We start from the raw sequence: 57,135 nt of genomic DNA, 5'->3' as shown, positions 1-57,135 counted from the left end.
CACGTTGGCGGCAATGCTGGCGTTCACGGCGCCGAGCTTTTCGCGCATGCGGCTGGCTTCGGCCGACGACAGTTCGTTGACCTGCATGCCCTTGCCCTTCAAGTCGGCCAGCGCCTTGTTGGCCTCGTCGCGGGTGTCCTGGCGCTCGAACTCGCGGCTCTTCTTGGCGGCATCGAGCAGCACCTTCTGCTCGGCCTTCGAGAGACCGTCCCAGTATTTCTTGCTGACCAGCACGATCCAGGGGCTGTAGACGTGGTTGGTGACCGTGAGGTACTTCTGCACCTCATAGAACTTGCTCGACAGGATGGTGTTGTAGGGGTTCTCCTGGCCGTCCACCGTGTTGGTCTCCAGGGCCGTGAACAGTTCCGAGAACGGCAGTGGCACGGCATTCGCGCCCAGGGTCTTGAAGCTGTCGAGGAACACGTTGTTCTGCATCACGCGCAGCTTGATGCCGTTCATGTCCTCGAGCTTGGTGACCGGGCGCTTGCTGTTGGTCAGGTTGCGAAAGCCGTTCTCCCAGTAGACCAGGCCCACGAGGCCTTTTTCCTGCAGCTTGTCCATGACCTTCTGGCCCACGGGGCCGTCGAGCACCACGTCGGCCTCCTTGGCGTTGTTGAACAGGAAGGGCGTGTCCCAGATCGCCATTTCCTTGGTGATGCCGACCAGCGTGGCGGTGGAGCCGACCATCATTTCCTGCGCGCCGCCGATCAGCGCCTGCTGCATCTGCACGTCCGAGCCCAGGGCGGCGGCACCGATGGCGCGCACCTTCATCTTGCCGCCCGAGGCTTTTTCGACCTCCTGCGCGAACAGCTTGGTGGCGCGGCCCTGGTTGGAGACCTCGTTGAGGCCATAGCCAAAGCGGATGATGCGCGGCTTGAAGTCCTGGGCAGCGGCCTGGAACGAGGCGGCGACAGCGGCGACCGACAGGGCGGCCAGCAGGGTACGGCGGAAAGTCTTCATGGTTGTCTCCATTGGGGTGAGCGAAGAAGGAACAGGGGAAAGATCTAGCGCATCCACAGGACCGGCGCGGTCACGATCTGCGGGAATGCCACCAGCAGCGCCAGGATCAGCACATAGGTGAACAGGAAAGGGTTGACGCCCTTGATGACGCTGTGCATCGAGATGCGACCCACGCCGGCCACCACGTTGAGCACGGTGCCCACGGGCGGGGTGATCAGGCCGATGGCGCCGTTGAGCACGAACATCAGGCCGAAGTACACCGGATCGATCCCCGCCTTGACGGCGATGGGCAGCATCACGGGCGCGAAGATCAGGATGGTGGGCGTGAGGTCCAGCGCCGTGCCGATGAGCACCAGCACGATCATCATCACGGCCATCAGCAGGCGCGGATTCTCCACCAGCGGGCCGAGCCAGCCGGTCAGCACCGTGGGCAGATCGGCCAGGGTGATCATGTAGCTGGCCACCTGGGCGCCGGCGCACAGGAACATCACGATGGCCGTGGTCTTGGCGGCGCGCACCAGCACGCCGTAGATCTCGGGCACCCGCATCTCGCGGTGCACGAACAGGGCCACGGCCAGCGCATAGAAGGCGGCGACCACGGCGGCCTCGGTGGGCGTGAACACGCCCGACTTCATGCCGCCGATGATGATCAGCGGCATCAGCAGCGCCCAGAAGGCCTTGGCCGTGGCGCGCAGGCGCTCGCGCAGGGGCAGCGGTGCGCGGCTCGGCGGCAGGTCGATGCCGCGCAGCACCCAGCGCCACGCGAAGATCAGGCCCGCCCCCATCATCAGCCCCGGCACGATGCCCGAGACGAACAGTGCCGAGATCGAGGTATTGGTCGTCACGCCGTAGATCACGAAGGGCATGGACGGCGGGATGATGGGTGCGATGATGCCGCCCGAAGCGATCAGCCCGGCCGAGGTGTTCATCGGGTAGCCCTGCTGACGCATCATGGGCAACAGAATGGTGGCCAGCGCCGCCGTGTCGGCCAGGGCCGAACCGCTCATGCTGGCCATGAGCACGGCCGCACCGATGGCCACGTAGCCCAGGCCACCGCGGATGTGGCCGACCCAGGCCTGCGCCATGTCGATGATGCGCCGGCTGATGCCGCCGGAGTTCATGAGCTCGCCGGCCAGGATGAAAAAGGGCACGGCCAGCAGCGGAAAGCTGTCCACCCCGGCCACCAGGTTCTGGGCCAGCAGCTGCGTGTCGAAGAAATCGAGCACCCAGGCCATGCCGGCACCGGTGAGCACCAGGGCCAGGCCCATGTTCATGCCCGTGCCCATGAACACCAGCATGCCCAGCGAAAAAACAATGAATGCCTGTGCTTCGGGACCCATGGCCATCACTCCACTTCCGCGCCGTGACCGAGGTCCAGCGGCACGCGTTGAATCAATTCGATCAATGCCATCACCGCGATGGCCGCCGCGCACAAAAGGGCAGGCAGCGGCAGCAGCGCCGCCGAATAGCCCAGCACCACCGAATGGCTGCCCAGGCCCACCACCACCTGCTGCCAGGCACCCCAGGCCAGCATCACGCAGGCGGCGATCACCAGCAGGCGGATGAGCGCGGTGAGCAGGCCGAAGGCCAGCGGCCGCCGGGCCAGCAGCCCGGCCAGGCTGGTGAAGGCCATGTGCTCACCTGCGGGATATGCCGCAGCAGCGCCGATGAACACCATCCAGACAAACAGCAGGCGCGACAGCTCCTCGCTGGCTGCGATGCCGCTGCCAAAGCCATAGCGCAGCACCACATTGACGAAGACGGCCACGGCCATCACGCCCAGGCAGCTGGCCATCAGCACCTGGGCCACTTGTTCAAAGCGGCTGGGCACCCTGTGGCCAGGCTCAGGAGGGTTGAGGGAGGTGTCGGCACTCATGGGGTGGCTTCCTGGTGAGCAAGCCAGGCGGACACCTGGGCTTGCAATGCGGGGATGGGTAGGAGCGCATCCAGGCGCAGCACGCCGGGCTCGCCCACGGGCGATTCGAGCGTGGCGAACTGGCTGTCCACCAGCGTGGTGGAAAAGAAGTGGGTGTTCACCCTTGCCGCCACGCGCTCACCGGCAGGAACCCGGTCGATCTCGAGGAAGGCGAAGCGCACGCCGGGGCAGGCGGCGCGCAGGCGGTCGCGGTAGGCCTTTTTCAGGGCCGAGCAGGTGAGCACGGCGCCCTGCGGGTGATCCTGGAGCAACTGGCCCAGCGCGGCCAGCCAGCCCTCGCGGTCGGCGTCGGTCAGGGCGATGCCCTGGCTCATCTTCTCGCGGCTGGCGGCACTGTGGTGGTCGTCCCCTTCGATCAGGGGCAGGCCCTGCTCCGTGGCGACAGCGGCGCCCAGGCTGGACTTGCCGCAGCCGGCCACGCCCATGACCACCAGAAAGACCGGTGACGACACCGATGACGGCAAAGAACTCATATTGGTAGCGCTATCCAACAAACTTCAAAAAAACATCCCGGCGGGATGAGGTGAAAATCAGGTGCCACAGGGGAAAATGCCACACTACTGCGCATGCTGGCCTTGCTCTTGCCCTTGGACAGCGCTATCCTAAATCCATCAGGCCGCAACCACCCGAGGGAAAACCCTTGTCCAGACCCGAACCCAGGCGCCGCTCCAGTGGCCGCGTCACGCTCAGCCATGTGGCAGAAACCGCCGGCGTGAGCCCCATCACCGCCTCGCGCGCGCTGCGCGGCGAGCGCGGGGTGGCCGACGAACTGGTGCAGCGCGTGAAGGCTGCAGTTGAGCAACTGGGCTATGTGCCCGACCCGGCTGCGCGCGCCCTGGCTTCGCAGCGCAGTGTGCAGGTGCCGGTGCTGGTGCCGCTGCTGTCCAACGCGCTGTTCGTGGACGTGCTCGATGCCGTGCACCGCACCCTGTTCCCGCACGGCTACCAGGCCCTGATCGGCGTGACCCACTACGACCCCGATGAAGAAGAGCAGTTGCTGCGCACCTACCTCGCGCACCGCCCGGCGGGCCTGCTGGTCACAGGCTTCGACCGCACCGAATCCGCGCGGCAGATGATTGCCGCCAGCGGCGTGCCCTGCGTGCACCTGATGGAGATGACCTCGGCGCCCGGCGTCTACTGCGTGGGCTTCTCGCAGCAGGACGCGGGCCACCGCATCACGGCCCATCTGCTCGAGCGTGGCCGCCGCCGCGTGGCCTTCGTGGCGGCGCAGCTCGATCCGCGCACCATGCAGCGCGCCGAGGGCTACCGCCGCTGCCTCAAGGAGGCCGGCCTGCACGACCCGCGCCTGGAACTGCTCAGCGCCCAGCCCTCTTCCATCCGCCTGGGGGCAGAGCTGTTCGAGCAGGTGCTGCGCACCCGGCCCGACGTGGACGCCATCTTCTTTTGCAACGACGACCTGGCCCAAGGTGGCCTGCTGGCCGCGCAGCGCCTGGGCATTGCCGTGCCGGGCCAGGTGGCGGTGGCGGGGTTCAACGACCTGGCGGGCAGCGACCAGATGCTGCCCACGCTGACCACGGTGCGCACGCCGCGCTCATCGATCGGCGAGGCCAGCGCGCACATGCTGCTGGCGCTGATGCGCGGCGAGGCGCCGGAGCACAACTCGGTGAACCTGGGGTTCGAACTCACGGTGCGCGAGAGCACCTGAAGGACCTAAAGACGGTGAAAAATGGACCGCTGCGGCGGTTTGCAGCCGACACGCCTCAAGTCCGACTGCCTCCTGGACAGAGTTTCTACACCCGAGATGGATCAGACGACTGCGTCGACAAGCCTGGTGGCATTCAGCGACCCGTGGAAGGCGATACCGAAGTTTCAGGACCTGCCGAGGCAACGCTGGTTGCAGCCCCCAGCGCTCTGGCGTCGGCCTCCCAGCCGCGCAGTTTGGCGCGAGCATGGCGGCGCTGCTCGGGTGTGGTGCTGTTGTGCAGCTCGGCCAGCCAGGCGCAGTTGTTCTCCACCACCTTGCGCTGATAGGCTGCATAAGCCGGACGCGGCGAGCGCAGCCAGCTGCCCATCAAGGCCTTGACCTCCGCTTGGGCGACCGACGCCGCCAAGACGCGACCGTCGCTGGTGAGCGAACGCAGCGTTTGCAGCGTGTCACGCTGGCGGGCCAGGCGCTCCTGCTGCCACACCTCAGCGTCGTAAGGCGACGCGGCCAGCGCCTTGGACAAGCGCTCTCGTTGCGCATCGTCCAGCCGGCCATAGAGCGTTTCAAGCCGCTCGACGGTACGCTTGTGCCGTTCCTCTCGGCGCTCATCCAGGTCGGGCTGCAGGTAATCGTCGCGGAACTCCTTGTTGCTGCGCTCGTAGCGCTTCTCGATGTGGCGCAGTTGCTGTGGCCTCAGCGACACCACCAGCTCGGTCGCGGGCACCACGGCTTGCGCCAGCGCGGCCTCGGTCCGCAGGAGAAGTTCGGGCTCCCAGCGGCACAGCGCTGCGCCGGTGGTGTTGTCCATCACCTGCGCCTGCATGCGGGCCAACATCCCTGCGTACTCCGGCAGTTGCGTGCTGCGGTGCCAGCGGAACCAGGCGCCGATGGCGTCGCGGGTGCGGGGGCCCTGCTCGTCGTCCAGGTCGGCGTAGTTGTCGATCCACACGGAGGCCCAGTTCGGGGCCTGGTTGTAGGCCAGCCGCACCACGGTGCAGCCGGCGAGAGCGAGTGCCAGCAGGCTGGCGCCGACTATCCGCGCCCCCTTTCGCCATGGAAATACACAGAACGATTCGCGCATGATTCTCCACATGGTACTGGTGGCTGCGGGCCAGGAAAACCGCATGGCCTCCGATTCACCCGGCCAGCTGCATCGTGCGTTCGATGCCACAGCCTCGCTGCAGGCAAAAAACACAAAATACGCTGATGAGCCCGGTGGCTTCACTTTCTGACCAGGTAGATGCGCGTGAGTTCCGACGGCTTGCCAAGTAGAAGCAAGAATCCAGGCCATCGTGCTGCGCTGTTGATGACATCAATGCAAGTCTCCGATCTTGCAGTTGCCCGAGAAAAATCTTTCATTGGCCAAGGCGAGCAGGCGGCCCAGGCCGAAGACCATTCCCCCGTGCGTATGTCCCGACAGCTCAAGCGCAACGCCCGGCTTAGAGGCTGGGAGTTTTTTGGCCGTGTCCGAATGGCGCGTCAAAATGCCCTGGATCTAGGCGCAAAGCACAGCCATAGCTCGGGCTATGGCGAGCATTGGTAACGACGAGCCGGGGTGTTTTGGCGTGCAAGGCGGGCATGGACGAAAGACTCTCAGCCTCTCAGCCGCCAGCCGTGCTTTTCGGGGCTGATGGGCGCATGTCGGGGCGCTCCGGCGCGCGCCTTTGGAAGTTCGGGTCCATGCAGACCGACGCTGGGCGCCATCAGCTTCACCTGCTGCTGGCTGCATTGCCTACATTCTCATGATCGACTGCGCCGACTTGCCCTGCAAGGGCCCGAGTTGGCGCAGTCAGCACCGCAACGATTCGCATCAAACTGCTCAAGCCGAGGCGAGCGCCCTTTGCGAAGACGACGATTTCATGGACTTGCGCAAAGCCACTGCGTCGTGGGCCTGGGCAGGCGCCGATGCATCGAGGCGGAACACCGCCACGGTTTCGGTGACCGATTGGGCCTGGCCCTGCAGCTCCATGGCCGAGGCCGCGTTCTCCTCCACCAGCGCGGCGTTCTGCTGGGTGATGGTGTCCAGTTGGGCCACGGCCGCATTCACCTGCGAGATGCCGGTGAGCTGCTCGTTGGAGGCGTTGTGGATTTCGCCGATCAGGGTGTTCACACGGCGCACCAGTTCCAGCGATTCGCTCATGGTCTTTTGCGCGGTGTCGGTCTTGTGGTGGCCCTCTTGCACCTTGGTGGCCGAGTCGTCGATGAGCTGGCGGATCTCCTTGGCGGCCGACAGCGTGCGGTGCGAGAGGCTGCGCACCTCGGACGCCACCACCGCGAAGCCCCTCCCCTGGTCGCCCGCGCGCGCGGCCTCCACAGCGGCATTGAGCGCCAGGATGTTGGTCTGGAAGGCGATGCTGTCGATGAGCTGGGTGATCTCGCCGATACGGCCCGAGGCGGTCTGAATCTGTTTCATGGTCTCGGCCACGCCATCCACCGCTTCGTTGCTGCGCTCGGCCACCGAGGTCGCCTGCGTGGCCAGCACCGTGGCCTGGCGCGCCGATTCGGCCGTGTGCTTGACGGTGCCGGTGATCTCCTCCATCGACGCCGCCGTCTGCTGCAGGTTGCTGGCCTGCGTCTCGGTGCGGGACGACAGGTCCTGGTTGCCCTGGGCGATCTCGCGCGTGGAGACCTGCATACGCTCGCTCTCCTGGCGCGCATCGCGCACGATGGACAACAGGTTCACGTTGAGCTGCGACAGCGCCTTCTGCAAGCTGCCCACGGTGTCGTCGCGCGTGACCTCGATCTTCTGCGTGAGGTCACCCGCTGCCATGCGGTTGGCCCAGCCCAGCATCTGCGACAGCGGCGCCACGGTGGCCTGGTGCAGGTACCAGGCCATGGCGAGCGCCAGCGCCAGCACGCCCACCCACGCCAGGCCCGAGCCGAACGAGAAGTCGTGCCCGCCCGCCTCCGCCGCACCCCAGGCAGCGAGCACCAGAACGAGCAGGCACAGGCACATCTTGCCCATGGGGCCGAATTGGAGCCGGGCCGCCAGGGTGCCCCAGGCGGTGTTTTTGACCAGGCGCCCGTTGCGCAGCACATGCACCAGGCTGCCGCGCTCCTTCTCGGCACGCATGGTGGCGTAAAGCCGGTCGGCGGCCTGGATCTGATCGCGCGTGGCCTCGGTGCGCACCGACATGTAGCCGGTGGGGTGCTCGCCCTGCATCAGCGGCGTGACGTTGGCCATCACCCAGTAGAAGCTGCCGTCCTTGCGGCGGTTCTTGACCGCCGCCGACCAGGGCTGGCCGCTGCCGATGGTCTCCCACATGTCGCGGAAGGCTTCCTCGGGCATCTCCGGGTGGCGGATCATGTTGTGGGGCTGGCCCAGGAGTTCCTCTTTCTCGTAACCGCTGACCTCGATGAACATCGGGTTGCAGTAGAGGATGCGGCCCTTGAGATCGGTCGTGGAGACCAGGGTTTCGCCTTTGGGAAAAACGTACTCCTGGGTGCTGACCGGCAGATTCACGCGCATTGGATTCCCTCCACGGATGCCATCTCGTCCCCGCTGTCTGTGGCCATCCGACCCTGCAGCGGTAAAAACATCCTAGAAGCAATGCGCCCATCGCGCAAACAACATTTGCGCAAGGCAGGCATCCCCAGCCTGGTGCGGGGCATAGTGCACGCCGGTACGCAACGGCTTCCACCGCGCACCATGCCGGGTCACTGGTGCTGGGGAAACAATCAAAATCAATAGCAGTCGACTGATTGAGCACGGCAATTTGCCAGCAGTTTCTGCCCGTACCACCGAGCGCACCAACATTGGCACACGTCTTGCTCGGAATGCAGCACGGCCAAAGTTGGCCGTTTGTGTTGCCCGGTGCAAAGGCGCATCCGGCAGGCACAGGACGCAGGCGTCCCCATGGAGAGTCGTTGGCCACTGGCCGGCGTGCTCCGTGCGGACGCCTTTTTGTTTTTCTGTTTTCCTTTCCATTGCGAGACACGGCACAGAGCAGCGCTGCAGGCATGCCGGCACCACCGCCCACGCAGGCAGACGCCCTTTCCACGCGAGACATCCATGCTTCAATTTCGGGACTTCTTCAAATCCGGCCACTCCCCCACGCTGTGGTCCGCGTTTCTCTATTTCGCCTTTTCGTGCGCGGTGTGGGTCATCAACGGTGCGATGGCGCCCTTCATCACCGAGAGCCTGAAACTCACCCCGACGCAGATGGGGATCATGCTGTCCATCCCCATCTTCGCGGGCGCGCTGATGCGCTTTCCGCTGGGCATCCTGGCCCAGTACATCGGGCGCAAGAACGCCACGCTGGTGGAGATGGCCGGCATCTTCATCGCCATGGGCTACGGCTACCTGTTCGTCAACGACTACAACGACCTGCTGGCCATGGGGGTGCTGCTGGGCGTGGCGGGGGCCAGCTTCGGCGTGGCACTGTCGCTGGGTTCGGGCTCGTTCCCACCCCGCTACAAGGGCCTGGCCATGGGCATCGTGGGCGCGGGCAACGTGGGCACCGCCGTGTCCGCGCTGCTGGCCCCCGTGCTGGCGCAGAAGTTCGGCTGGCAGTCGGTCTACGGCTTTGCCGCCGTGAGCGTGGCCATCCCCGCCCTCGTGATGGCCATCTACGCCAAGGAGCCGCCGGACCGGGCGCCCCATGCCTCGTTCCGCGAACACATCGCCTGCCTGTTCGAGAAGGACGGCTGGGCCTTCAGCCTGATCTACGCCGTGACCTTCGGCGGCTTCATCGGCCTCATCGCCTTCATGCCTACCTACTTCTACGACCAGTTCGGCGTGAGCAAGGTGCAGGCCGGCCAGCTGACGATGATGGCCGCCTTTCTGGGCGCGGCACTGCGCGTGTTCGGCGGCTGGCTGTCGGACCTGTGGGGCGGGGTGAACACCCTGACGGGCGTGCTCGCCATCACCACGGTGAGCCTGGTGCTGTGCGGGCTGGCCGAGAACTCGCTGCCGGTCACGATGCTGCTGTTCCTGGTGTGCTTTGCTGCACTGGGCGCAGGCAACGGCGCGCTGTTCCAGCTGGTGCCGCTGCGCTGGCCCCTGTCCACCGCCGTGGCCGGCTCCATGATCGGCGAAATCGGCGCCCTGGGCGGCGGCCTGATCCCCAACGCCATGGGCCTGTCGCGCCAGTACGGCGGCACCTACCTGTGGGGCTTCGTCTCCATCGCCGTGTGCGCCGCAGCCATGCTGGTGCTGCTGCGCGTGATGCAGATCCGCTGGACCCGGACGTGGGCAGAGAAGGGGGGGCGTGCGCGCAGCGCATGACCGGCGCAGCCGGTAAGCGCTTCAGCGCTTGCCCCGCTTCCAGCGAAGGGAGGGTGGCGCGCAGCGCCAAGTTGGCGTGAGCCAACCAACGCGCAGCGTTGCACTCACTGCAGCTAAAAGGGCGGCCGTGCGCGCAGCGCATGACCGCTTCTACCTCGGCAAAAACAACACCCAGTACACCAGCAGCAAGTTCACCAGCACGCTCACCGCCAGCGCGATCTTCCAGATCGCCGTGGCGTCGCGCTGCATCAGCGGCGCCAGCGGTGCATGCGCGTGCAGCGGCCGCGAGGCGCCGCGCTCCAGCGCCAGCAGCAGTTCCTCGGCCGTCTCGAAGCGCTGTGCGCGGTTGCGCGCCACGGCCTTCAAGGCGATCTGGTCCAGCCAGATGGGCACCTCGGGGTTGTGGCGGCTCGGGGCCACCGGGTCGCGGTGGTAGCGCCCGATCTGGTAGGGCACCACGTCGCCATAGGGCAGGCGCCCGTGACTGAGCAATTGGTACAGCGTCACGCCCAGTGCGAACAGGTCGCTGCCGGCATCGGGCATCTGCCCGGTCTCGCCATCGGCACTGCGCTCGTAGCCGGGCCATTGCTCGGGGTTCATGTAGCTCGGGGTACCCGCATGCAGCAGGCGCGTGGCCTCGGGCTCGCGGCCACTCAGCGCCACCCCCAGGTCCAGCACGCGCAGCACGCCGTCGTCGCCCAGGTGCAGGTTGTCGGGCTTGATGTCGCGGTGCACCACGCCCTGGCGGTGCAACAGGCCGAGCACGCGCACGGCCTGGGTGAGCACGCCCACCGTACGCGCCACGCCAAAGGGCTGGCGCCGGCGCAGTTGCTGCCCCAGGGTCTCGCCCCGGTGCCAGTCGTACAACAGGTAAAAGAAGCTGCTGCTGGTGCCTGATGCGGCGGCAGGCCAGTCGTTCAGGCAGGCCAGATGGGCCGCAGCGCTGCCCGACTGCATGCGCCGCGCCACCCAGGCCTCGTGCGCCAGCGTGGCGCGCTCTTCGCCATCGTGCGCGCGCTGGGGGTTCAGGGTCTTGAGCGCATACAGGCGCTGGCTGGCAGGGTGACGCACCTGGTAGATGCTGTGGATGCCGCTGTCGGCCACCAGCGCGGTGACCACCAGGCCGTCGACCGCATCGCCCACCTTGAGCAGGGGCAGCACCGGCAGCTCTTGCGCGCGCCGCGATTCGTCCTGCAAGGTGGCCTCCAGCACGCCGCGCACCTGCACGGCCATGGCGGTCACGTTGTCGCTGCTGCCCCTGCGCAGGGCTGAGCGCACCAGCTCCTCGCACAGCGTTTGCGGGGCCAGGCCCTGGCGCATCAGGCTGCGCAGCTCGCGCTCGGGCAGGCTGCCGTGCACACCGTCGGACACCAGCAGGAACAGGTCGCCGCTTTGCAGCTCCCCCTGGCTGTAGTCCACCACCACATGGTCGTCGAGCCCCAGGGCGCGCGTGAGCTGGTGGGCCAGGTCGCGCTGCGCGATCACATGGTCGGCCGTAAGCTGCTGCAGCCGCCCGTCGCGCAGCAGGTAGGCGCGCGTATCGCCCACGTGCGCCACTGTGAAGGACTGGCCGCGCAGCACAAGGGCCGTGAGCGTGGTCAGCCCCACGGCGGGCTGGCGCCGCCGGTTCATGGCGGCCAGCCAGGCGTTGTGGGCACTGAGGATGCGGTCCAGGGCCACCGTGGTGTCCCAGGTCTCGGGCGTGGCGAAGTAGTCGGACAGCAGCGTGCGCACCGTGGTCTGGGCCGCCTCGCGCCCATTGCCCCCCGCACTCACGCCATCGGCCAGGGCGGCAATGGCGCCACGGGGCAGGTCGCGTCCACGGCCCTCGACCAGGGCCGCAAAGTCCTCGTTGCCCTCCTTGCGCCCGGCCTGCGAGACACAGCCAAAATCCAGTTCAAAGCTCATGCACCACAGGCAAGCATCTTTCATGCCCAAGCTGGTGCACAGGGAGCCCGCCGTTGCACCCCAGCAAGGCAATGCGAGAATTTCATCCCCATCATGGTGCAATGCAACATGGTGCGCGTGGCACCACCATGGGGTTGCGCTCACGGACCGCCAGAAAGACGGGACGCCCCGGATCGGGGCGGCGGGTTGGCACACGCATTGCTTGTTCGAAGGCACGGCCCGCAAGGGCCACGCGGGTCCACGGTGCAATGGCGCACCCGGGCTTGCAAGGACGAAGGCGTCCCCACATGCGGTTTCGAGACATCGAAGCAGCATCGTGTGGGCGCCTTTTTTGTTTTGTGTTTTCGATGGGCGTGGGGGCTGCGATGAAAAAATCCAGGCTGGTGATGGTGGGCAATGGCATGGCCGGTGTGCGCACCCTGGAAGAGCTGCTCAAGATCGCCCCGGACCTCTACGACATCACGGTGTTCGGGGCCGAGCCGCACCCCAACTACAACCGCATCCTGCTGTCGCCCGTGCTCGCGGGCGAACAGACAATCGACGAAATCATCCTCAACGACTGGTCCTGGTACAAGAACCACGCCATCACCCTGCACACGGGCTTCACGGTGACCGAGGTGGACCGCGTGCGCCGCGTGGTGCATGCCACCAATGCGGCGGGCGAGGCCATCAGCGCCGAGTACGACCGCCTGATCCTGGCCACGGGCTCCAACCCCTTCATCCTGCCCATCCCGGGCAAGGACCTCCCCGGCGTGCTCGCCTACCGCGACATCGCCGACACCGAGGCCATGATCGCTGCCGCCGCCACCTACCGGCATGCCGTGGTCATCGGCGGTGGCCTGCTGGGGCTGGAGGTGGCCAACGGCCTGGTCAAGCGGGGCATGCAGGTGAGCGTGGTGCACGTGGGCAACACCCTCATGGAGCGCCAGCTCGACGGCGTGGCAGGCGTGATGCTGCAGCAGTCGCTGCAGGAGCGCGGCATGCAGTTTTTGCTCAACGCCCAGACTGCGGAACTGGTGGGCGGCCCCGAGGGCCGCGTGACCGCCGTGAAGTTCAAGGACGGAAGCCAGGTACCCGCCGACCTGGTGGTGATGGCCGTGGGCATACGCCCCAACACGGCGCTGGCCGAGAAGATGCGCCTGCATGTGAACCGGGGCATCGTGGTCAGCGACACGCTGCAGACCATCACCGATGCACGCATCTACGCCGTGGGCGAGTGCGCTGCCCACCGGGGCATCGCCTACGGCCTGGTGGCGCCGCTGTTCGAGCAGGGCAAGGTGCTGGCCAACCACCTGGCGGAGCTGGGCATCGACCGCTACCAGGGCTCGCTCACCTCCACCAAGCTCAAGGTGACCGGCATCGACCTGTTCAGCGCCGGCGACTTCCAGGGCGGCGAAGGCACCGAGGAGATCGTCATGAGCGACCCCGTGACCGGCTCGTACAAGAAGCTCGTGATCAAGGACGACAAGCTGGTGGGCGCCTGCCTGTATGGCGACACGGTGGACGGCAGCTGGTACTTCGAGCTGCTGCGCGAAGGCCGCACGGTGGACGAGATCCGCGACCAGCTGATGTTCGGACCAGCGGGCACCGAATGAACCCCACCCCCGCCATGACCAGAAAGGACACGCCCATGACCATGCCCTCACCCGCATTGCAGCGCAGAACCTTTCTGCTGAAGGCCGGTGCCGCCGCAGGCGCCGCCACCGTGGCCGGCACCCTGGCCCTCGTCTCCCGGCCGGCGAATGCCCAGGTCGCCAACCTCAACGACGCCATCAACAAGGCCGGGCGCCAGCGCATGCTGAGCCAGCGCATGGGCAAGGCCTGGCTGGCCCTGGCCCACAAGGTGCAGGAGCCTGCGGCACGCCAGGTGCTGGACCAGTCCGTCGCGCTGTTCGAGCGCCAGTTGGCAGAGCTCAAGGCCTACGCCCCGAATCCCACCATCCGCGACACCTACGGCCAGCTCGATGCGGCTTGGGTTTCACACAAGGCCACGCTGCTGGGCGGCACGCCCGCACTGGCCGGCGCCACCGCGATGCTGCAGGCCGACGCCAAGGTGCTGGCCCTGGCGCACCAGGGCACGGTGCAGTACGAGTCGGCCTCGGGCAAGCCCGTCGGCCACCTGGTCAACGTGGCGGGCCGCCAGCGCATGCTGAGCCAGCGCATGGCCAAGTTCTACCTGGCTGCGCAGTTACCGGTGGATGCTGCCGTTGCGGCGGCGGAGATTGCCAAGGCGCGCACCGAGTTCATCGCGGCGACCGAGGTGCTGCGCAAGGCGCCTGAGGCCAATGACCGGATTCGGCAGGAGCTGCTGCTGGCGGATGGGCAGTGGGTGTTCTTTGATGCTGCTTTGCAGCGGATGCAGGCGGGTGGGGTTGCGGGCAGCACGGCGCGGCAGGTGTCGGAGGTGTTTGTGGCGAGTGAGAATTTGTTGTCGAGCATGGATCGGGTGACTGGTCTTTATGCTGCTTTGGCTGGGTGAGTTCGTGGCTTCTGGTTGCTTCTGTTTTTGTGCTGAGGGTGGAGGCCGGGTCTCGGCCCGGCGGCCGAGGTACTTCTTCTTTGCTTCGCCAAAGAAAAGTACCCAAAAGAAAGGCGACCCCGCTGCCCGTGTCCCCACTCGCCCGTTGGGCGAGTGGGGCAGCCTGCGATGCTCGGTCCTGGGGTGCACCGCGGAACTCGCTGCGTTCCCCCTGCGGGAGAACTCCGCTCGGACAACCGCGGTGAGTCAGTTCACGATGCGCGTGTCCTTCGGCACGCGCTCACCCCAGGCCCTGCGCTTCTCGGCACGGTCAGAAGGGGGTGGGAACGGGCTCCACTCGGGCCATTGCTTCGCTCGGCACCGCGGTCCTTCGCTGCGCTCGGCTCGCCAGGGCGATGGCGCCAGTTTCGTCGGCAGCGCGCACCGCGCGCGCCCCCGACCCCAGGCGCAGCTGCGAAGCAGCAGCCGTGCGGTACCCGCTCCCCACCTCTGCTGGCTGCGCCGAGAAGCGCAGGAGCTGGGGTGGGTGCGTGTGCCGAAGGACACACGCACTTCGTCATCTGACTTGCCGCAGCTGTTTGAGCGGAGTTCGAAGAACGTAGCGAGTTCTGCGGCACCACCCCAGGACCGAGCATCGCAGGTTGCCCCCGTTCGCCCGACAGGGCGAACGGGGGACGCAGACTGGGGGTCGTCTTCTCTTTGGTGACTTTCTTTTGGCGAAGCAAAAGAAAGTTACTGCGCCGCCGGGCGCACACCCCGGCCCCCGCCCCAACAACAAGCACGCCGCAACCACGACAAGAACATGACAGAAACCAAATCCACCTGCCCCTACTGCGGCGTAGGCTGCGGCGTGATCATCGAATCCGAAGGCCCGCAGATCACCGGCGTGCGCGGCGACCCGACCCACCCCGCCAACTTCGGCCGCCTGTGCACCAAGGGCTCCACGCTGCACCTCACCGCAGCCAGCCCCGTCACCCTGCAAACCCGCCTGCTCCACCCCCTGCACCGCACACAGCGCGGCCAGCAGGCCCTGCCCATCACGTGGGATACCGCGCTGGACATGGCGAGCCAGAAATTCGCCGACACCATCGAGCAGCACGGCCCCGACGCCGTCGGCTTCTACGTCAGCGGCCAGTTGCTCACCGAGGACTACTACGTCTTCAACAAGCTCGCCAAGGGCCTCATCGGCACCAACAACATCGACACCAACTCGCGCCTGTGCATGAGCAGCGCCGTGGCCGGCTACAAGGCCACGCTGGGGGCCGATGCGCCGCCCGCCTGCTACGACGACGTGAAGCACGCGCAATGCCTGTTCTTCGTGGGCAGCAACGCGGCCTGGGCGCACCCCATCCTGTTCCGGCGCATCGAGGACGCGCGCGCGGCCAACCCGGGCATGAAGGTCATCGTGGCCGATCCGCGCCGCACCGACACCGCGGGCATGGCCGATCTGTTTTTGCCGATACAGCCGGGCAGCGATGTGATGCTGTTCAACGGCATGCTGCACCTCATGCTGCGCGAAGGCTGGGTCGATGCCGCCTACATCGGCGCGCACACCACCGGTTTCGAGGCGCTCAAGGCCCTGGTGGCCGACTGCACACCCGAGCGCGTGAGCGCAGTGTGCGGCATCCCCGAGGCCGACCTGGCCACGGCCGCGCAGTGGTTCGCCAGCTCCAAGGCCACGCTCAGCCTGTACTGCCAGGGCCTGAACCAGAGCACCAGCGGCACGGCCAAGAATGCCGCACTCATCAACCTGCACCTGGCCACGGCGCAGATCGGCAAGCCGGGCGCGGGCCCCTTCTCGCTGACCGGCCAGCCCAATGCGATGGGCGGGCGCGAGGTGGGGGGCCTGGCCAACCTGCTGAGCGCGCACCGCGACCTCGCCAACCCCGCGCACCGCGCCGAGGTGGCGGCGATGTGGGGCGTGGCCGACGTGCCTTCGCGCCCTGGCAAGACGGCGGTGGAGATGTTCCAGGCCGCCGCCGACGGCGAGATCCGCGCGCTGTGGATCGCCTGCACCAACCCCGCGCAGAGCATGCCCGACCAGGCCACCGTGCGCCGCGCGCTGGAGCGCGCCGAGTTCGTGGTGCTGCAGGAGGCCTTTGCCACCACCGCCACCGCGCAGTACGCCGACCTGCTGCTGCCCGCCACCACCTGGGGCGAGAAGACCGGCACCGTGACCAACAGCGAACGCCGCATCTCCCGCGTGCGCACTGCGGTGCCGGCACCCGGCCAGACGCGCCACGACTGGGCCATTGCGGTGCAGTTTGCGCACCAGCTGGAAGCACGGCTGCGCCTTGGCGCACCCAGCCTGTTCCCCTACACCACCGACGACGCCGATGCCGGGGCCGAGGCGGTATGGAACGAGCACCGCGAGACCACGCGCGGGCGCGACCTGGACATCACCGGCCTCTCTTGGCTGCAGCTTGAAGCACAAGGCCCGCAGCAGTGGCCGCTGCCCGAGGGTGCTGCCAGCGGCAAGGTGCGCCTGTACGAAGACGGCATCTACCCCACGCCCGATGGCCGTGCGCGCTTTGCGGCCCATGCCTGGCAGCCCGTGGCCGAGCAGCGCGAATCGCGCTTCCCCTTCGGCATGACCACCGGCCGCCTGCGCGACCAGTGGCACGGCATGAGCCGCACCGGCACGCTGGGCCGGCTGTTCGGCCATGTGGCCGAGCCCTCGGTACAGATGCACCCGGACGACATGGCGCAGCGCAAGCTGCACAGCGGCGACCTGGTGCACGTCACAAGCAAGCGCGGCTCCATCGTCGTACCGGTGCTGGCCGACGCCAGCATGGGCCTGTCGCAGGCCTTCATGGCCATGCACTGGGGCAGCGAGTACCTCAGCGGCCAGTCGTCTTCCGGCGAGCGGTTGTCGGGCGTGAATGCACTGACCACCTCGGCCTACTGCCCCACCTCCAAGCAGCCCGAACTCAAGCACGCGGCCGTGAAGATCCTCAAGGCCGAGATGCCGTGGACGCTGCTGGCCATGGCCTGGCTGCCGGGCGACAAGGCCCTGGCCGCACGCGAGTCGCTGTCGGCCTTGATGGATGCCTTCCCGTTTGCCAGTTGCGTGCCCTTCAGCAACAACACCCCGCTGTCGGAGCCAGGCCGCGAGCGCACCGGCGTGCTGCTGCGCGCCGCCGGCCACGAAGCGCCACCGGACGCGCTGATCGAGCGAATCGAGGCCGTGCTGGGCCTGGCCACCGCCGACACCCTGCGCTATGCCGACAGGAAGCGCGGCCAGCGCCGCGCCGCGCGCCTGGCCCGGCGGGACGACGGCAGCAGCACGCTCGAAGCCATCGTGCTGGCCGGCGACACCAGCGCCCAGGGCTGGATCAAGACCCTGCTGCAGGATGAACTGCCCGCGCAGAGCTACGGCCGCCTGCTGCTCGTGCCCAGTGCCAAGGCCCCGGTAGCGGTGCAGTCGCGCGGCAAGACGGTGTGCACCTGCTTCAACGTAACCGACGTGGCCATCACCGGCCAACTGGCGCACTGCCACGGCACGGATGACGAGCGCCTGGCCCAGCTGCAGGGCGAGCTGCGCTGCGGCACCAACTGCGGCTCCTGCCTGCCCGAGCTCAAGCGCATGGTGCGCGCCGCGGGGCCTCTCGCCAAAGCGGCCATCGCAATCGCCGCCATATAACCAAAAGTTCGCTGGGTTGCGAGAAAATATCCAGTCCCACTTCAAAGAGCCATTCACGCACCATGGGCATCAGCCAGTACATCAAGGAAATCGGCCGCGGCCCGCGCGGGGCCAAGCCGCTCACGCGCGAGCAGGCCACGGACCTGTTCGGCCAGGTGCTGGACGGCAGCGTGACCGATCTGGAGATCGGCGCCTTCTGCCTGGCCATGCGCATCAAGGGCGAGACGGCCGAGGAGATGTGCGGCTTTCTGGACGCCACGCATGCCCGCATGGCCCTGCTGCCCGCCAGCGACCGCCCGCTGGTGGTGCTGCCCAGCTACAACGGCGCGCGCAAGCTGCCCGTGCTCACCCCGCTGCTGGCCCTGCTGCTGGCGCGCGAGGGCCTGCCCGTGCTGCTGCACGGCATGCGCACCGAGGCGCGGCGCATCCTCGCCTCCGACGTGCTCGAAGCGCTCCACATCCCGGCGCTGACCGCGCCGCGCAAGGTGGCCGATGGCGAGGTGGCGCACATCGCCACCGGCCTGCTGCACCCGGGGCTGGCCCGCCTGCTGGCCGTGCGCCAGACCGTGGGCCTGCGCAACGCGGGGCACAGCGCCGTCAAGCTCATGAACCCGTGTGCCGGTGCGGCGGTGGTGGTCACGAGCTACACGCACCCCGAATACTTCGAGATGCTGCAAAACACCTTCAGCGCCATGGGCATGAACGCCTTGCTCTCGCGCGGGCTCGAGGGCGAAGTGGCGGCCGACCCGCGCCGCACACCCCGTTACGACGCCTTCGTGGCCGGGGCGCACCATGTGCTGCAGGAGCAGGAGCCTGGCACCGCGAGCGAGGTGCCCGGCCTGCCGATCGAGATCGACGTGGCCACCACGGCCGACTACACGCGCCGCGTGCTCGCAGGCGAATTGCCGACACCGCCCGCCCTCACGCGGCAGGTGGAACATATCTTGCAGATCACCGGTCAAACAGCCACCGCCGCAATGCCGGAGACACAGCCATGAACCGCCCCACGAATCCATCCGCCCCCTCGCCCCAGCACGACCGCCCGCACCTGGGCACCGGCGGCTCCTGCACCCTGGTGGGCGCCGGCCCCGGCGATCCGGAGCTGCTCACGCTCAAGGCGCTCAAGGCCATCCAGGCGGCCACCGTGCTGCTGGTGGACGACCTCGTGAGCGATGCCATCGTGGCCTACGCCTCGCCCACGGCGCGCATCGTGCACGTGGGCAAGCGCGGCGGCTGCAAGAGCACGCCGCAGGCCTTCATCGAAAAGCTGATGCTCATGGCTGTGAACGAGGGCGAGAACGTGGTGCGCCTCAAGGGTGGCGACCCCTTCGTCTTCGGCCGCGGCGGCGAGGAGGTGGAGCACCTGCGCGCCGCAGGCGTGCCGGTCACGGTGGTCAACGGCATCACCGCCGGCCTGGCGGGCCTGACCTCGCTGGGCGCGCCGCTCACGCACCGCGAACATGCCCACGGCGTGGTCTTCGTCACCGGCCATGCCAAGCCCGGCGACGCCGGCACCGACTGGCGCCAACTGGCCGCAACCGCACGCGACGCCAAGCTGACGCTGGTGATCTACATGGGCGTGAGCGGTGCCGCCACCATCGAGCAGGAGCTGCTCACCGGCCTGCCCGCCGCCACGCCCGTGGCCATCATCCAGCATGCCAGCCTGCCGCAGCAGCGCCATGCCGTGACCACACTGGGCGAGCTGCACGCCACCATTGCCCGCGAGGGACTGGCCAGCCCCTCGGTGATCGTGGTGGGCGACGTGGTGCAGGGCATTGCCGCAGCGGCCGTGCCGCAGCCGGCGAACAAGCTGCGCTTCGCCTGATCGCGCCGCACCTTTTCGCACGCCCCTTTCGCCCGCTCGGCACGCCCTGCGATCCCATCGCCGGGCCTGTTTTTTTGATGTGCCCGCACCCCGTTGTGTGCACGCTCCAGGGGCAGGCCAGCAGGCATGCATTGGCCCGGGTATTGCTAGTTGTGTACCGACAACCCGATGGCACACCACACAGGATCACACCATGGCAGCCTACCCCCTCTCCGCCCGCAGCAGCCACGGCAATCTGCCCGCCCCCACCGCCCCAGCGCCGCGCGATGGCGAGATGTCGCTGGTCAACCTGGCCGCCCGCCAGCGCATGCTGTCGCAGCGCATGGTGCTGCAGACCGTGCTGGCCACGCGCGGCAGCGACCTGCACCTGAAGGCGGCTCGCGGCTCGCTAGCGCTGTTCAGCGAAAGCCACGCCAGGCTGGTGGACACGCCGCGCCACCTCGATGCGGTCATGGGCGAGCGCATCCTCACGACCTACCAGGGCTCTGTCGGTGTGGGCCCCACCATCGACGCCTTCATGCAGCAGGTGGAGCGCACGCTGGAGCTGGCCGAGCGGCAAAGCCCGCGCGTGGAAGAAGCACTGGCGCGCCTGGTTGAGATCACCGACGGCGCGCTAGATGCGCTGAACACGGCCACCACGGCCTTTGACCAGTTGGGCAAGGCCAAGTCCGAGACGCTGATGAAGGAGCTGGCGGGCATCGTCGCCTCCATCCAGACCGTGGCGCGCGAGGCCAAGGTGGTGAGCTTCAACGCCCAGGTGATGGCCGCGCGCGCGGGCCAGCATGGCCGCGAATTCGCGGTGGTGGCGAACGTGCTATCGGGCATCACCAACGAGATCGACGGGCTGTCGCTGCAGGCCGTGTCGCTGGCGGGGCGCAACCGCTGAACGCAGCGCCAAAGGCCTGACTGCCCCGGTCAGGCGGCCAGGGGGGCGGGCACGGGTGCCGAGCGGGCCTGCTCGAAGCGCGCGGCCAATTCCTTGCGCAGGGTCTTGCGCATCACGGCGGCATCCCAGCGGCGGCGCTCTTCGGCCGTGGAGGGTGACAGCGGGGGCACCGGCACGGGCTTGCGCTCTTCGTCCACCGCCACCATGGTGAAGAAACAGCTGTTCACATGCCGCACCGACTGCGAGCGGATGTCCTCGGCCACCACCTTGATGCCGATCTCCATCGACGAGGAGCCGGTGTAGTTGACGCTGGCCAGGAAGGTCACGAGCTCGCCCACGTGGATGGGCTGCAGGAACATCACCTGGTCCACGCTGAGCGTGACCACGTAGCAGGTCGAGTAGCGGCTGGCGCAGGAGTAGGCCACCTGGTCGAGCAGCTTGAGGACAGCGCCGCCGTGGACGTTGCCGGAAAAATTGGCCATGTCCGGGGACATGAGCACGGTCATGCTCAGCTGGTGCGAGGGGATGTTCATGGACCGTGATTTTACGGTTACAACCTGCGCCGCGAGCGCCCGCTACACTCGCGGCACATAAAGCCAACACGGGCCACGGACGACGATCCACGATCCGTGCACAGAGGGGTAAAACATGCTGGAAATCGACAAACTCAATGAATTTACCGAAAGCCACGGTGCGCTGCGGCGCGGTCGCGGGCTGGTGTCGGGGGTAATTGCACTCACGCTGGCCATCCTGTGCTTCCTGGGTGTGCTGGCCTTCCACTTCCCCGAGTACCTGACCACGCCCCAGTTGCGCAAGAGCTACGACGTGACGGTGATCCGCTACATCATGCTGGCGGCCATGGCGATCGCGGGCGGCATCTCGCTGGTCAACATCCTGTTCAACCGCTCGCGCTGGCTGGCCACGTTCGCCTTCGCCACCGTGGCGCTGGCGGCCATCCTGGGCGGCCACAAGGTGGAGGTGAACCCGAACTTCCCCGACAACACGCCCTACATCGGCCTGGACTGGTTCATCCTGGACCTGCTGGGCAGCTCGCTGATCTTCATCTTCATCGAAAAGCTGTTCGCGCTGCGCAAGGACCAGCCCATCTTCCGCGCCGAGTGGCAGACCGACTTCCACCACTTCATCGTGAACCACATGGTGGTGGGCTTCGTGCTGCTGGCCACCAACCTGGTCGTGCACAAGTTCTTCGGCTGGGCCGCCAGCGACGGCATCCGCGGCTGGGTGCAGGGCTTGAACTTCTGGGTGGCGCTGTTCCTCATCGTGCTGGTGGCCGACCTGGTGCAGTACTGGACGCACCGCGCCTACCATGAGGTGCCCGTGCTGTGGCGCCTGCACGCCGTGCACCACAGCGTGAAAAGCATGGACTGGATGGCCGGCTCGCGCCAGCACATCCTGGAGCTGTTGATCACACGCACGCTGGTGCTGGCCCCGATCTACGTGTTCGGTTTTTCCAAGGAAGTGATCGACGCCTACATCGTCGTCGTGGGCTTCCAGGCCGTGTTCAACCACGCCAACGTGAGCGTGCGCCTGGGGCCGCTGCGCTACGTGCTGGTCACGCCCAACTTCCACCACTGGCACCACAGCCAGGACCAGGAGGCGCTGGACAAGAACTATGCGGCCCACTTCGCCTTCCTCGACCACCTGTTCGGCACCGCCGTGAAGAGCACCAAGCTGTGGCCCGAGCACTACGGCGTGCTGGGCGACTACGTGCCCAACGGCTTCGTGAAGCAGTTCAAGTTTCCGTTCACCTGGAAGGGGTGAGCAGCCGCCCCGAAAGGGCCGTCCAGTTTGCGAATGAGGCGCAAAAGCAACGGGCTTGGCCCGGGCTGCGCATCTTTCAAGCATTCTTATTAAGAATGATTGCTATTTAAAAGTTACAATTGGAGCCATAAACCAGCCACGCCGTGCTCTTCTTGTTGTTGCGCAGCCAGCCAGTTGCCAGATTCAACAACCAGGAGCCTGTTCAATGCCTTTTTGAAGCCGCGCAAGTCCCTTTTCGGGATGGGATGCAAGGCGCGGTGCGCAGCCGATAGCCCGTGCTATCGGCAAGCGCCGCAACGCCGCATACCGCCCGAAAAGGCACTTGCCCGAAGGGTTGGAGTGAAATCGGGCGATTGGACGCCCCGGTTGCTTGCATGGGCATGAGCCCATGCGGCGCATCCGAAGCATCCACTCATCCCGATTGCACTCCAACGCGGCTGCAAAAAGACATTGAACAGGCTCCAAGGAGCGCTCCATGTCTGTTTCCCGTAGGCAGCCCGTCTGCCGTCTGCACCCGCTGGCGCTGGCCGCCGTCGCCACCATCCTGGCCGGCGCAGCCCGTGCCCAGGATGCCGCCCCAGCCGCTGCATCCGCCCCCGACCAGATCACGGCCCCCAAGGCACTGAACAGTGTCACCGTCTCGGGCTCGCGCGAGAGCGCCTCCACCCGCCTGCAGCTGACTGCACGCGAGACACCCCAGTCCACCACCACGGTGACCCGCGAGCAGATCGAGCGCCAGTCGCTGACCAGCATCGATTCGGTGCTGCGCAACGTGAACGGCATCGCCGTGAGCTTCTACGACACGCAGCGCCCGCTGTACTACGCACGCGGTTTCCAGGTCACCGACTTCCAGATCGATGGCCTGCCCTCGTACAGCAGCAGCACCAACCAGGAGTTCGACACCGCGCTGTACGAGCGCATCGAGGTCGTGCGCGGCGCCAACGGCATCCTGACCGGCGTGGGCGTGCCCTCGGCGACGATCAACATGATCCGCAAGCGCCCGCAGCGCGAGTTCGCGGCCTCGGTCGCGCTCACTGCAGGCTCTTGGAACCTGTACCGTGGCGAGCTCGACATCAACGCCCCGCTGAACAGCGACGGCAGCGTGCGCAGCCGCCTGGTGGTCGCCCCGCAGAAGAAGGACAGCTTCCGCGACCGCTACTCCGAGGACAAGACTGCCCTGCTCGCCGCCATCGAGGCCGACCTGGGCCGCTCCACCGTGGTGGCCCTGGGCTACCAGCGCCAGTCCAACGACCCCAAGGCGCCGATCTGGGGCACCATTCCGCGCTTTGCCATCGACGGCTCGCCCATCGATCTGCCCACGTCCGTGAGCTTCTCGCCGCCCTGGACGCGCTGGGAGCGCACCTCGGGCACGCTGTACGCAACGCTGGAGCACCAGATCAACGATGACTGGAACCTCAAGGCGGCGCTGAACCACACCGAGGGCGATACCTTCAGCCTGCGCACCTACGGCTACGGCAGGACCACCTCGCTGGCACCCTTCATCAACCCCGCCACGGGCGCCGGCACCACGCTGTACGCCGCCGTGGGCGGCGGCAGCGAAAAGCAGGACACGGTGGATGCCTACCTGTCGGGCAAGTTCGAGCTCGGCGGCCGCAAGCACGACCTGATGGTGGGCATGAGCTCCACGCGCATCGCCACGCGCACCGATGGCTACAGCTCGGTGGCCAGCTGGAGCTACGTAATCCCCAACATCTACACCTGGGACGGCAGTGCGCCAGCGCCCACGTATTCCAAGACGGGCGCCTGGCGCACGCAGATCACGCAGCAGACGGGGCTGTTCGCCTCGGCGCGCTGGCGCCTGGCCGACCCGCTGTCCCTGCTCACCGGCGTGCGCCTGACCGACTGGCATCGCCATAGCGACAGCTACGGTACCACCGGCACCTATGCCGGCAAGAGCGCCATCCAGGACGAGAACCGCAAGGTCACCCCCTACATCGGCGCGGTGTACGACATCACGCCCACGCTGTCGGCCTACGCCAGCTACACGCGCATCTTCAACCCGCAGAACTACAAGGACCGCAACAACAACCCGCTGTCGCCGGTGATCGGCAGCAATGCCGAAGCGGGCCTCAAGGCAGAGCTGCTGGATCGCCGCATCCAGGCGCACTTCGCGGTGTTCCAGACCAAGCAGGACAACTATGGTGTGCGCGATGGCGCCATCACCACGCCGCTGCCCGATGGCACGCTGCCCTACGTGGCGGTCAACGGCACCAAGTCGACCGGCTTCGAGCTGGAGTTCGCGGGCATGGCCACCAGGCAATGGCGCGTGAGCGCGGGCCTGACGCGCGCCAGGGTCACGCGCGCCCCCACGGACCTGATCTACGCCAACCTGCCCGACTACCTGCTGCAGCTGGGCACGGACTACCAACTGTCGGGTGCGCTCGCACCCCTGTCGGTGGGCGGCAACCTGGTGTGGCAAAGCTCGGTCGAAGGCTTCAACATCCCGCACCCCACCGGTACGGTGACGGTCAAGCAGTCGCCCACGGCAGTCCTGGGCCTGCGCGCCTCGTGGCAGTTCAACCCCAAGCTCAGCGCCACCCTGGCCGTCAACAACGTGACGAACAAGAAGTACTGGGCCAACCTGGACTATGGCAACTACAGCGACCCGCGCAACGTCAGCCTGACGATGCGCGCGGCATTCTGATCGGACCATGCGCCTGAGGCGCTTGCGCGCCTCGGTGCTGCCACCACCGTGACCACCCCGCATTCCACGCACGGTTCGGCGCATGCCGCGCCATCCCATCCGGCAGGCCGCTGGTATGCCAGCCACCATGAGTGGCTGGTGGTCTGGCTGCAGCGCAAGATGGGGTGCCCCCACGGTGCCGCCGATCTGGCGCAGGACACCTTCGTGCGCGTGCTCGCCGCGCGGGAGATCGAGCAGGTGGCCGAGCCCCGCGCCTTTCTGACCACGCTGGCCAAGCGGGTGCTGTTCAGCCACTGGCGCCGGCGCGAGCTGGAGCAGGCCTACCTGCAGGCACTGGCCGAGTCGCCGCAGGCCACGGCACCGTCGCCAGAGGTTATGGCCGTGCTGCACGAGGCGCTGCAGGCCATCGACCAGCGCCTGAACGGCCTGCCTGCCAAGGTCAAGCAGGCCTTTTTGCTGCACCGGCTCGATGGGCTGACGCATGTGCAGATCGCCTGCGAGATGGGGATCTCGGTGGCCAGTGTGGAGCGCTACATGAAGCAGGCCTACCTGCACTGCTGCAGGCAGGATACCGGCGTGGGCCACCCATGAGCAGCGCCCCTTCCGGGCCGGCGCAGGACGCACTCGCCGCCGCCGTGGACTGGCAGGTTCGGCTGACCTCCGGCCGCGCCAGCGCAGGCGAGCACGCAGATTTTGCGCGCTGGCTGTCGGCCGATGCGCGCCACCAGGCCGCATGGCAACTTGTGCAGGGCGTGCTCGCAGAGCCCCTGGGGCAGATCCACCGCATCGACCAAAGCCACCCGGGCCAGTTGCCGGCCGTCCGCCGCAGCCTGACCGCAGCGGCAGCGCCGGTCTCGCGCCAGCGCAGGGGCATTGTGGGCGGATCGGCCCTGATGCTGCTCGCCAGCGTGGGCGCCGGGTACCTCGCCCACCGCAGCCAGCCGCTGGGCGAGCTGCTGGCCGACCTGCACACCGGCACCGCCGAGACGCGCCACACCCTGCTGCCCGACGGCAGCGGGCTGAACCTGAACGCCCGCAGCGCGGCCGACCTGCGCTTTGACCACGGGCAGCGCCTGGTAATGCTGCGCGCAGGCGAGTTGCTGGTGCAGGTGGCCCGCGATGCCCTGGCCGATGGGCCATCGGGCCTGCCTGCGCGCCCCTTCATCGTTCAGACCCGGCATGGCACCGCCCATGCCATGGGCACCCGCTACCTCGTGCGCCAGGAAGCGGATCGCAGCCTGGTGGTGGTGCTGGAGCACAGCGTGGCCCTGCAGACCGGCGATGGCGTGCAACGCGTCCTGCGCGAAGGCCAGGCGGCCTGGATGGATGGCCAGCGCATCGAGATGGCGCAGCAGCGCATGGCGCACCACGCCAGCTGGACCGAAGGCGTGCTGGATGTGCGCGATGAACCGCTGGGCGATGTGGTCGCCGCACTGGGCGCCTGGCGCAAGGGGTTGGTACGCATCAGCCCGGCAGCGGCCCGGCTCCGGGTCTTTGGCGTTTTCCGCCTGAACGACACCGGTCAGGCCTTGCAGGCCCTGGTGGACACCCAGCCCATCACCGTCACCCACTACGGGCCGATGCTGACCTTGATCGACGCGCAGTAACCCGAAGCCGCCTGCCGCAAATTATTTCGCACCGCGTGAGGGGTTTTGCGGGGTTCGTTCGACAAGCAGACAGAAGCCCTTGTCCAACGTTCAGTACAGGAACACTATCCCATGTCCAGCCCCTCCTTTCGCCCCCGCCTGCTCGTGGCGGCCTTGACCGCCGCCCTCGGAAGCGCCAGTTTTGCGCAAACCCTTCACGCCCTCGGCGACACGCTGGTGGCCCAGGCCGGTGCCGTACAGAACTGGGACCTGCCCGCCGGCCCCCTGGACGACACCCTGGCCCGCATGGCCCGCCAGGGCGGAAAGATCCTCACCGCCGACCCCGCGTTGCTGCGCGGCAAGACCGCCCCCGCCGTGCGCGGCAGCTTTGCGGTGGAAGACGCGGTGCAGCGTGCGCTCGCAGGCTCGGGCCTGGCGCTGGTGCGCCTGGGCAACGACACGCTGACCGTGCGCCCTGCGGCCCCCACGCCCACTGCAGCCCCCGCTGCAGCACCAGTCGCCGCCTCTGGCACGGCGGAGCGCAGCCTGGCGGCCGTGACGGTCGAGGGCTCGCGCGACCCCAACCAGCTGTACCAGCCCTTTGCGGGCGGGCAGATCGCCAAGGGCGCACGCCTGGGAGCCCTGGGCAACACTGCCCTGCTCGATGCGCCCTTTGCCATCAGCGGCTACACCGAGCAGGCCGCGCGCGACGCGCAGGCCCGGCGGCTGATCGACGTGCTGGCCGCGGACCCGGCCGTGCGGACCACCAACTCCGAGAGCAACGCTGTGGACGTGTTCTTCCTGCGTGGCCTGCCCATGCTGAGCCAGGACATCTCGTTCAACGAGACCTTCGCGGTGGTGGACACGCGGCGCATCGCGGTGGAGCAGTTCGAGCGCATCGAAGTGCTCAAGGGCCCGAGCGCGCTGCTCAACGGCATCGGCCCGAACAGCACCACCACGGGCGGCACCATCAACCTCGTGCCCAAGCGCGGCACCGATGTGCCGCTGACCCGGCTGACCCTGTCCGCCTCATCCCACGGCCAGGCCGGCGCGCACCTGGACGCGGGGCGCCGCTTCGGCACCGACAACCAGTGGGGTGTGCGCGTCAACGCCGCCACGCGCGGCGGCGGCTCCACCGGCGTGCCGAATGAAAAGGTGGGCATCGACCACCTGTCGGCCGCGCTGGATTTCGCGGGCGAGAAGCTGCGCGCCAGCCTGGACATGGCACAGAACCAGCGCCAGTTCGACGGGTTTCCCCAGTTCCACCGCTTCAACGAAGGCTTTGCACTGCCCGCCCCGCCATCGACGGCGCAGGCCATCAGCCAGCCCTGGGACCGCAGCGACACCAAGAGCTCTTCGGTGGTCTCGCGGGTGGAGTACGACATCACGCCCGACTCCACCGTGTTCGGCGTGCTCGGCGGCGTGGACTACGAGGAGTCGAACGTCAACGCGGGCAGCACCCGCATCACCACGGCCAGCGGCAACTTCACCGCCCAGCCCAGCATCTTCCAGACCAACTCGGCCCTGCGTTCGGGCGAGCTGGGCTGGCGCGTGCGCTTTGCCACCGGCCCGGTCAAGCACCGGGTGGTGGTCGGCTATTCGCGATTCACGGGGGACGGCTCCAGTCTGAGCCAGACCATGGGCAGCGCCTTCACCAGCAACCTCTACAACCCGGTCTTCATCGCCCAGCCCGCATTGCCCACCGGCGGCCGCCTGGCGCGCTTTCAGGACACCGCCTCCGACAGCCTGGCCGTGGTGGACTCCATGCACCTGCTGGACGACCGCCTGCACCTGATCGCCGGCGTGCGCTACCAGAAGCTGGACATCGGTGAATTCGCGGGCGGCGTGGAGCAGCGCCGCTACGAACAGACGGCCACCGCCCCGTCGCTGGCCGCCAGCTACAAGCTGGCGCCGACCTTCTCGGTGTATGCCAACTATGCCGAAGGCCTGTCGCAAGGGCCCGTGGCGGGCGGCAGCACCGCCAATGCGGGCAAGGTGTTCCCCCCGTTCAAGGGCAAGCAGATCGAAGCCGGCGTGAAGTACGACGGCGGCTCCTTCGGTGCCAGCGCGTCCCTGTTCCAGATCCGCCAGCCGGTGTCCTTCGTCAACGGGGCGAACTTCCTCGTGGTCGATGGCGAGCAGCGCAACCGCGGCCTGGAGCTGTCGCTCTACGGCGAGGTGGCCAGGAACCTGCGCCTGAACGCCGGCCTGGCGCTGTCCGATGCCGTGCAGTCGAAAACCCTGAACGGCGCCAACGACGGCAAGAAGGCCATCGGCATCCCCGACCACACGCTGGTGGTGCAGGGCGAATGGGACATCGCCGCCCTGCCGGGCCTCACCGCGACCGGCCGCCTCACCAAGGTGTCGAGCCAGATCGCCAGCGCCAACAACGCGCAGAGCATCTCGGGCTTTGACAGCTACGACCTGGGCCTGCGCTACAGCACCCGCCTTGCCGGGCGTCCCACGGTGTTCCGCCTGACCGTGGAAAACGTGGCGGACTCATCCCATTGGCTCGCGGTGCGTACCGGCTTCCTGACGCGCAGCACGCCACGTACCGCGCTGTTCTCGGTCAGCACGGAGTTCTGACGCAGCTGCGCGCCCTGGCTTCTTTTTGCACGGCCACGCTTGAAAGCTCGCTTGCGACAGAGGTCCGGACAGGTGTTCCAGGAGCACGCCACGGTCGCTCAGACGCAGGACTACGGGGCGCCAAGCTCTTCTTCCAGCGTTTTCAGTTGCTTGCGCAGCTCCTCGCTGCGGGCCTCGCACGCGGCTTTGCCCTGGCCGGCTGCGGCCGCCCGCTCCTGCGCGAACTGGGTGCCCGATGCCAAGGTGCTGCGCAGCGGACCCGCGCTGGCCGCGGCCTCCAGGGGTTGCGCTGCACATTCCTTCTGGTTGCGCTCCAGGGCCATGCGTGCCTGGGGAACGCCCTGGTTCTGAAGGTGGTTCTTGCGCTGCCAGGTGGGACCGAACGCCCCCTCCCTGGAGGTGGAGGGCGGGGACGGGATCGGCGTGGCACCCTCCAGGGCCGGGCGCACCTCGATCTTCTCGCCCTGGCCCGGGCAGGATGCGTCCTGGAAGGACACCTTGCCATCTGCATCCGTGCACTTGTTGATGGCCCAGGCCGGGGCCAGAAAGCCCAGCGCCAGGGTGCAGGCGGCGTAGCGGATGATGGTCATGAGCAGTCCTTGCAGGATGGATCGCACATGTTAGTCCCCCTACAATCCGCGGCATCCATGACCATCCCTTTCTTTGACGCCATCATCATCGGCGCCGGCGCAGCCGGCCTGTTCTGCGCCGGCCAGGCGGGCCAACGGGGCCTGAAGGTCCTGCTCATCGACCATGCCGAGAAGGTGGCCGAAAAGATCCGCATCTCGGGCGGCGGGCGCTGCAACTTCACCAACCGCGACCTGGACCCGGCTGCGCCGCACAAGCACTTCGTGGGGCAGAACCCGCAGTTCTGCCGCTCGGCGCTGTCGCGCTACACGCCGCAGGACTTCATCGCGCTGGTGCAAAAGCACGGCATTCCCCACCACGAAAAGCACAAGGGCCAGCTGTTTGCCGACCGCTCGGCCGAGGACCTCATCGCCATGCTGCTGGCCGAGTGCGCCGCAGGCGGCGTGACGCACTGGCAGCCCTGCGGTGTGAAGAAGATCGATTTCCAGACCGGCACCGACGGCCAGGGCGGCAGCTACCTGGTGGACACCGACCGCGGCCCGGTGCAGGCACGCAGCCTGGTGGTGGCCACCGGCGGCCTGTCGATCCCCAAGATCGGTGCCACCGACTTCGGCTACCGGCTGGCCCGGCAGTTCGACATTCCCCTCATCGAACAGCGCCCAGGCTTGGTGCCCATGACCTTCGACGGGGCAGCCTGGGCGCCCTATGCGCAGCTCTCGGGCCTGGCGCTGCCGGTGCAGATCAGTACCGGGGCCAAGAAGGCACGCATGGTGTTCGACGAAGACCTGCTGTTCACGCACCGGGGCCTGTCGGGCCCGGCGGTGCTGCAGATATCGAGCTACTGGCAGGAGGGTGCGCCCCTGGCCATCAACCTCGCGCCCACGGTGGACCTGCAGGCCGCGCTGGCGCAGGCCAAGCTGCGCTCGCGCAAGCTCATCGCCAATGAGCTGGCCAGCCTGGTGCCGAGCCGCCTGGCCGACGCCTGGGCCCAGCGCGAGGCGGACTGGCAGCGCCCCGTCGCCGAAGCCTCGGACAAGGCATTGGCGCGCCTGGCCGAGCAGTTGGCGCGCTGGGAGCTCACCCCCACGGGCACCGAGGGCTACAAGAAGGCCGAGGTGACGCTGGGCGGCGTGGACACGCGGGTGCTCTCGCAGCAGACCATGGAATGCAAGACCCAGCCCGGCCTGTACTTCATCGGCGAGGTGGTGGACGTGACCGGCTGGCTGGGCGGCTACAACTTCCAGTGGGCCTGGGCCAGTGCCCATGCCTGTGCTGGAGCGCTGCCCGCCAGCACAGCTCAGTGATCGGCCACCTGGCCCCAGCGCGCATGCCCTAGCCAGTTGCGCAGCGCCACGGCGCCGCCGGGCGTGATCTCCAGCGCCCGGGTATCGCTGCGGCGCAGTAGCCAGCCCTGTGAGAGGCAATGGCTGCAGATCATGGCGCCGAGCTTGCCGGCCACATGCATGCGCCGCTCGCTCCAATCCAGGCAGGGTCGGCAGTGCGGGCGCTTGCCACTGCCAGCTGCGCCCTGGCTGGCATCTCCATCCAGGCCCAGGCGCTGCAGCACCGGCGCCGCCTGCGCCGTGACATGGCCGCCCGCATCGCCATCGAAGGCCATGGCGCCCTCGTCCAGCAGGTGCTCGGTGATGGCCACGCCCAGCCGGCCGGCGATGTGGTCGTAGCAGGTGCGCGCGGTGCGCAGGGCCGCATCGCGCGGGCCCACCACCACGCGCCGGGGAGCGGCGGGTGCGGGTTGCTGCACGGCCAGCTGCATCAGGCCTTCGAGCACGCGCGCCACGTCGGCCGAGGCCAGGCGGTGGTAGCGGTGGCGACCCTGGCGTTCCAGACGCAGCAGCCCGGCCTCGACCAGCAAGGCAAGGTGGCGGCTCGCCGTCTGGGCGGTGATGTGGCCGGCATCGGCCAGCTCGCGCGCCGTGAGCGCGCGCCCGTCCATCAGCGCCACCAGCATGGCCGTGCGCGCGGGCTCGCCCACGAGGCCGGCGATGTGGGCGATCTGGTTGGTGTTCATGCCCACAGTGTGCACCGCGTGAGCGCGAGAACACTTCGCACGCCGACGAAGTGGCCCCCCCGGTGAACAGCTCAGGGAATGCTGACCAGCTCGCCAAAGCGCGAATCGCCCAGCGCGGGGCGGCTGGCGTGCTGTAGCACCCACTCCTGCAATTGCGCCACGGGCAGCGGCCGGGTGAAGTGAAAGCCCTGCAGCTCCTCGCAGTCGAGCGCATCGAGCACCTGGGCAGTGGCCAAGTCCTCCACACCTTCGGCGACGATCTTCAGGCCCAGCGTGTGCCCCAGCGCGATGATGGCGCGGGTGATGGCCATGTCGGCCGGGTTGGTGAGCATGTCGTGGATGAAGGACTTGTCCACCTTGAGCCGGTCGATGTCGAAGCGCTTCAAGTAGGCCAGGCTTGAGTAGCCGGTGCCGAAGTCGTCGATGGACAGCTGCACCCCCAGCGCCTTGAGCGCGGCCAGTTGCCGCTCGGCCGCGTTGGCATGGTCCATGAGCTGCGACTCGGTGATCTCCAGCTCCAGCCGGTGGGCCGGCATGCAGCTCTTGGCCAGCAGCGCCTCGATGTCGGGCACGAGCTGCGGGTCGGCCAGCTGTGCCGCCGACAGGTTGACCGAGACCGACACCTGCGACAGCGGGTGCGGCGCGCGGCCCAGCGGGCCCTCGTACTCCAGCGACTGCCAGGCCAGCCACTGCGCGCTGGCCTGCTGCAGCACCCAGGCGCCGATGGGGCGGATCATGCCGGTCTCTTCCGCGATGGGGATGAACTCGCTGGGCGGCACCATGCCCAACACCGGGTTGTTCCAGCGCAGCAGCGCTTCCACGCCCTGCAGGCGCCCTCCCCGGGCGCTCAGCCGCGGCTGGTAGTGCAGGCTGAACTCGCCGCGCCCCAGGGCCCGGCGCAGATGCTGCTCCATCGACTGGCGGGCCAGCGCGCGCTGGTCGGTCTCGGCCGAATAGAACAGGGCCATGTCGCGGCCGGTGGTCTTGGCCTCGTACATGGCCGCATCGGCGCGGCGCATGAGCTCGTCGATGTCGCCGCCGTCCTCGGGGTAGACCGCGATGCCCACGCTGCAGCTCACGTTGAGCTCATGGCCCTCCACGGGGTGCGGCTGGCGGATCAGCGGGATCAGCCGGTTCTCGACCAGTTGCTGCACGTCCTCAGGGCCGGCCACGTCGCGCATGATGACCACGAACTCGTCGCCACCCAGACGGCTCACGGTGTCGCGGCTGCGCACGGCCTGCGTGAGGCGCTGCGCCACCGAGCGCAGCAGGCCGTCGCCGATGTGGTGACCCAGTGTGTCGTTGATGGCCTTGAAGCGGTCCAGGTCGATGAACAGCACGGCCACGCGCTCGTTGCAGGTCTGAGCGTGCGCCAGCGCCAGTTGCAGGCGCTGCACGCACAGCGAGCGGTTGGGCAGCTCGGTGAGCACGTCGTGGTGGGCCAGGAACTGGATGCGCTCCTCGTTGAGCTTGCGGTCGGTGATGTCGATGGCGATGCCGATGTGGTTGACCACCGCCCCCGCCTTGCCCTCGCGCACGGCCGAGACCATGAGCCAGGCCGGGTAGGTCTCGCCCGAGCGGCGGCGAAAGCGCACCTCGCCCTGCCAGGACTCCTTGTCCTGCATGGCGCGCGCGATCTGGGCCGACAGCGGCTCCTGCCCTGCGGTGTCCTCCTGCAGGAACCCCAGGCCCTCGCCGATCACCTCGTAGAAGTCGTAGTGCGTGCTGCGGCAGAAGGCCTTGTTCACGCTGATGATCTGCTGGTCGGCATTCATGATGATGATGCCCTCGGACGAGGCCTCGAACACCTTGGCCCAAAGCTCCAGGCGCTGCTCCATGACCTTGAGCACATTGATCGGCGTGAAGGCCGTGAGCACCGCGTCGCGCCCCTGGAACACCAGGCGCCGCGCCGACAGCACGGCCCACGACGGTTCGGGCCCGCCCTTCCAGCGCACCTCGAACTCGTCCACCGAGCCCTGGTCGGCCAGGCGCTGGAAGAAGCGCGCGCGCACGCCGGGCTCCAGCCCCGCCACCCAGGGGTCCACGGTACGGCCGTTGAGCCACTGCCCGGCTGGCGCGTTGGAGTGCAGCACCTCGTGCTCGGGGATGGAGGTCACCATCAGCGGGATGGGGAAGGCCTCCACCAGCTCGCGCTGGGCCTCGGCCGCACGCGCGCTGGCGGCCAGCTCCTGCTGCAGCAGGCGCTCGCGGTCGAGCTGGGCCAGCATGCCGTTGAAGGCGGTGACCAGGCGGCCGATTTCGTCGCTGCTGGTCCAGTGGGCGCGCAGCGTGTGGTCGCCGCTCTTCCTCACCTCGTCGGCCACGCGGGCCAGTTGCTGCAGCGGCTTGGCGATCTGGCGCGCCACCAGCGTCACCAAAGACAGGATGCAGCCCAGCAGCACCAGCGCCGTGCCCAGGTGCAGCCACATGCGCGAGTACAGGCTGTCCACGCGCTGGTGCAGCAGGCGATCGAGGTCGTTGATGCCCGAACCCCAGGCAGCCTGCAAGGCGCCCAACAGCTTGGCCTCCTGCTCGGTCAGCTGCGCCATGGTCAGGCGCGATTCGCCGCTGGCGACGGCCTGCAGGTGCGACTGGAATTCGAGCAGCGTGGCGTTGAGCGCCTCGCGGTCGTGCACCAGCGCGGTTCTCAGTTCGGGCGTGCCGGCGATGAAGGCCTGGTTGTAGTCCGACTCGATGCCCAGGGTGACGGCCTCCAGCCGGCCCACCAGCGTGAGCAGCTCGGACGACCATTGCGGCCCGCGCGCGGTGCGCGGTGAGTTCAGGAAGCTCACCGTGTCGTGGACCGCCTGCAGCAGCTCGGGAAAGCGCAGCACCGACAGCGACATCTCGTAGTAGCTGTCCAGGTCCGGGTCGAGGATCAGGTTGGACTGGTTGCCCACGGTGGTGAGCAGTTCGCGCCCATCGCGCAGCAACTGGCTGCGCAGCCGTGTGAGGGCCTGCGGGTCGGCCTGCGCGGCGGCATCGGTGCCCAGGCGCTCCAGCGCGTCCTTGAAGCGCTGGCCGGCCTCCTGGGTGTGCAGGGCCTCGTCGTGCTCGGCACGCACCGTGTCCAGGCGCGCCAGCGTGTCGGCCACCGACAGGCCTGGCTGGCCGGGCTGCAGGAAGCGGCCGAGCAGGCCGTCGCGCACCACGGTCGCGTAGCTGGTGCCCACGATCTCCTTGCGCGTGAAGTCGATGGCCTGGTTCTTCTCGTGGATCAGGATGCTGGAGACATAGATCACCGCCGTGAGGTCCAGCAGATAGATGAGCATGAGCTTGCGGCCCACACTGAGCCGGCCTAGCCAACCTGATACGCGGTGCATGATTGCCATGGGTGCCCAGTTTCCCGTTCCTGCAAGATGCGCCCGGCGGTTCGGTGCCGGACAGTGAGATCGTGCTCCCACGTCCCTGAATGGACGAAATGGAAACACTCTGTAAGTACACATGCAATTTCCGCGCCACACGCACCACCTTGGGGCGCACGGAACGCACTTGCACATTTCTCGCATCCGACTGCTATAATGCTCGGCTTCGCTGGCATGCCCCGTCGGCCAATACTAGTTACAGACGGGGACAACCGCCACGCATGGTCTTGAGGCCCGATCTCCCCAAGACCCTCTGCGCGGCAAAAAAATTTGGAACACATTAGCTAATGACTACGATCCGCGTAAAAGAAAACGAACCCTTTGACGTTGCACTGCGCCGCTTCAAGCGCACCATTGAAAAGCTCGGCCTGCTGACCGACCTGCGCGCCCGCGAGTTCTACGAAAAGCCAACGGCCGAGCGCAAGCGCAAGAAGGCTGCCGCCGTGAAGCGCCACTACAAGCGCGTGCGCAGCATGCAGCTGCCCAAGAAGCTGTTCTGATCGCTGGCCCTCACAGGCCGCATCAACCCGCGCTCGGGACGCCAGGCGCGGGTTTTTTGCTTTTTGCGCTCTCTTTTTTGCAGATTCAACGACAAGACCACAGGAGAAATGCCATGTCCCTCAAGGACCAGATCACCGAAGACATGAAGACCGCCATGCGCGCCAAGGACAGCGAGCGCCTGGGCACCATCCGCCTGCTGCTGGCGGCGCTCAAGCAAAAGGAAGTCGATGAGCGCATCGAGCTCGACGACGTGGCCGTCATCGCCATCGTGGACAAGCTGATCAAGCAGCGCAAGGACTCCATCGCCGCCTTCGAGCAGGCCGCGCGCCAGGACCTGGCCGACAAGGAAAAGTCCGAGCTGGTGGTGCTGCAGGCCTACCTGCCCGAGCGCATGTCGGCCGAGGAGACTCTGGCCGCCGTCAAGGCCATCGTGGCCGAACTGGGCGCCTCGGGCCCTGGCGACATGGGCAAGGTGATGGGCGCGGTCAAGACGCGCCTGGCCGGCAAGGCCGACATGGGCCAGGTCTCCGCCGCAGTGAAGACCGCGCTCGCAGGCGGCTGATCGGACCTCAATCGATCCCGGACCACTCCCTTTTGAAGTGGTCCTGCAGAAACTCCACGCACACGCGCACCTTGGCCGACAGGTGCAGACGCGTGGGGTAGACGGCCCAGACGTTGGCGTCCTGGCGCCATTCGGGCAGCACCTGCACCAGCTGACCGGCCTGCAGGTGGGGCTGCACGTCCCACAGCGAGCGCAGCGCAATGCCGCGCCCGTCCACGGCCCACTGCACCACCATCTCGCCATTGTTGGCCGACAGCGGGCCGCGCACCTTGACCATGTCCTCGACAGCGCCATTGCGCAGGCGCCACACACCAAAGGGGTGGTCGCGTTCCTTGATCACCAGGCAGTCGTGGCTCGATAGCTCCGCCAGTGTGCGCGGTGTGCCGTGGCGCGCCAGATAGGCCGGGGCAGCGCACAGCACGCGGTGGTTGTCGGCCAGGCGCCGCGCAATCAGGTGCGGCGCAATCTCGTCGCCCACGCGTACATCCAGATCGAAGCCTTCGCCGGCCACGTCCACCAGCCGGTCGAACACCTCCAGCCGCACCTGCAGGCCCGGGTGGCGCTCCACCAGGCGCGACAGCGCGGGCGCGACGATGCGCCGCCCGAAGCCGAAGCTGCTGCTCACGCGCAGCAGGCCGCGTGGCTCGCGGCGCGTGACCGCCACCTCCTGCAGCAGCTGGTCCACGTCGTCCAGGATGCGCTGCGCCCAGTGGAAAACGCGCTCGCCCTCCTCCGTGACGGCCACTCGCCGCGTGGTGCGGTGCAGCAGCTTCACGGCCAGGTCTTCTTCCAGCAGGCGGATGCGCTTGCTCACGTAGGCGGGCGAGGCGCCCAGCTCGGTGGCGGCGTCCGCAAAGCTCGATTTGCGCACGACCACGGTGAAGACACGCAGGTCCTCGGTCGACGGGCTTTTATGCACGATATGTGAAGAATGGATGCACAGGCGGTCGATTGTATTTTGCGCAGCCCTGTCCAACAATGCAGGCCACGCACCCTCCACCCTCCAAGGAAGACATCTGATGAGCAGCAGCAACAGCACCCAGTACACGATCGCCGTGATCCCCGGCGACGGCATCGGCAAGGAAGTCATGCCCGAAGGCCTGCGCGCCGTGAAGGCCGCCGCCGAGCGCTTCGGCATCGCGCTGACCTGCCGCACCATCGATTGGGCCAGCTGCGACTACTACGCCGAGCACGGCCAGATGATGCCCGACGACTGGAAGGCGCAGCTCGCGGACGTGGACGCGATCTTCTTCGGCGCCGTGGGCTGGCCCGCCACCGTGCCCGACCATGTCTCGCTGTGGGGCTCGCTGCTCAAGTTCCGCCGCGAGTTCGACCAGTACATCAACCTGCGCCCCGTGCGCCTGTTCGAAGGCGTGCCCTGCCCGCTGGCGGGCAGGAAGCCCGGCGACATCGACTACTTCGTGGTGCGCGAGAACACCGAGGGCGAGTACACCTCGCTCGGCGGCATCATGTACGAGGGCACGGACCGCGAGATCGTGATCCAGGAGTCGGTCTACTCGCGCAAGGGCACCGACCGCCTGCTGCGCTTCGCCTTCGACCTGGCGCAGAGCCGCCCACGCAAGCATGTGACCCTGGCCACCAAGAGCAACGGCATCGCCATCAGCATGCCCTGGTGGGACCAACGCGCCGACGAGGTGGCCAAGGACTACCCGGAGATCACGCTGGACAAGCAGCACATCGACATCCTGACCGCGCGCTTCGTGCTGCAGCCCGGCCGCTTTGATGTGGTGGCCGCCACCAACCTGTTCGGCGACATCCTCTCGGACCTGGGCCCCGCGACCACCGGCACCATCGGCCTGGCCCCTTCGGCCAACCTGAACCCCGAGCGCACTTTCCCCTCGCTGTTCGAGCCCGTGCACGGCTCGGCGCCCGATATCTTCGGCAAGAACATCGCCAACCCCATCGCCATGATCTGGTCGGGCGCGCTGATGCTGGACTTTTTGACCAATGGCCAGGGCGCCGGGCGCGCGGCGCACGACGCCATCGTGGCGGCCATCGAGGCCGCGTTGAAGGAAGGCCCGCTCACCCCCGACCTGGGCGGCAAGGCCAGCACCACGGAGCTGGGCCAGGCCATCGCGGCGCGCATCGCCAAGGCATGAGGCAGTGCGGGGCTTTCAGCCCCGCTTCCACCATAGATGGCCGAACTGGTTGATGAGCATGCCGCAGAGCACCGCGCCGGTGCCCGCCCACTGCGCGGGCGCCGGCTGCTCACCCAGCACCAGCATCGCGGCCAACAGGCCCACCACCGGGATCAGCAGCGAGAACGGCGACACGCGCCCCGCCGGGTGGCGCTGCAGCAGCCGTGTCCAGAGGCTGTAGGCCAGCAGGGTGGCCAGCAGCGCCAGGTACAGCACCGCGAACAGCGCACGGCCGTTCAGGCCTGCGAGCTGCGCGGCCACCACGGCCGGGCCATCGAGCCACAGCGCCAGGGCGAAGAAGGGCACGATGGGCACGGTGCTGCTCCAGACGATGAAGGGGAACGGCGCGTAGTCACCCCCCACGCGCGCCGCGAAGCGCACCACCAGGTTCGAGGTGGCCCACATGAAGGCCGCGCCCAGCGTGAGCACAAAGCCCGCCAGGCTCATCTGCAGCGCGCCCTCGCCATGGGCGCTGGCGATTACCAACAGGCCCCCGAACGCCACCGCCAGACCCAGCCACTGCGCGGGCCGCGCACGCTCGTGCAGCAGCGTGACGGCGAGGATCAGCGTGAAGAAGGCCTGGGTCTGCATGACCACCGAGGCCATGCCCGCCGTCATGCCCAGGCGCAGGCCCAGGAACAACAGGCCGAACTGCCCGAGGCCCTGCGCCAGGCCATAGGCCACGATGAAGCGCCAGGGCAGTGCCGGCCGGCGCACGAAGAGCAAAAAGGGCAGCGAGGCCGCCATGAAGCGCAGTGTGCCGAGCAGCATGGGGCTGAGCGTCTGCAGGCCCATCTTCATGACCACGAAGTTCGAGCCCCAGATGACGATGACGGCCAGTGCGCAGGCCAGGTCGCCCTGCGACAGCGCGCGGGCCGGCGCAGCCCCCAGTGCCGTCGCCGTGTTCATGCGCGGCTGCCTGCCAGCGCACCGGCGACGGGCCGCCCCTGCCGCTGGCGCGCCGCCACGAAGGCATCGAAGGCCTGTGCACTGGTCTTGCGCGGCACGTAGCCCAGTTGCTCCTTGAGCGCGGTGTTGAGCAGCACCGGCCGATAGCGCAGAAAGTCGAGCTGCTCGGGGCCATAGCGGCTCACACCCAGGCGCGAGCCCACGAACAGGGCCGATTGCAGCAGCCAGGCCGGCAAGTCGAGCGTGCGCTTGCCCAGGCGCGCCGCGATCTGGTGGATGGTCAGCGCCCCGTCGCCCGCCAGGTTGTAGCAGCCCGGGGGCGCACCATCGAGCGCATGCAGCAGCGCGCCGGTCACGTCTTCGTCCCAAATGAAGACGAAGGGGCTGTCGCTGCCGCGAATGGCCAAGAGGCGCGGCTTTTCGAACAGCGCGGTGATCTGGTTGTCCACGCGCTCGCCCAGGATGGTGCCGATGCGCAGCACCGTCTGCGCCAGCTGCGGATGGCTCTGGCGCCATGCGGCCAGCATCTCCTCGACCAGGCGCTTGTGGTGCGCATAGGCAAAGCTTTCGTTGCCGCGCAGCGGGTGCGATTCGGTGAGCCAGGGCGCGTTGTCGGCGTGGTAGCCGTAGGCCGCGCCGCTGGAGGAAACGAGCACATGCCGCACGCCCTGGGCCGCGCAGGCTTCGAGCACATTGCGCGTGCCGTTCACGTCCACGTCGTATTCGAACGCCCGGTTCGAGTCGCGGCCCGGCGTGACGATGGAGGCCAGGTGCACCACGGTGTCGATGGCATGGCGCTGCAGCGTGGCGGCCAGGGCCTTGTCGCGCACGTCCTGGGCCTGGTAGGTGATGCCCGGTTGGCGGCGCTCGGGCGGTACCTCGCGCACGTCGAGTGCCACCACGGTGCCGGTATCCGGCCGCCGGGCCAGCGCCGCCACCACGCCACGGCCCAGGAAGCCGTCGGCACCGGTGACGAGGACGTTGCGGGCGCGCGGGACCGGTGCCGTCATGCGCCCTCCCCCTGCAAGGCCGCAGGCGCGCCCACGGGGTCCTTGCGGCCCCACCAACTGGCCAGCGCCAGGCCGGCGATGATGTCCCAGAAGCCCCAGACACCCGCCACCACGGCCATGCCGCCCAGACCACCGAAGAAGCTGAAGATCACCACCAGGCCCAGGCCCGCGTTGCGGATGCCGACCTCGATGGCCACGGCACGCCGGTCATAGTCCTGCAGGCCCGTGAACCGCGCGCACAGGTAGCCGGTGCCGAAGGCCAGCGCATCGTGCAGGGCCACGGCCAGCAGCACCATGCCCACGTAGTCGAGAAAGAAGCGCCAGTTGCCCGCGATGGCGCCCAGGATGAAGCCGATGAGCGCCAGGAAGCTGGCGATGCGCACGGCCTTCTTCACGCGCTGCGTGAGGCGCGGCAGGTGGTGTGCGCACAACAGGCCCAGTACGAAGGGCACGCCGATGATGGCGACGATGTGGCCCACCATCTCCAGCGGGTCGAGTGCAATGGTCTTGAGCAGCGGTGCGGCCGTGGGGTGCATGCCGCCCCAGAACGCGAAGTTCAGCGGCATGACCACGATGGCGATGGCGTTGGAAATCGCCGTCATGGACACCGACAGCGCCACGTTGCCGCGCGCACGGTGCGTGAGGATATTGGACACGTTGCCCGGCGGGCAGCAGGCCACCAGGATCATGCCCAGCGCGATGCTCGGCCCCACGCCGAGCAGCAGCGTGAGCACATAGGTCACGGCCGGCAGCACGATGAACTGCGCGGCAATGCCCACGGCCATGGCCCAGGGCATCTTGGCCACACGGCGAAAGTCGTCCGCCCGCGTGTCGAGCGCGATGCCGAACATCAAAAAGGCCAGCACCGCGTTGAGCAGCATCAGCGATGCGGGGTTGAAGTTCAGGCGGATCTCGTCGACGGGCAGCATGGTATTTGTCTCCTCGGTGGGCCTGGAGGCCCTTTTCTTGTGGTGTGCTCAGCCCAGGGCGGCAGCGGCGTTGCGCACGGCGGCGCGGTAGGTGTCCTTGTGTACGTAGTACGCCATGCGTTCGAGCTGCAGGTACTTGAAGCCACCCGACAGGTCCGGCGGCGGGCCCTGCACGGCGGCCTCGAAGGCACGGGCAGCGGGCGTGCCGGCATCGAGCGCCTTGAAGTAGCGCGCCACCAGCTCGGCCTGCTCGTAGCGGCCCTGCCAGCCGATACCGCTGGCCTCGATCATGCCCAGCACCGCCAGGCGGCGCCAGCGCGGCGCGAAGATGTTCAGGTGCAGGCGCGGCGCCATGCCCTGCCAGTTGAGCAACTCGCGCGCGATGAAGGGGTAGTGCAGCGTGTAGCCGGTGGCGGCGAGCACCATGTCGTAGTCCTGCTGGGTTCCGTCCTTGAAGTGCACCGTGGCGCCATCGAAGCGCGCGATGTCGGCCTTCACATGGATGTCGCCATGGCCCAGGTGGTGCAGGATCAACGAGTTCACGATGGGGTGCGACTCGTACATCTTGTACGTGGGCTTGGGGAAGCCGAAGCGCGTGGGGTCGCCCGTGAACCACTTCAGCACCGTGCTGTCCACCTTCTGCTTGAGCCAGGGCGGCAGCGGGCGCTTGCCGCCCAGCGTGTCGGCCGGCTTGCCGAACACGTACTTGGGCACGAAGTAGTAACCGCGCCGCACCGAGATGTCGACGCTCTCGGCGTAGTGCACCGCATCGACCGCGATGTCGCAGCCCGAGTTGCCCGCGCCCACGATGAGCACGCGCTTGCCCTTGAACTGCTCGGCATGCTTGTAGGCCGAGGTGTGCAGCAGCTCGCCGCTGAAATGGCCTTCGAAGCGCGGCATGCTGGGCTCGGCCAGCGTGCCGTTGGCGATCACCACGCCTTTGTACTCGGCCGCTTCGGTGCCACCGTCCGCCGTGGCGATGGTCACGCGCCACAGGGTGTCCTCGCTGTCGCTGACCGGTTCCACCTGCAGCACGCGCACGCCTAAACGGAAGTGCCGGCGCAGGTCGAAGTGCTCGGCAAAATCGCTGAAATAGCGGCACAGCTCGCGGTGGCTGGGGTAGTCGGCCACGCTGTCGGCCATGGGGAATTCGCTGAACTCGGTGGTGCGCTTGCTCGAGATCAGGTGCGCCGAGGCATAGACGGTTGAGCGCGGGTTGGCGATGTTCCACAGCCCGCCCACGTCGGTGTACGCCTCGAAGCCCTGGAACGGGATGCCGAGCTTTTGCAGATTGCGCGCACCGGCCAGGCCCGAGGGGCCTGCGCCGATCAGCGCAATCGAGCCGCGCGTGGTGGGCGTGGTGGTGTCGACGCAGGCCTGCAGGTCGGCAGATGCGTTGCGAAGGTCGTCTTGCATGAGGGGCTTGGCTCGCAGGTGAAATTCAGCGGGGTTCGGCAGGCGCGCCGTCGGCAGCGCCCGGCAGTCCCGGGATGGCGGTGGCACCGGCCTCGCCCACGCGCGGCTTGCGCGGCTGGCCGCGCAGCAGGCGGTCGTAGGTGGCGGCGGGCAGGCAGGCCAGCAGGCGCGAGAGCCAGCCGATGTGGCGCGGCAGCACGATGTGCTCGCGCCCGCGCGCTACGCCCGCCAGCAGGGCCTTGGCAGCGGCATCGGGCTCCATGAGGCCGGGCATGGCGAAACGGTTGCCAGCGGTAAGTGCCGTGCGCAGGTAGCCCGGGCTCACCGTGTGCACGGACAGCCGCGTGCCCCGGCACTCGGCGCGCAGGCTTTCGAGGTAGCGGATCAGCCCGCCCTTGCTCGCGCAGTAGGCGCCATTGCCGGGCATGCCGCGCCAGCCCGCGATGCTGGCCACGCCGACCAGGGCGCAGCGCGGCCCCTGCACGGCGTGCGCATGCAGCGCCTGCACAAAGGGCTGGAAGGTGGTGGCAGGGCCGAGCAGGTTGATCTCCAGCATGCGGCGCATCACGGCCAGGTCACTGGTCTCCGCAGTGTCGAAGCCGCCCGCCACACCCGCATTGGCGATCACCAGGTCGGGCAGGCCGGCACGCGCCATCCAGTCGGCGGCCACCTGCGCCATGGCGGCTGCATCGGCCACGTCGGGCGTGTACACCGCGCAGCGCCCGGGCGCGGTGGCGGCCAGCGCGTCGAGCACCGGGCGCTGCAGTCCCACCAGCGCCACCTGTGTGCCCTGGGCCAGCAACTCACGCGCCAGTGCCTGGCCCAGGCCGCCACAGGCACCTGTGACGACGGCATTGCGAAAGGGTGCGGGGGTCAGGGACATGGGTGGCAGCGGTTGTTTACAGAACGCAGACGGATGTCTACGATGCGCCCACTGTAGGCCAGGCCTCACAAATCCCGGAATATTTTCTTATTTCGTCTCGAAATCAGAGATTCATGACCGAAAACACTGCTCCATCACCTGGCCTGCGCCTGTTCGACCTGCTGGAGCTGCTGGTGCGCGAGGCCCGCCCCCTGACCCTGGCCGAGGCCGTTGCCGCCAGCGGCTGGCCCAAACCCAGCGTGCACCGGCTGCTGGTGCAGCTGGAGGCCGGCGGCCTGCTGGCGCGCGAGCCCGACGGCCGCCGCTACGCCCCCGCACCGCGCCTGATGCGCCTGGCCGAGGCCACGCTGGCCGGCAGCACCCAGCAGGGCGTGCGCCACGCTGTGCTGCGCCAGCTGGTGGCGGAGGTGGGCGAAAGCTGCAACTTCACGGCCCTGTCGGGCGCCGAAGTGGTGTACCTGGACCGCATCGAGTCGGCCTTTCCGCTGCAGATGAACCTGCGGCCCGGCACGCGCGTGCCTGTGCACTGCTCAGCCAGCGGCAAGCTGCTGCTGGCGCACATGGCCGCAGGCCAGCGCAATAAGCTGCTGGATGGGCTGGCTCTTACGCGCCACACCGCGACCACGCTGACCGCGCGCGCCGCGCTCGATGCCGAGTTCAAGCGCATCCGCAAGGAGGACTACGCAGTGGACGCCGAAGAGTTCGTCGAAGGCCTGGTCTGCGTGGCCGTGCCGGTGCACGGTGCCGATGGCAAAAGCATCCGCTGCGCCGTGGCGCTGCAGGCCCCGGTGGCGCGCATGTCGCTGGCGCAGGCGCTGGAGAAGCTACCAAGGCTGCAGGCCGCAGCGGCGGCGTTGGCGAGGACCTGGGGTTGAGAGGCTGAGCTGCCAATGCGGGCCCCGCGGACGAACGAAGCCCAGGCCGTGAACAAAGTCACCACCCCGCCCCCGCGCTGCAGCGCAGGACCATGACTTCCATCTGACAGCGTGGAATGATCGCGCCCAGGTCCAGAAACCACCGCCAGCCACCTACCACGCCAATCTCCATGAAGCGCCTCCTCGTCCTCGGAGCCACCGGCTCCCTCGGCCGCCAAGTGCTCGAACAGGCCGTCGCCGCCGGACATCAGGTCTCCGCGCTGGTACGCAACCCCGCCAGGCTTCCCGCCGAAACCCGCTCATTGGTCACGGTGCACCAGGCCGACCTGGGCCAGATCGCCACGGAGAACCTGGCGGCCGTCGTGCGTGGCCACGATGCGCTCATCAACTGCGCCGGCATGGTCACCGAGGGCCAGGCCTTCGTGGACCTGGTGGCGCGCATCGTCGAAAGCGTCGAATCGCGGCCTGCCACCGAGCGGCCTATCTGCTGGTTTCTGGGGGGCGCTGCGGCGCTGGACATCGGCCAGACCGGCCGCAAGGGCGCCACCCTGCCCAAAGTGCGCGACACCTACTGGCCGCACCTGAAAAACTACGAACGCATCTGCGCGTCGCCCCTGGACTGGCGCATGCTGTGCCCTGGCCCCATGGTGGAGCAGGCCGCGCTCGGCCTGGCCCGGATGCGGGTGTCCACGGAGCGGTTGCCGGTGCGCATTGCGGGCTTCGCCAACGCGCTGCCTGTCCCACTGCTCCTGCTGCTGTTCGCCTCCAAGGTGCCCGAGATGATCATCCCCTATGCCGACGCCGCCGCACTGATGCTGGCCCACCTGGAGCCTGCCGGCACCCTGTCGCGCCACCGCGTGGGGCTGGCGCTGCCCGTGGGCATGCGGGGCAGGAAGGACACCTGGGCGGCGCAGCCCCGCGCCACAGCCTGATGACTCAGCTGCCCGCCACCTTCATCCGGTTCACGAGGATGGAGCCAACAGTCTTGGCACCATAGTTGTAGGTATCGGCGCCCACGGCCTCGATGCCCTGCAGCATGTCCTTCAAGTTGCCGGCGATGGTGATCTCGTGCACCGGGTAGGCGATGCGGCCGTTCTCGACCCAGAAGCCGCTGGCGCCGCGCGAATAATCACCGGTCACGTAGTTCACGCCCTGACCCATGAGCTCGATCACGAACAGGCCAGTGCCCAACTTTTGCAGCATGGCGTCGAGGTCGTCGCTGGCCTGGGTCAGGCGCGAGGTCATGGTCAGGTTGTGCGAGCCGCCGGCGTTGCCGGTGGTCTTCATGCCCAGCTTGCGCGCCGAGTAGGTGGACAGGAAATAGCCTTCCAGGCGCCCGCCCTTGACGACCTGGCGCGGCGCCACGCGCACGCCCTCGTCATCAAACGGCGAGCTGCCCTTGCCGCGCAGCACGAAGGGGTCTTCGCGCACGTCGATGTGCTTGGGCAGCACGCGCTTGCCCAGCGAATCGAGCAAAAAACTGCTCTTGCGGTAGAGCGCGCCACCGCTCACGGCCTGCACCAGGCCGCCCAGCAGGCCGGCGGCCAGGGTGGACTCGAACAGCACGGGGCACTGCGTGGTGGGGATCTTGCGGCTGCCCAGGCGCGACAGCGCGCGCTCGGCGGCGTAACGGCCCACGGCCTGCGGCGAAGCCAGCTCGGTCGCATCGCGCATGGAGCTGTACCAGGCGTCGCGCTGCATCTCGGCATTGCGGCCGGGCAGCGAGGCGATCGGCGCCACCGAGAAGCTGTGGCGCGACGAGGCATAGCCACCGCGAAAGCCGCGCGTGTGGGCGCTGAAGAAGTGGCTTTGCTGGGCCGAGACGCCCGCGCCTTCGCTGTTGGTGATGCGGCGGCTGGCCTTCAGGGCGGCGGCCTCGCATTCCATGGCCAGCTTCGCGGCCTGCTCGCTGTCGATGGACCAGGGGTGGAACAGGTCCAGGTCGCGGTGGCTGTCGGCAGGCGCGATGTCGTCGGCATCGGGCAGGCCGGCCATGGGGTCTTCGGCCGTGAAGCGTGCGATGTCGTAGGCGGCCTGCGCCGTCTGTTCGATGGCCTTGCTGGAAAAGTCGGAGGTGCTGGCATTGCCCCGGCGGTTGCCGATGTAGACGGTGATGCCCAGCGACTTGTCGCGGTTGCGCTCCACCGTTTCAAGCTCGCCCTTGCGCACGCTGACCGACAGGCCGCAGCCCTCGGAGGCCTCGGCGCCGGCGTCGGTGGCGCCGAGCTTTTTGGCATGCGCGAGGGCGCGGTCCACCAGTTCTTCGAAGAACGGACGGCTGTAGCTGAAGCCGTTGTCGGGGGTGCCGGATGCGGTGGCGGCCGGGGCGCTGGAGGCGCGCGGCGTGCGGATGGAGGGTTTATTCATAGCGGCAGCTATGATACTTGCCGCTGTGGCGCGCGCTGCGCCACCTCCCCATTTGCCCCCACCCATGTCACGCAAACCCAAAAAAGGCTACTTTGTGAAGGGCCAGTTCGTTGCCGAAGGCAGCGAAATGGACATTCAGCTCAAAGCCGAACTCAAAGGCACGCCCGATGCCAGCCGAACCGATCTCAAGCGCGAAAGCGATGCCCTGCAGGACCTGGGCAAGGAGCTTCTGAGCCTGCGCGCCGACCTGTTCGAGAGGGTGGGCCTGCCCGAGAAGCTGGTGGACGCGCTGGCCGAGGCCAAGCGCATCACCAATTTCGAGGGCAAGCGCCGCCAGATGCAGTACGTGGGCAAGATCATGCGCAAGCTCGACCCCGAGCTGGTGCAGGCTGCGCGCCAGGCGCTCGAAGAGCAGCACAAGGGCTCGGCCGACGTGAAACTCACGCTGCACCTGGCCGAGCAGTGGCGCGACCGCCTGATCGCCGACGACGAGGCCCTGGCCCCCTGGATGGCCGAGCACCCCGACACCGACACCCAGCAATTGCGCGCCCTGATCCGCCAGGCGCGCAAGGATGCTCCGCCCGCCGACAAGGCCGCCGTATCGCAGGGCCTGGCGCCGCGCAAGGGCCGCGCCTACCGCGACCTGTTCCGGCTGGTGCGCGAGCACATGGGCGACGTGCCTGAGAACGACGAAGACGGCGACGAGGACGGGGACCATGCCTGAAGCGGCGCACGACCCCGTCCGGATAGGCATCGTCTCCATCAGCGACCGCGCCAGCAGCGGCGTCTATGAAGACAAGGGCCTGCCGGCGCTGCAGGACTGGCTCACCCGGGCGCTGCACAACCCCATCACCTTCGACGCGCGCCTGATCCCCGACGAGCAGGCGGGCATCAGCGCCGCGCTGATCGAGCTGGTGGATACCTCTGGCTGCAGCCTGGTGCTGACCACTGGCGGCACGGGCCCCGCGCTGCGCGACGTGACGCCCGAGGCCACGCTGGCCGTGGCGCACAAGGAAATGCCGGGATTTGGCGAGCAGATGCGCCAGATCAGCCTGAAGTTCGTGCCCACGGCCATCCTCTCGCGCCAGGTGGCGGTGGTGCGCGGGCAGAGCCTCGTCATCAACCTGCCCGGCCAGCCCAAGGCGATTGCCGAGACGCTGGAAGGCCTGCGCGCGGCCGATGGCAGCCAGATCGTGCCCGGCATCTTCGCAGCAGTGCCCTACTGCATCGACCTGATCGGCGGGCCCTACCTAGAAACCCGCGACGAGGTCTGCAAGGCCTTTCGGCCCAAGAGCGCGGTGCGCAGCCGCTGACCTCAGTCGGGCGCAGTGTGCGGTGCCCGGCGCCGTGCCCAGTCAACGATGTCTTCGGCAAGCGCAAGCGCCTGTGGCGAATCCGACCTCTTATACGGATTTGCATTCGATCGTATAACTAGGCGGGAGCCGCAGACAGTGCTGTAGCACGGCAAGGCGAACCAACGACGTTATACGGTTGAAGGCGAATCCGTACTATCGAACGTCGGCCATGCCGGCAATGTGGTTGCCATAGAGACATCCCACGCCAGGCAGAGAGCAGGCAAGGCCCCTTATTTACCCACCAGCTCATTGAGCTTGCCCGCCTCGAACTGCTCGGTGGTGGCAGCATCGCAGGGCACGCAGTCCCGGGTGGCGGGGGCCGCCGTCGAGAGCTTCTCGATGGCCTGCCACAGCAGCATGATCTGGTGCTCCTGCGAGGAGGCGTTGTCGATCAGGCCGCGCATGGCCTGCGACAGCGGATCGTCCTCCTGAGTGATGCCGTAGGCCGTGAACTTGCGCGACTGCGGTTCGGTCACGTCGGCGCTCTGGCCGGCCTTGGAGGGGATGATGCGCGCGGGGATGCCCACGGCCGTGGCCCCGGCGGGCACGGGTTTGATGACCACGGCGTTGCTGCCGATCTTGGCGCCATCGCCGACCTCGAAGCCGCCGAGCACCTTGGCACCCGCACTCACCACCACATCCTTGCCCAGCGTGGGGTGGCGCTTGGCGCCCTTGTAGAGCGAGGTACCGCCCAGGGTCACGCCCTGGTAGATGGTGCAGCCGTCGCCAATCTCGGCCGTCTCGCCCACCACCACGCCCATGGCGTGGTCGAAGAAGACACGTTCGCCGATCTTGGCGCCCGGATGGATCTCGATGCCCGTCAACCAGCGCGCAATGTGCGAGATAAAGCGCCCCAACCACTTGAAGCCATGGCCCCAGCACCAGTGCGCAGGGCGGTGCAGCCAGATGGCGTGCAGGCCGGGGTAGCAGGTGATCACCTCCCAGGTGCTGCGCGCAGCGGGATCGCGGTCGAGGATGCACTGGATGTCGGAACGCAGGCGTGCAAACATGGCTATGGTTGTTTTTGGAATATGGAAATGCAGTCTAGCGCTTTGCCTGCGCCGTCTCGATCATGGCTTTTGCGACACCACGCAGGATGTGGATTTCCTCGGACCCCAGTTGCGCGCGGTTGAAAAGCTGGTTCAGGCGCGGCATGAGCTTCTTGGGCGCCTCCGGGTCCAGGAAGCCGATGTCCACCAGGGCGCGCTCCCAGTGCGCGAGCATGCCAGCCACCTGGGCGGCATCGGCTACCTCGCGGTCCGGCACGGGCACCGCCGCCGGCGCACCGAACCCCCCCAGGGCCATGCGCCATTCGTAGGCGATCACCTGGATGGCTGCACCCAGGTTGAGCGAGCCGAAGCCGGGATTGGTGGGAATCGACAGCGCCACATGGCAGCGGTACACGTCCTCGTTGGCCATGCCGAAGCGCTCGGAGCCGAACAGGAAGGCCACGCCCGACTGGGCAGGCGCATCCGCAGCGGCGCCGCAGCCCAGCAATTGCTCGAAATGCGCACGCGGCGATGCGGTCGGCGGCCCGAAATCGCGCGGCGTCATGGCCGTGGCGCACAGGTGGCTCATGCCGTCCAGGGCCTCGTCCAGCGTGGCGACGATGCGGGCGTTGTCCAGCACGTCGAGGGCGCCGCTGGCGCGCTGGATGGTTTCTTCACGCCGCAGCACGTTGGCCCAGCGCGGCTCGACCAGCACGAGGTCGTCGAACCCCATCGTCTTCAGGGCCCGCGCGGCGGCACCGACGTTGCCGGCATGGCTGGTGTTGATCAGGACGAAACGGGTTTTCATGGGGTCGAAAGGGCTCTGTGCGGACCTGGATAGGCCCTTGCATTGGGACGGAAACGGCAAAACAGGTAAAATACAGCCCTTATTGTCGCCGCCAGCATCGCCTGGCTGCGTTCCACGCTCCTCTTTCGCAAGGCGCGCCCCCTGCCGGCGCCCTGCCAGAAACCACAATTTATGTCGTCCAACCTGCACCCCATGCTCAACGTGGCCATCAAGGCCGCACGCGCCGCCGGCGCCATCATCAACCGCGCGGCCCTTGACGTGGAGGCCGTGCGCATTTCGCAAAAGCAGGTGAACGACTTTGTGACCGAGGTGGACCACGCGGCCGAGAAGATCATCATCGAAACCCTGCTGACGGCCTACCCCGGGCACGGCATCCTGGCCGAGGAGTCGGGTTCGGAATACGGCGCCAAGGATTCGGAATTCGTCTGGATCATCGACCCGCTGGACGGCACCACCAACTTCATCCACGGCTTTCCCGTGTACTGCGTGAGCATCGCCTTGTCCGTCAAGGGCAAAATCGAGCAGGCGGTGATCTACGACCCCTCGCGCAATGACCTGTTCACCGCGACCAAGGGCCGTGGCGCCTACATGAACGACCGCCGCATCCGCGTGAGCAAGCGCACCCAGCTCAAGGACTGCCTGATCTCCACGGGCTTCCCCTTCCGCCCGGGCGACAACTTCAAGAGCTACATGAACATGATGGCCGACGTGATGCAGCGCACGGCCGGCCTGCGCCGCCCCGGCTCCGCAGCGCTCGACCTGGCCTACGTGGCCGCCGGCTTCACCGATGGCTTCTTTGAAACCGGCCTGTCCATCTGGGACATCGCCGCCGGCTCGCTGCTGGTGACCGAGGCCGGCGGCCTGGTGGGCAACTTCACGGGCGAGGCCGAGTTCCTGGAGCAGCGCGAATGCCTGGCCGGCACCCCCCGCATCTACGGTCAGCTGGTGCCCATCCTGGGCAAGTACAGCAAGTTCGCCAGTGCCGGCGACAAGGCCGCCGTGCGCCAGGCGGCCGATGCCGGTGAGCCGGATGCGGCCCCAGCGGCGGACGCCGCTCCCGACGCACAGGACGGCGCAGCCAAGGACGAGAGCGCTCCGCTCTGACAGCCTTTGGGGTGGCCCATTGGCCCATCGCCACCCGCCCCCACCCCATCAACCCGGGTCGGGGTACCTCTGCGCGATGACGCGGAAATCCTCGGCGATGTCCACAAAGGCATCCACCATGTCGGGGTCGAAATGCGTGCCCCGGCCGCGCACGATGGTGCTGCAGGCCTGGTCGTGCGAGAACGCGGGCTTGTAGACGCGCTTGCTGATCAGCGCGTCATACACGTCGGCCACGGCCATGAGCCGGGCCGACACGGGGATGGCGTCGCCCGCCAGCCCCTCGGGGTAGCCCGAGCCATCCCACTTCTCCTGGTGGCTGTAGGCGATTTCCTTGGACACGCTAAGGAACGCCACGCGCATGCCCAGGCGCTTTTCGGCGTCCTCGATGGCGGCACGGCCCAGCGTGGTGTGGGTCTTCATGACCTCGAACTCTTCCACCGTGAGCTTGCCGGGCTTGAGCAGGATGCTGTCCGGGATGCCGATCTTGCCGATGTCGTGCAGCGGCGCCGACTTGTACAGCAGGTCGATCATGCGGTCGTTGAGCACATGCTCGAAACGCGGGTGGTGGCGCAGCCGTTCGGCCAGTGCCTTCACGTACAGCTGGGTACGGCGGATGTGGTTGCCGGTCTCGTTGTCGCGGGTCTCGGCCAGCGAGGTCATGGCCATGATGGTCACGTCCTGGATGGCCTGCACCTCCAGCGTGCGCAGGGCCACCTCGCGCTCCAAGTAGGAGCTCTTGTCACGCAGGAAATCGGCCGTGGCCTTGAGCGCCAGGTGCGTGTTCACGCGCGCCAGCAAAATGGGCGGACTGATGGGCTTGGTGATGTAGTCCACCGCGCCCAGGGCCAGGCCCATGCGCTCGTCATCCGGGTCGGAGCGGGCGGTAAGGAAGATCACCGGGATGTCGCGCGTGGCAGGCGAGGCCTTCAGGCGCCGGCAGACCTCGTAGCCGTCCACCTCGGGCATCATGATGTCCAGCAGGATGAGGTCGGGCTTGGTGTCCGACTGGGCGATCTTGAGTGCCTTCTCCCCATGGTTGGCCACCTTCACCAGGTAGTGCTCGCGCAGCAGGCTGCCCATCAGCGTGAGGTTGTCGGGCGTATCGTCCACCACCAGTACCGTGGCAATCGGCTTGTCCACAAGGGTCGGCTGGTGCGAAGCGAAGGGCGCGTTGTCCATGGGCTTTCCTGCGAATTGGGACCGTTCAGGGGGCTATGGCGGAATCAGGGGATCGCGGCTCGGGCAGCACAGAGGCGATGGTATCCAGCGCCTGTTCGAAATCAAAGTTCCGAATGTGCACATCCACCGCCTTGAACACCGGGTCCAGCAACCCCTCCAACACCATTGCATTGTGTTGCAAAAACTCGGCGGCTGCCGGGTCGTCCTGTAACAGCAGCGTGCGCAGCTGGTGCAGCAGTTCGGCAGGGGGCCTGGTCGGCACCAGGCCGGCTGCATCGGCCAGTGCCGGCGCGCCTGCGGCCCACCGCTTGAGCGCATCGATCAGGGGCAGGAGCACCCCACCCAGCGCCGCGAGCAGGTGGGCGGTGGCCTCTGGCGGCGGCGGGCCCTTGCGCAACAGGTCTTCGAGCTGGTAGGCGCGGTCTGCCACGGGCTGCGCACCAATGTTGGCGGCCACCGAGCGCAGCGTGTGCGCCAGGCGCTCGGCAAGACCCACGTCCCCGTTGGCGAGCGCGGCCTTCATCTCCGGCACGGCGGCAGCCTGCCCCTCGACAAACCGGCGCAGCATATCGCCATAAAGGGAGGGCTTGCCCAGGGCGCGCTGCAGCCCCAGCGCCGTATCCAGCCCGGCCACCAGGGGCCAGTCCACAGGATGCGGAGGCCGGGGTGGCATGGCGTCAGCGTGGTTCGGCGGCTGCGGGGGCACGCCCAGCCCGGGGCGCGGCTGTATCCAGCGTGCCAGGGCCTTCCACAGGGCGGCAGGGTCGATGGGCTTGGCCACATGGTCGTTCATGCCGGCATCAAAGCAGCGCTGGCGGTCGGCGTCCATGGCATTGGCCGTCATGGCCACGATGGGCAGGCGCGCAAAGCGCGGGTCCGCGCGCAGGTGGCGCGTGGCGGTCTCCCCATCCATCACCGGCATCTGCATGTCCATCAGTACCAGGTCGTAGCTGTCCTCCTGCAGCCGGTGGATGGCCACCTGCCCGTTGCCCGCCACGTCCACGTCGAAACCCGCGTCGCGCAGCAGTTCCACGGCCACCATCTGGTTGAGTTCGTTGTCCTCCACCAGCAGCACCCGCGCGCCGCGGATGGCCAGGGGCAGCTGCTCGGACACAGGCGGCGGCACGTACTGGCGCTGCAGCGCCGGCAGGGCATGCTCCAGAGGCTGCATCAGCGTCTCCAGCAGCAGCGAGGCATTCACGGGCTTGATCAGCACCGTCTCGATGCCCTGCGCGCGCGCAGCGCGCATCACGTCCTCGCGCCCATAGGCGGTGACCATGAGCATCTGCGGCACCTGGGGCATGCCCAGGCTGCGGATGTGGCCCGCCAGCTCGACACCGTCCATGCCCGGCATGTGCCAGTCGAGCAGCAGCAGGCCGAAGAAGCGGTTCTTCACCATGGACTCGCGCAGGATATCGAGCGCCTGCAGGCCGGAGTAGGCCTGCTCCACCTCGAAACCCATGGCCTGCAGCATGTCCGACAGCACGGTGGCCGCCGTGTGGTTGTCGTCCACCACCAGCACCCGGCGGCCCACCAGTTCCGGCGGCGGCAGCAGCACCCGGGCGGGGGCGCCGCGCTCCAGCGGCAAGCTGACCCAGAAGGTCGAGCCCTGGCCGAACTCGCTGATCACCCCGACTTCGCCGCCCATCAGCTCGGCCAAGCTCTTGCATATGGCCAGGCCCAGGCCGGTGCCGCCATAGCGGCGCGTGGTGGAGGTATCGGCCTGCTGGAAGCTCGCGAACAGCCGCCCCATCTGCTCGGGCGTGAGGCCGATGCCCGTGTCGCGCACCTCAAAGCGCAGGCTCACCCGCGTTTCGCTCTCTTCGAGCAGGCGCACGGCAATGCTGATCTCACCCTGGTCGGTGAACTTGATGGCGTTGTTGGCAAAGTTGATCAGAATCTGCCCCAGGCGCAGCGAATCGCCCAACAGGTTGGGCGGCACGTTGGCGGCGACATCGCAGACCAGCTCCAGCCCCTTGGCGCCGGCCTTGTAGCCCACCACGTCGGTCACGCTCTCAAGCATGCGGTCGAGCACGAAGGGCTGCTTTTCGACGGTGAGCTTGCCCGCCTCGATCTTGGAGAAATCCAGGATGTCGTTGATCACGCCCAAAAGGTGCTGCCCGGCCTGCTGGATCTTGCTCACGTAGTCGTGCTGGCGCGTGCTCAGACCCGACTTGAGCGCCAGGTGCGACATGCCGATGATGGCGTTCATGGGCGTGCGGATCTCGTGGCTCATGTTGGCCAGGAAATTGGACTTGAGCGCGGTGGACTCCTCGGCCAGCTCCTTGGCGCGGCGCAGGTCTTCTTCGGCACGCTGGCGGTCGGTGATGTCCACGAAGGTACCGATGGCGCCGCCGGGCGAACCATCGGTGCGCGCGAAGGCGTGCAGCCAGAACAGGGTGTGGTGCACCTGCCCGTCGGCGTACGGCAGGTCCACTTCCTTGTGCACCGAATGCAGGCCGTTCATCGCCTGCAGGTTGTCGCCCTGAAAGCGAAGGCGCTGTTCGGGCGGCAGGAAATCGAGGTCGAGCACCGTCTTGCCCACGAGGTCGTCGCGGCGCACCCCGAAGGCGTGCTCGTAGGCGCGGTTGAAGCCGATGTAGCGCCCGTCGGCCCCCTTGTAGAACAGGGGCACGGGAATCGCGTCGATCAGCGCCTGCTGGAAGCCCAGTTGCTCCTCCACCTGCTCCTCCAGCTGCTTTTGGTCGTGGATGTCCACGCTCACGCCCACCACGCGCATCGCACGGCCCGCGCCGTCGCGCAGGATGCGCGCGGCCATCAGGAACCAGCGCACCTCGCCGTCCGGGCGCACGATGCGCCAGGAATTGCGCAGATCGGTGTCAGCCCCCTCCAGGCTGGCCCGAAATTGTGCGCTGGCCTCCTCGCGGTCATCCGGGTGCAGGCGGTCGAGCCAGTAGCCAAGGCCCGCAGGCTGCGTGCCCGCAGGCAGGCCCAGCATGGACACAAGCTTGTCGGACCAGACCACGGTGTCGGCCACCAGATCGATGTCGAACACGCCCACCTTGCCGGCTTCCTGGGCGATCTCCAGCCGCTCATTGGCCTGCTGGATGGCGATCTCGCCCTTGCGCGCCTCAGTCACGTCCTCAATGACCCAGATGGAGGCAGAGCGGTAGCCCTCCATGTTGATGCTGCGCCCGGCCAGCCAGGCCTCGAAGCTGCTGCCGTCCAGCCGGCGCAGCGTGGCGCGCTCGCGCAAGGCCTGGCCCGATGCGAGCCGTTGCGCGATGAGGGCCGCAAAGCTGTCCGATTGCACCTTGTCGCCAAACAGCGCCGTCACCTCGCCGCCCAGCAACTGCGAGGCCGTGCCCCGCATGAGCTCCACGAAGGCCGGGTTGAACTGGCGGAACTGCCCTTCGCAGACCAGCAGGATGGGCGGCGCATTGTCGAAGATGGCGGTCTGCTGCTCCAGCAGCTCGTTGAGCAGGCGCTCGCGCCGCTCCAGCTCGGACTGCGCGCGCATGCGCTCCGAGACATCCTCATGCAGCCCGACGATGGCAATGCGCTTGCCGCGCCCATCGAACACGGGCGACAGCGTGGCCTCGTCGTGGTAGATGCTGGCGTCGCGGCGCCGGTTCACGAAGCTGCCGCGCCAGGACTGCCCCGACAGCAGTGTGGCCCACATGTCCTTGTAGGTCTGCGGCGGCGTCTGGTCGGTGGAAACGATGGACGGCTTCTTGCCGCGCACCTCGTCCAGCGTGTAGCCGGTGTTGCGCTCGTACTGGGGGTTCACCCAGTCGATGCGGCCCTCGCCATCGGTAATGACCACGGCCACGGGGCTGCTCTCCAGCGCCGCGCCCAGCACCCGGAAACGCTCCAGCGCGGCCGCCATGCGCGCGCGGCTGCGCAGCAGGTCCAGCAGCAGCAGCCCCAGCAAGGCCAGCAGCACAAAGGCCGCAGCCCCCACCTGCCAGCGCAGCAGGGCGGGTACCAGGGCGCTCACATCGTCGAGCACCACCAGTTGCCACTGGCCTCCCGGGTCGTTCCATTCGATGCCCCGGCTCGCCACCGCATAGGTCACCCCATTGAGCAGCACCTCGCCGGCATCGGGCGCAAACGGCAGCGCGGAGGCCACGCCATTCTCGAAGTGGCGCCCGAACTGGCGCGACGCACGGATCGCATCAATGCGGGCCTGCGTGAGCGGCGGCGCCACGGCAAACTGCCATTCGGGCCGGGTGGACGAGAACGCCACGCCCTGCGGGGACATGAGCAGCGCGGGGATGCCGGTGCTCGCCACCAGCGCATCGACCACCTCGAAGCCCACCTTGAACATCACCACGCCGATGATGGAGCTGGTGGGAGAGTCCGTCTCGTACAGGGGCGCCGCGTAGTACAGGCCGCGCTCCTGGCTGTTCACGCCAATGGCGGCATAGACACTGATGGCCCCGTTCATGGCCTGCCGGAAATAGGGGCGAAACGCCAGGTTGGAGCCGGTCGCCTTCTCGCCTGCCGTCTCGTGCGCAACCACGGTGCCATCGGCCGACATCACGTACACGCCGCTGATCAGAAAGCGCCCGCGTGCCACCGCCAGCCGCGCCAGCGAGCCCGGGTCATCCGGCGGCGTGTAGCCGCGCGCCATGTCCTTGAGCTGGGGTTCGCTCAGGCCCATGAGCGAGACGGCACCAATCAGGCCGCCCCCGGTGGTCTGCGTGATCAGCGCATCGGCGGCCTGCTGCACGATGCGCGTGCGCTCCACCGCCCGCTCCTGGCCGCGCCAGTACACCACGGCCTGCACGACCAGCCAGGCCCCCAGCAGCGACAGCGCCACCACCAGCGCCATGCCCCGCGTCCAGGCGGGATCGCGTTCGAGCACGCGATCCAGAAATCTGCCCTCTTTGTCGTTCCTCTTCACCTGTGCCATGCACAGCCCCCGGTGGGCACAAGGCCCGTCCATGGATCACATGGGTCAGCGCGTCGGGTCCAGCATTGCATCGATTTCC

Annotated in this window: 44 protein-coding genes and 1 pseudogene (1 of these 45 only partly in view); 23 read left to right on the top strand and 22 right to left on the bottom strand. The window is 67.8% G+C overall.

The features are described from left to right. The 4 genes in view from QYL93_RS25385 to QYL93_RS25370 are tightly spaced (at most 44 nt apart) and all read right to left on the bottom strand, a layout consistent with a single transcriptional unit that may run on beyond the window. Window positions 1–960: the 5' portion of a TRAP transporter substrate-binding protein gene (locus QYL93_RS25385; RefSeq protein ID WP_305746264.1), read on the bottom strand. It extends 54 nt beyond the left edge of the window; only the first 960 of its 1,014 coding nucleotides appear in the window; the start codon lies at window positions 958–960; its stop codon lies off the left edge, out of view. Between the two features lie 44 nt (window positions 961–1,004). Continuing rightward, window positions 1,005–2,300, bottom strand: coding sequence for a TRAP transporter large permease (locus QYL93_RS25380; RefSeq protein WP_370877036.1), 1,296 nt, complete (start codon window positions 2,298–2,300; stop codon window positions 1,005–1,007). A gap of 5 nt (window positions 2,301–2,305) precedes the next feature. After that, a complete protein-coding gene (locus tag QYL93_RS25375) occupies window positions 2,306–2,836 on the bottom strand; it encodes a TRAP transporter small permease (protein ID WP_305746263.1) in 531 nt (176 codons plus the stop codon). Further along, window positions 2,833–3,369, bottom strand: coding sequence for a gluconokinase (locus QYL93_RS25370; RefSeq protein ID WP_370877035.1), 537 nt, complete (start codon window positions 3,367–3,369; stop codon window positions 2,833–2,835). Before QYL93_RS25370 ends, QYL93_RS25375 begins: the two co-directional genes overlap by 4 nt. Before the next feature lie 167 nt (window positions 3,370–3,536). Here QYL93_RS25370 and QYL93_RS25365 point away from each other — a divergent pair, with 167 nt between their 5' ends. Continuing rightward, window positions 3,537–4,562, top strand: coding sequence for a LacI family DNA-binding transcriptional regulator (locus QYL93_RS25365; RefSeq protein ID WP_057199671.1), 1,026 nt, complete (start codon window positions 3,537–3,539; stop codon window positions 4,560–4,562). Between the two features lie 133 nt (window positions 4,563–4,695). Here QYL93_RS25365 and QYL93_RS25360 read toward each other — a convergent pair whose 3' ends face one another. After that, on the bottom strand, window positions 4,696–5,643 hold the full coding sequence (locus QYL93_RS25360) for a DUF6279 family lipoprotein (protein WP_305746262.1): 948 nt from the start codon (window positions 5,641–5,643) through the stop codon (window positions 4,696–4,698). Between QYL93_RS25360 and QYL93_RS25355 the strand changes: the two genes are divergently transcribed. After that, the gene (locus tag QYL93_RS25355; RefSeq protein WP_305746261.1) at window positions 5,642–5,794 is read left to right on the top strand and encodes a hypothetical protein; all 153 of its coding nucleotides are present in this window, start codon (window positions 5,642–5,644) and stop codon (window positions 5,792–5,794) included. The two genes, QYL93_RS25360 and QYL93_RS25355, sit on opposite strands and share 2 nt — an antisense overlap. Before the next feature lie 587 nt (window positions 5,795–6,381). Here QYL93_RS25355 and QYL93_RS25350 read toward each other — a convergent pair. After that, window positions 6,382–8,031, bottom strand: coding sequence for a PAS domain-containing methyl-accepting chemotaxis protein (locus QYL93_RS25350; RefSeq protein WP_305746260.1), 1,650 nt, complete (start codon window positions 8,029–8,031; stop codon window positions 6,382–6,384). A gap of 543 nt (window positions 8,032–8,574) precedes the next feature. Here QYL93_RS25350 and QYL93_RS25345 point away from each other — a divergent pair. Continuing rightward, the gene (locus tag QYL93_RS25345) at window positions 8,575–9,789 is read left to right on the top strand and encodes a nitrate/nitrite transporter (RefSeq protein WP_305746259.1); all 1,215 of its coding nucleotides are present in this window, start codon (window positions 8,575–8,577) and stop codon (window positions 9,787–9,789) included. 150 nt (window positions 9,790–9,939) lie between these two features. Here the strand turns inward: QYL93_RS25345 and QYL93_RS25340 are convergent, their stop codons facing one another. Continuing rightward, entirely contained in the window at window positions 9,940–11,697 is a 1,758-nt protein-coding gene (locus QYL93_RS25340; protein ID WP_305746258.1) for a bifunctional protein-serine/threonine kinase/phosphatase, read from the bottom strand. Window positions 11,698–12,062: 365 nt separating this feature from the next. Between QYL93_RS25340 and QYL93_RS25335 the strand changes: the two are divergent. From QYL93_RS25335 to QYL93_RS25310, 6 genes and pseudogenes are all read left to right on the top strand, one after another. Then, window positions 12,063–13,274: pseudogene (locus QYL93_RS25335) on the top strand (NAD(P)/FAD-dependent oxidoreductase); the annotation flags it as partial. Between the two features lie 53 nt (window positions 13,275–13,327). Continuing rightward, window positions 13,328–14,176, top strand: coding sequence for a type IV pili methyl-accepting chemotaxis transducer N-terminal domain-containing protein (locus QYL93_RS25330; RefSeq protein ID WP_370877034.1), 849 nt, complete (start codon window positions 13,328–13,330; stop codon window positions 14,174–14,176). Window positions 14,177–14,978: 802 nt separating this feature from the next. Beyond that, window positions 14,979–17,819 (top strand): nitrate reductase, encoded by a 2,841-nt coding sequence (locus QYL93_RS25325; protein ID WP_305746257.1) that lies wholly within the window; start codon window positions 14,979–14,981, stop codon window positions 17,817–17,819. A 62-nt stretch (window positions 17,820–17,881) separates the two neighbouring features. Next, window positions 17,882–18,817, top strand: a complete 936-nt coding sequence (ybiB, locus tag QYL93_RS25320) for a DNA-binding protein YbiB (protein ID WP_305746256.1) — start codon at window positions 17,882–17,884, stop codon at window positions 18,815–18,817. Continuing rightward, window positions 18,814–19,644, top strand: coding sequence for a uroporphyrinogen-III C-methyltransferase (gene cobA / locus QYL93_RS25315; protein ID WP_305746255.1), 831 nt, complete (start codon window positions 18,814–18,816; stop codon window positions 19,642–19,644). Before ybiB ends, cobA begins: the two co-directional genes overlap by 4 nt. A gap of 193 nt (window positions 19,645–19,837) precedes the next feature. Next, window positions 19,838–20,530 (top strand): type IV pili methyl-accepting chemotaxis transducer N-terminal domain-containing protein, encoded by a 693-nt coding sequence (locus tag QYL93_RS25310; protein WP_305746254.1) that lies wholly within the window; start codon window positions 19,838–19,840, stop codon window positions 20,528–20,530. 29 nt (window positions 20,531–20,559) lie between these two features. On the opposite strand, the gene QYL93_RS25305 is transcribed toward QYL93_RS25310, so the two are convergent. Further along, on the bottom strand, window positions 20,560–21,063 hold the full coding sequence (locus tag QYL93_RS25305; RefSeq protein WP_305746253.1) for an acyl-CoA thioesterase: 504 nt from the start codon (window positions 21,061–21,063) through the stop codon (window positions 20,560–20,562). 115 nt (window positions 21,064–21,178) lie between these two features. Here QYL93_RS25305 and QYL93_RS25300 point away from each other — a divergent pair, with 115 nt between their 5' ends. The 5 genes from QYL93_RS25300 to QYL93_RS25280 all read left to right on the top strand — a co-directional run bounded on the left by QYL93_RS25300 (window position 21,179) and on the right by QYL93_RS25280 (window position 29,149). Continuing rightward, window positions 21,179–22,312 (top strand): sterol desaturase family protein, encoded by a 1,134-nt coding sequence (locus QYL93_RS25300; protein ID WP_305746252.1) that lies wholly within the window; start codon window positions 21,179–21,181, stop codon window positions 22,310–22,312. A gap of 475 nt (window positions 22,313–22,787) precedes the next feature. Continuing rightward, a complete protein-coding gene (locus tag QYL93_RS25295) occupies window positions 22,788–24,977 on the top strand; it encodes a TonB-dependent siderophore receptor (protein ID WP_305746251.1) in 2,190 nt (729 codons plus the stop codon). 48 nt (window positions 24,978–25,025) lie between these two features. Next, a complete protein-coding gene (locus QYL93_RS25290) occupies window positions 25,026–25,568 on the top strand; it encodes a sigma-70 family RNA polymerase sigma factor (protein ID WP_305746250.1) in 543 nt (180 codons plus the stop codon). Next, complete coding sequence (locus tag QYL93_RS25285; RefSeq protein WP_305746249.1) at window positions 25,565–26,584, top strand: FecR domain-containing protein; 1,020 nt, start codon at window positions 25,565–25,567, stop codon at window positions 26,582–26,584. The genes QYL93_RS25290 and QYL93_RS25285 overlap by 4 nt, the downstream gene beginning before the upstream one ends. Window positions 26,585–26,695: 111 nt before the next feature. Beyond that, window positions 26,696–29,149 carry a TonB-dependent receptor gene (locus tag QYL93_RS25280; RefSeq protein WP_305746248.1) on the top strand — a complete coding sequence of 818 codons (2,454 nt, stop codon included), beginning with the start codon at window positions 26,696–26,698 and terminating at the stop codon, window positions 29,147–29,149. Window positions 29,150–29,259: 110 nt separating this feature from the next. Here QYL93_RS25280 and QYL93_RS25275 read toward each other — a convergent pair whose 3' ends face one another. After that, a complete protein-coding gene (locus QYL93_RS25275) occupies window positions 29,260–29,739 on the bottom strand; it encodes a DUF4124 domain-containing protein (protein WP_305746247.1) in 480 nt (159 codons plus the stop codon). A 57-nt stretch (window positions 29,740–29,796) separates the two neighbouring features. On the opposite strand from QYL93_RS25275, the gene QYL93_RS25270 reads away from it, so the two are divergent. Continuing rightward, window positions 29,797–31,041, top strand: a complete 1,245-nt coding sequence (locus QYL93_RS25270) for an NAD(P)/FAD-dependent oxidoreductase (RefSeq protein WP_305746246.1) — start codon at window positions 29,797–29,799, stop codon at window positions 31,039–31,041. Here the strand turns inward: QYL93_RS25270 and QYL93_RS25265 are convergent. Both QYL93_RS25265 and QYL93_RS25260 read right to left on the bottom strand, forming a co-directional pair. Beyond that, on the bottom strand, window positions 31,035–31,766 hold the full coding sequence (locus QYL93_RS25265) for a helix-turn-helix transcriptional regulator (protein ID WP_305746245.1): 732 nt from the start codon (window positions 31,764–31,766) through the stop codon (window positions 31,035–31,037). The two genes, QYL93_RS25270 and QYL93_RS25265, sit on opposite strands and share 7 nt — an antisense overlap. Before the next feature lie 71 nt (window positions 31,767–31,837). Further along, complete coding sequence (locus QYL93_RS25260) at window positions 31,838–35,098, bottom strand: EAL domain-containing protein (RefSeq protein WP_305746244.1); 3,261 nt, start codon at window positions 35,096–35,098, stop codon at window positions 31,838–31,840. 320 nt (window positions 35,099–35,418) lie between these two features. Here QYL93_RS25260 and rpsU point away from each other — a divergent pair, with 320 nt between their 5' ends. Beyond that, window positions 35,419–35,631 carry a 30S ribosomal protein S21 gene (gene rpsU, locus QYL93_RS25255; RefSeq protein WP_068628364.1) on the top strand — a complete coding sequence of 71 codons (213 nt, stop codon included), beginning with the start codon at window positions 35,419–35,421 and terminating at the stop codon, window positions 35,629–35,631. A 113-nt stretch (window positions 35,632–35,744) separates the two neighbouring features. Continuing rightward, window positions 35,745–36,194, top strand: a complete 450-nt coding sequence (locus QYL93_RS25250) for a GatB/YqeY domain-containing protein (RefSeq protein ID WP_057266017.1) — start codon at window positions 35,745–35,747, stop codon at window positions 36,192–36,194. A gap of 7 nt (window positions 36,195–36,201) precedes the next feature. On the opposite strand, the gene QYL93_RS25245 is transcribed toward QYL93_RS25250, so the two are convergent. After that, on the bottom strand, window positions 36,202–37,113 hold the full coding sequence (locus QYL93_RS25245; RefSeq protein ID WP_305746243.1) for a LysR substrate-binding domain-containing protein: 912 nt from the start codon (window positions 37,111–37,113) through the stop codon (window positions 36,202–36,204). Between the two features lie 100 nt (window positions 37,114–37,213). Here QYL93_RS25245 and QYL93_RS25240 point away from each other — a divergent pair, with 100 nt between their 5' ends. Then, on the top strand, window positions 37,214–38,314 hold the full coding sequence (locus QYL93_RS25240) for a tartrate dehydrogenase (RefSeq protein ID WP_305746242.1): 1,101 nt from the start codon (window positions 37,214–37,216) through the stop codon (window positions 38,312–38,314). A gap of 15 nt (window positions 38,315–38,329) precedes the next feature. Here the strand turns inward: QYL93_RS25240 and QYL93_RS25235 are convergent, their stop codons facing one another. Genes QYL93_RS25235 through QYL93_RS25215 form a run of 5 tightly spaced genes read right to left on the bottom strand, consistent with a single transcriptional unit; the run spans window position 38,330 to window position 43,500 of the window. Further along, window positions 38,330–39,262, bottom strand: coding sequence for an EamA family transporter (locus tag QYL93_RS25235; RefSeq protein ID WP_305746241.1), 933 nt, complete (start codon window positions 39,260–39,262; stop codon window positions 38,330–38,332). Continuing rightward, the gene (locus QYL93_RS25230; RefSeq protein WP_305746240.1) at window positions 39,259–40,272 is read right to left on the bottom strand and encodes an SDR family oxidoreductase; all 1,014 of its coding nucleotides are present in this window, start codon (window positions 40,270–40,272) and stop codon (window positions 39,259–39,261) included. The genes QYL93_RS25235 and QYL93_RS25230 overlap by 4 nt, the downstream gene beginning before the upstream one ends. Further along, a complete protein-coding gene (locus tag QYL93_RS25225) occupies window positions 40,269–41,201 on the bottom strand; it encodes a bile acid:sodium symporter family protein (protein WP_305746239.1) in 933 nt (310 codons plus the stop codon). The genes QYL93_RS25230 and QYL93_RS25225 overlap by 4 nt, the downstream gene beginning before the upstream one ends. Before the next feature lie 48 nt (window positions 41,202–41,249). Further along, window positions 41,250–42,617 carry an NAD(P)/FAD-dependent oxidoreductase gene (locus QYL93_RS25220; protein ID WP_305746238.1) on the bottom strand — a complete coding sequence of 456 codons (1,368 nt, stop codon included), beginning with the start codon at window positions 42,615–42,617 and terminating at the stop codon, window positions 41,250–41,252. Window positions 42,618–42,642: 25 nt separating this feature from the next. Next, on the bottom strand, window positions 42,643–43,500 hold the full coding sequence (locus tag QYL93_RS25215) for an SDR family oxidoreductase (protein ID WP_305746237.1): 858 nt from the start codon (window positions 43,498–43,500) through the stop codon (window positions 42,643–42,645). A gap of 113 nt (window positions 43,501–43,613) precedes the next feature. Between QYL93_RS25215 and QYL93_RS25210 the strand changes: the two genes are divergently transcribed. Both QYL93_RS25210 and QYL93_RS25205 read left to right on the top strand, forming a co-directional pair. After that, window positions 43,614–44,375 (top strand): IclR family transcriptional regulator, encoded by a 762-nt coding sequence (locus tag QYL93_RS25210; protein ID WP_305746236.1) that lies wholly within the window; start codon window positions 43,614–43,616, stop codon window positions 44,373–44,375. Between the two features lie 170 nt (window positions 44,376–44,545). Then, complete coding sequence (locus QYL93_RS25205) at window positions 44,546–45,307, top strand: NAD(P)-dependent oxidoreductase (RefSeq protein WP_305746235.1); 762 nt, start codon at window positions 44,546–44,548, stop codon at window positions 45,305–45,307. 4 nt (window positions 45,308–45,311) lie between these two features. Here QYL93_RS25205 and pmbA read toward each other — a convergent pair whose 3' ends face one another. Continuing rightward, complete coding sequence (gene pmbA / locus QYL93_RS25200; protein ID WP_305746234.1) at window positions 45,312–46,742, bottom strand: metalloprotease PmbA; 1,431 nt, start codon at window positions 46,740–46,742, stop codon at window positions 45,312–45,314. Window positions 46,743–46,806: 64 nt separating this feature from the next. On the opposite strand from pmbA, the gene yjgA reads away from it, so the two are divergent. Together yjgA and mog are read left to right on the top strand one after the other, a co-directional pair. Further along, window positions 46,807–47,466, top strand: a complete 660-nt coding sequence (gene yjgA / locus QYL93_RS25195; protein ID WP_305746233.1) for a ribosome biogenesis factor YjgA — start codon at window positions 46,807–46,809, stop codon at window positions 47,464–47,466. Further along, window positions 47,459–48,055 carry a molybdopterin adenylyltransferase gene (mog, locus tag QYL93_RS25190; RefSeq protein ID WP_305746232.1) on the top strand — a complete coding sequence of 199 codons (597 nt, stop codon included), beginning with the start codon at window positions 47,459–47,461 and terminating at the stop codon, window positions 48,053–48,055. Before yjgA ends, mog begins: the two co-directional genes overlap by 8 nt. Before the next feature lie 272 nt (window positions 48,056–48,327). Here the strand turns inward: mog and cysE are convergent, their stop codons facing one another. After that, window positions 48,328–49,107 (bottom strand): serine O-acetyltransferase, encoded by a 780-nt coding sequence (cysE, locus tag QYL93_RS25185; RefSeq protein WP_179684011.1) that lies wholly within the window; start codon window positions 49,105–49,107, stop codon window positions 48,328–48,330. Between the two features lie 34 nt (window positions 49,108–49,141). Beyond that, a complete protein-coding gene (locus tag QYL93_RS25180) occupies window positions 49,142–49,894 on the bottom strand; it encodes an RNA methyltransferase (protein ID WP_305746231.1) in 753 nt (250 codons plus the stop codon). A gap of 171 nt (window positions 49,895–50,065) precedes the next feature. Between QYL93_RS25180 and QYL93_RS25175 the strand changes: the two genes are divergently transcribed. After that, the gene (locus tag QYL93_RS25175; RefSeq protein ID WP_057266048.1) at window positions 50,066–50,998 is read left to right on the top strand and encodes an inositol monophosphatase family protein; all 933 of its coding nucleotides are present in this window, start codon (window positions 50,066–50,068) and stop codon (window positions 50,996–50,998) included. A 48-nt stretch (window positions 50,999–51,046) separates the two neighbouring features. On the opposite strand, the gene QYL93_RS25170 is transcribed toward QYL93_RS25175, so the two are convergent. Both QYL93_RS25170 and QYL93_RS25165 read right to left on the bottom strand, forming a co-directional pair. Then, a complete protein-coding gene (locus QYL93_RS25170; protein ID WP_305746230.1) occupies window positions 51,047–52,177 on the bottom strand; it encodes a two-component system response regulator in 1,131 nt (376 codons plus the stop codon). A 25-nt stretch (window positions 52,178–52,202) separates the two neighbouring features. Then, complete coding sequence (locus QYL93_RS25165; RefSeq protein WP_305746229.1) at window positions 52,203–57,056, bottom strand: PAS domain S-box protein; 4,854 nt, start codon at window positions 57,054–57,056, stop codon at window positions 52,203–52,205. Between the last annotated feature and the right edge of the window lie 79 nt (window positions 57,057–57,135).

This window comes from Acidovorax sp. A1169, from assembly GCF_030704685.1.
Taxonomy (GTDB): Bacteria; Pseudomonadota; Gammaproteobacteria; order Burkholderiales; family Burkholderiaceae_C; genus Acidovorax.
Note: the sequence above shows the minus strand (reverse complement) of the source record. Positions and strands in the feature narration are given on the sequence as shown.

What these genes read in the sequence shown, in the direction of transcription:
- QYL93_RS25230 (WP_305746240.1), bottom strand. Translation starts at nt 40,272, where the DNA reads ATGACGGCACCGGTCCCGCGCGCCCGCAACGTCCTCGTCACCGGTGCC.
- QYL93_RS25345 (WP_305746259.1), top strand. Translation starts at nt 8,575, where the DNA reads ATGCTTCAATTTCGGGACTTCTTCAAATCCGGCCACTCCCCCACGCTG.
- QYL93_RS25260 (WP_305746244.1), bottom strand. Translation starts at nt 35,098, where the DNA reads ATGGCAATCATGCACCGCGTATCAGGTTGGCTAGGCCGGCTCAGTGTG.
- QYL93_RS25285 (WP_305746249.1), top strand. Translation starts at nt 25,565, where the DNA reads ATGAGCAGCGCCCCTTCCGGGCCGGCGCAGGACGCACTCGCCGCCGCC.
- QYL93_RS25325 (WP_305746257.1), top strand. Translation starts at nt 14,979, where the DNA reads ATGACAGAAACCAAATCCACCTGCCCCTACTGCGGCGTAGGCTGCGGC.
- yjgA (WP_305746233.1), top strand. Translation starts at nt 46,807, where the DNA reads ATGTCACGCAAACCCAAAAAAGGCTACTTTGTGAAGGGCCAGTTCGTT.
- cysE (WP_179684011.1), bottom strand. Translation starts at nt 49,107, where the DNA reads ATGTTTGCACGCCTGCGTTCCGACATCCAGTGCATCCTCGACCGCGAT.
- QYL93_RS25360 (WP_305746262.1), bottom strand. Translation starts at nt 5,643, where the DNA reads ATGCGCGAATCGTTCTGTGTATTTCCATGGCGAAAGGGGGCGCGGATA.
- QYL93_RS25170 (WP_305746230.1), bottom strand. Translation starts at nt 52,177, where the DNA reads ATGGACAACGCGCCCTTCGCTTCGCACCAGCCGACCCTTGTGGACAAG.
- QYL93_RS25215 (WP_305746237.1), bottom strand. Translation starts at nt 43,500, where the DNA reads ATGTCCCTGACCCCCGCACCCTTTCGCAATGCCGTCGTCACAGGTGCC.
- QYL93_RS25310 (WP_305746254.1), top strand. Translation starts at nt 19,838, where the DNA reads ATGGCAGCCTACCCCCTCTCCGCCCGCAGCAGCCACGGCAATCTGCCC.
- QYL93_RS25330 (WP_370877034.1), top strand. Translation starts at nt 13,328, where the DNA reads ATGACCATGCCCTCACCCGCATTGCAGCGCAGAACCTTTCTGCTGAAG.
- ybiB (WP_305746256.1), top strand. Translation starts at nt 17,882, where the DNA reads ATGGGCATCAGCCAGTACATCAAGGAAATCGGCCGCGGCCCGCGCGGG.
- QYL93_RS25355 (WP_305746261.1), top strand. Translation starts at nt 5,642, where the DNA reads ATGATTCTCCACATGGTACTGGTGGCTGCGGGCCAGGAAAACCGCATG.
- QYL93_RS25270 (WP_305746246.1), top strand. Translation starts at nt 29,797, where the DNA reads ATGACCATCCCTTTCTTTGACGCCATCATCATCGGCGCCGGCGCAGCC.
- QYL93_RS25210 (WP_305746236.1), top strand. Translation starts at nt 43,614, where the DNA reads ATGACCGAAAACACTGCTCCATCACCTGGCCTGCGCCTGTTCGACCTG.
- QYL93_RS25220 (WP_305746238.1), bottom strand. Translation starts at nt 42,617, where the DNA reads ATGCAAGACGACCTTCGCAACGCATCTGCCGACCTGCAGGCCTGCGTC.
- mog (WP_305746232.1), top strand. Translation starts at nt 47,459, where the DNA reads ATGCCTGAAGCGGCGCACGACCCCGTCCGGATAGGCATCGTCTCCATC.
- QYL93_RS25265 (WP_305746245.1), bottom strand. Translation starts at nt 31,766, where the DNA reads ATGAACACCAACCAGATCGCCCACATCGCCGGCCTCGTGGGCGAGCCC.
- QYL93_RS25300 (WP_305746252.1), top strand. Translation starts at nt 21,179, where the DNA reads ATGCTGGAAATCGACAAACTCAATGAATTTACCGAAAGCCACGGTGCG.
- QYL93_RS25350 (WP_305746260.1), bottom strand. Translation starts at nt 8,031, where the DNA reads ATGCGCGTGAATCTGCCGGTCAGCACCCAGGAGTACGTTTTTCCCAAA.
- QYL93_RS25305 (WP_305746253.1), bottom strand. Translation starts at nt 21,063, where the DNA reads ATGAACATCCCCTCGCACCAGCTGAGCATGACCGTGCTCATGTCCCCG.
- QYL93_RS25225 (WP_305746239.1), bottom strand. Translation starts at nt 41,201, where the DNA reads ATGCTGCCCGTCGACGAGATCCGCCTGAACTTCAACCCCGCATCGCTG.
- QYL93_RS25370 (WP_370877035.1), bottom strand. Translation starts at nt 3,369, where the DNA reads ATGAGTTCTTTGCCGTCATCGGTGTCGTCACCGGTCTTTCTGGTGGTC.
- QYL93_RS25340 (WP_305746258.1), bottom strand. Translation starts at nt 11,697, where the DNA reads ATGAGCTTTGAACTGGATTTTGGCTGTGTCTCGCAGGCCGGGCGCAAG.
- cobA (WP_305746255.1), top strand. Translation starts at nt 18,814, where the DNA reads ATGAACCGCCCCACGAATCCATCCGCCCCCTCGCCCCAGCACGACCGC.
- QYL93_RS25165 (WP_305746229.1), bottom strand. Translation starts at nt 57,056, where the DNA reads ATGGCACAGGTGAAGAGGAACGACAAAGAGGGCAGATTTCTGGATCGC.
- rpsU (WP_068628364.1), top strand. Translation starts at nt 35,419, where the DNA reads ATGACTACGATCCGCGTAAAAGAAAACGAACCCTTTGACGTTGCACTG.
- QYL93_RS25175 (WP_057266048.1), top strand. Translation starts at nt 50,066, where the DNA reads ATGTCGTCCAACCTGCACCCCATGCTCAACGTGGCCATCAAGGCCGCA.
- QYL93_RS25205 (WP_305746235.1), top strand. Translation starts at nt 44,546, where the DNA reads ATGAAGCGCCTCCTCGTCCTCGGAGCCACCGGCTCCCTCGGCCGCCAA.
- QYL93_RS25240 (WP_305746242.1), top strand. Translation starts at nt 37,214, where the DNA reads ATGAGCAGCAGCAACAGCACCCAGTACACGATCGCCGTGATCCCCGGC.
- QYL93_RS25250 (WP_057266017.1), top strand. Translation starts at nt 35,745, where the DNA reads ATGTCCCTCAAGGACCAGATCACCGAAGACATGAAGACCGCCATGCGC.
- QYL93_RS25380 (WP_370877036.1), bottom strand. Translation starts at nt 2,300, where the DNA reads ATGGGTCCCGAAGCACAGGCATTCATTGTTTTTTCGCTGGGCATGCTG.
- QYL93_RS25180 (WP_305746231.1), bottom strand. Translation starts at nt 49,894, where the DNA reads ATGAAAACCCGTTTCGTCCTGATCAACACCAGCCATGCCGGCAACGTC.
- QYL93_RS25375 (WP_305746263.1), bottom strand. Translation starts at nt 2,836, where the DNA reads ATGAGTGCCGACACCTCCCTCAACCCTCCTGAGCCTGGCCACAGGGTG.
- QYL93_RS25235 (WP_305746241.1), bottom strand. Translation starts at nt 39,262, where the DNA reads ATGAACACGGCGACGGCACTGGGGGCTGCGCCGGCCCGCGCGCTGTCG.
- QYL93_RS25280 (WP_305746248.1), top strand. Translation starts at nt 26,696, where the DNA reads ATGTCCAGCCCCTCCTTTCGCCCCCGCCTGCTCGTGGCGGCCTTGACC.
- QYL93_RS25275 (WP_305746247.1), bottom strand. Translation starts at nt 29,739, where the DNA reads ATGACCATCATCCGCTACGCCGCCTGCACCCTGGCGCTGGGCTTTCTG.
- QYL93_RS25295 (WP_305746251.1), top strand. Translation starts at nt 22,788, where the DNA reads ATGTCTGTTTCCCGTAGGCAGCCCGTCTGCCGTCTGCACCCGCTGGCG.
- pmbA (WP_305746234.1), bottom strand. Translation starts at nt 46,742, where the DNA reads ATGAATAAACCCTCCATCCGCACGCCGCGCGCCTCCAGCGCCCCGGCC.